The following is a 57671-nucleotide window of genomic DNA, read 5'->3' as shown; positions in this document are numbered from 1 at the left end:
ATAACCCGCGTGAAGAGGTCAGTTTTGTCTATGACAATAAGCTGCTGACCCTGAAGCAAGGAATCTCGGCCTCGGGCGCGCGTTATACCGACGGGATTTATGTTTTCTGGTCGCAAGGCGAGAGCGCCACGGTCTATAAACGAGACAGAATTGTGCTTAATAACTGTCAGTTACAAAATCCGAAGCGTTGAGATTTTCAGTATGGGGGCGCACAATAGCGCCACCCACTGATTATTTCTGATCAACGCCATGTCTGATAACGACCAATTGCAGCAGATCGCGCATCTGCGCCGTGAATACACGAAAGGCGGCTTGCGTCGCCGCGATTTACCCGCTGAACCGTTAACCTTATTTGAGCGCTGGCTTGGGCAAGCGTGCGACGCCAGACTGGCCGATCCGACGGCAATGGTCGTGGCGACCGTAGATGACAAGGGGCAACCGTACCAGCGTATTGTATTGCTCAAGCATTATGATGAAAAAGGCCTGGTCTTTTATACCAACCTGGGAAGCCGCAAGGCGCATCAGATTGAGCACAATCCGCGTATCAGCCTGTTATTTCCCTGGCATATGCTTGAACGCCAGGTGATGGTGACAGGCAAAGCCGAGCGTCTCTCCACACTTGAGGTGGTGAGGTATTTCCACAGTCGTCCGCGCGACAGCCAGATTGGCGCATGGGTCTCTAAACAATCCAGCCGCATTTCCGCGCGCGGTATCCTCGAAAGCAAATTCCTGGAGCTCAAGCAGAAATTTCAACAGGGCGAAGTGCCGTTACCCAGCTTCTGGGGCGGTTTTCGCGTGAGTATCGAACAGATGGAGTTCTGGCAGGGCGGCGAACATCGTCTGCACGATCGCTTTTTGTACCAACGCGACGACGGCGCATGGAAAATCGACCGTCTTGCGCCCTAAAGATGCAAAAATCTTGTTTTAAGCACTGGTGCGGATGAATCCGCCGTTTTATGCTATGTCTCTTTCGCGTCTGGCGAAAAGTCGTGTACCGGCAAAGGTGCAGTCGTTTTATACATGGAGATTTTGATGGCAAGCAGTAACTTGATTAAACAATTGCAAGAGCGGGGGCTGGTAGCCCAGGTGACGGACGAAGACGCGTTGGCAGAGCGACTGGCGCAAGGCCCGATCGCGCTCTATTGCGGCTTCGATCCTACCGCTGACAGCTTGCATTTGGGGCATCTGGTTCCATTGTTATGCCTGAAACGCTTCCAGCAGGCAGGGCACAAACCTGTTGCGCTGGTAGGCGGCGCGACCGGTCTGATTGGCGACCCGAGCTTCAAAGCCGCCGAGCGTAAACTGAACACTGAAGAGACCGTTCAGGAGTGGGTGGCGAAAATTCGTAAACAGGTTGCCCCATTCCTGGACTTTGATTGCGGCGAAAACTCCGCCATCGCGGCCAATAACTATGACTGGTTCGGCAGCATGAATGTGCTGACTTTCCTGCGCGATATCGGTAAACATTTTTCCGTTAATCAGATGATCAACAAAGAAGCGGTGAAGCAGCGTCTGAACCGTGACGATCAGGGTATCTCTTTCACGGAGTTCTCTTATAACCTGCTACAGGGGTACGACTTCGCTTGTCTGAATAAACTGCACGGTGTTGCCTTACAGATTGGCGGTTCTGACCAGTGGGGGAACATCACTTCCGGTATCGACCTGACCCGTCGCCTGCACCAGAATCAGGTATTTGGTTTGACCGTTCCACTGATCACCAAAGCTGACGGCACGAAATTCGGTAAAACCGAAGGCGGCGCTGTCTGGCTGGATCCGAAGAAAACCAGTCCGTACAAATTCTACCAGTTCTGGATTAACACCGCAGATGCCGATGTTTATCGCTTCCTGAAATTCTTCACTTTTATGGATATTGAAGAGATCAATGCCCTGGAAGAAGAAGATAAAAACAGCGGTAAAGCGCCGCGCGCGCAGTATGTGCTGGCCGAGCAGGTGACGCGCCTGGTTCATGGTGAAGAGGGGCTGGTTGCGGCGAAACGGATCACCGAATGCCTGTTCAGCGGTTCACTGAGCGCGCTGAGCGAAGCTGACTTTGAGCAGTTGGCGCAGGACGGCGTACCGATGGTTGAAATGGAAAAAGGCGCCGACCTGATGCAGGCGCTGGTAGACGCCGAACTCCAGCCGTCGCGTGGTCAGGCGCGTAAGACTATCGCCTCCAACGCTGTCACTATCAATGGTGAAAAACAATCCGATCCTGAATACATCTTTAACGATGAGGACCGTCTGTTTGGCCGCTATACCTTATTACGTCGCGGCAAAAAGAACTATTGTCTGATTTGCTGGAAATAAGGCATTAAGTAACAGGGAGTGAGAAATCACTCCCTTATTTTTGATGTTCAGGTAAAAAAATGAAGAATATCCTCGCTATCCAGTCCCATGTTGTTTTCGGACATGCGGGCAACAGCGCCGCCGAATTTCCCATGCGCCGTCTTGGCGCGAATGTTTGGCCGCTGAATACCGTTCAGTTTTCTAACCACACGCAATATGGTAAATGGACCGGCTGTGTTATGCCGCCCAGCCATCTGACTGAGATTGTCCAGGGGATTGCGGACATTGGCCAGTTAGCGCACTGCGACGCCGTACTTAGCGGTTACCTGGGATCTGCCGAGCAGGGAGAACACATTCTCGGTATTGTGCGCCAGGTTAAAGCAGCAAATCCGCAGGCAAAATATTTCTGTGATCCCGTAATGGGGCATCCAGAAAAGGGTTGTATCGTGGCGCCTGGCGTCGCAGAGTTCCATGTGCGTTATGCGCTACCCGCCAGCGATATTATCGCGCCTAACCTGATTGAACTGGAAATTCTCAGCAAACATAGCGTGAATAATGTGAATGACGCCGTGCAGGCGGCGCGAGAACTGATTGCTCAGGGGCCAGAAATTGTACTGGTAAAACATCTCGCCCGCGCCGGTTACAGTTCAGAACGCTTTGAAATGCTGCTGGTGACAGCGCAGGAAGCCTGGCATATTAGCCGTCCGCTGGTGGATTTCGGCTCACGTCAGCCGGTTGGCGTTGGCGATGTCACCAGTGGTTTATTGCTGGTCAAACTTTTGCAGGGCGCGACGTTGCAGCAGGCGCTGGAGCACGTTACGGCGGCAGTCTATGAGATTATGATCGCCACCAAAACGATGCAGGAGTACGAACTGCAGGTCGTGGCGGCCCAGGACAGGATCGCTAACCCTGAACATTACTTCAGCGCAACGCGGCTGTAATTATTGCTGCTAAAAAGAGGCCGGATGGCGCTACAGCGAGCTATCCGGCAACATGACATTAATTCAGTCCTTCCGCTTTAAGCGCTGCCGCAACGGTCGGTCTTTTTGCGACACGCTGCATATAACTTTCAATATGCGTCAACCCGTCCATATTCAGTTTTACGCCATAGGCCCAACGCAATACGGTAAACAGATAAGCGTCTGCGATGGTAAAACGCTGGCCGCAAATCCACTGGTCGTCTGAAAGCGACTCATCCACATACTGCAATTTCTTTTCCAGACCGGCGCGAACGGCGGGTTTGAGTGTTTCTGGCGTGTCAGGGCGGAACAGCGGGGTAAAGCCTTTATGCAGTTCCGTTGCAATATAGTTGAGCCATTCCAGCGTATGATAGCGAGCAAGACTACTTACTGGCGCCAGAAGCTGGCGGTCGGGAACGCTGTCGGCGAGGTACTGCATAATGGCGACGCCTTCAGTCAACAGTGTGCCGTCATCCAGCAGCAGAGCCGGAACCTGTCCTTTAGGGTTGACTGCCAGGTAATCATCACCGTTTTCCAGGCGTTTTTTTGCGAGATCGACGCCATCAAGCGTAAAGTCTTTGCCAATTTCGCGCAGGGTAATATGGGAAGCAAGAGAGCAGGCACCCGGTTTGTAGAACAGTTTCATCGGTAACTCCTTTTTGCTGAGGTTTAAAGTATGGTAGTGCGGGGACGAGCAAAAAAAAAGCCGCTAACGCACAGTTAGCGGCCTGAATGTTGTTTCCCGGAAAATTAAACTGTAGCGGCTTTAGAGCCTTTTTCAGCGGTATCATCGTCCTGGGTCATACGGTTCAGCTTAGGCGCTGTCAGCAGCATCAGGACGGCGATAACGGCGGTTGCTATGCCAATCTGCATAAATACGCGACCATAGACTTCCAGGGACATCAGTGGGTCAGTCACGTCGCTCGGCACAGCCATCAGGTTGGCGACATAACCGCCGATGATGTTAGCGCCTGCCGTTGTCAGGAACCAGCTACCCATGATGAAACCCATCAGACGCTGCGGAACCAACTGTGCGACCATTGCCAGTCCCAGACCGGAGATCATCAGCTCACCGATACTTTGCAGGCCGTAGCTTGCGATCAGCCAGTTTACGGATACGATGCCGGCATCGTTCGCAAATTTGGCGCCCAGCGGCAGAATCAGGAACGCGCCGGAACACAGCACCATACCAATGGCGAATTTCATCGGCATCGGCAGCGTATCGCCCATCCTGTTATAGATAGCGGCCAGAATCGGGCTGCCGATAATGATCCAGAATGGGTTCAGCGCCTGATACTGTTCCGGTTCGAACGCGATACCGAGAATAGAGTGCTCGACGTTACGAATGGCAAAGAAGTTCAGCGACGTCGGCATCTGGCTGTACAGTACGAAGAAGATAATCGCCTGCAGCATCAAAATAAAGGCGACGATCATTTTACGGCGAGCCGCGCCGTGCATGGAAAACGCTTCTTTACCGAAGATAATGACGATGCCAAGAGCGATTACGCCCAGCACCATACGCGCGATATCCTGGTTGTGCAGCAGCCAGGTGGCGACCGCAATCAGAACGACAATACCGACGATTGTCAGCAGCAGATTACGGAAGTTGATCGGTTCAAAGTCGGGTTTGGAACCGTAGCTTTTCACCCAGCGCTGGCAGAAAGCAAAGTTAACGACGGTTATCAGCATACCGACGACGCTAAGCGCAAACGCGGTGCTCCAGCCATAACGCGCCGCCAGCCACGGCGTCGCCAGCATAGAGAAGAAGGAGCCGATGTTGACGGACATATAATACATCGTAAATGCGCCGTCGAGACGCGGATCATCCTTCGCGTAGCAGGTAGACAGCAGGGAAGACGGGTTAGCTTTAAACAGACCGTTACCCACAGCGATAGCCGCCATGCCCATATAGACGATGCCAGCGTCATGACCAGACCATGCGACCAGCGCATAACCGATAGCCAGCACCACGGCACCCAGCATAATAACGCGTTTGGTGCCCAGAATTTTATCACCTAACCAACCGCCAATGGCGACCAGGCCGTACACCAGCGCACTGAAGGAAGAGAAAAGGGTGATGGAATCCGCTTCTGACATACCCAGTTGTTTTACCAGGTAGACGGCCATAATGCCTTGCAGGCCGTAATAACCAAAACGCTCCCATAACTCTATCGAGAAGATGAGATAGAACGCCTTCGGTTGTTTGAAAGCGTTCAAACTGACGCTTTCAGTTGGTTTTTTGTTTGCAGTAGACACTTTTACCTCTTTTTTACGCCCCGTATTAACAGGGATTGTCTGGCGCGTGATGAGTCAGACTCATCCGTCCGATTGTTATATTGGAGGGGAAACGGCAGGTAATGTTCACTATCTTTCCTCTCCAGACAAGAGCTTTGTAATAATCTGTTACATATAACTCTTCTGGTTGAATCGTCCGATGTCAGAAATGTTATCCAGCGTTAAATTTCTTCATTTGAAGAATGGCAGATTTTTACACTGCAAAAAGGCCATTAGTTTGGGTGAAAGGCGATATCTTCTGCTATTTAAGGTGAAAAGCAGTGATATAGGCCATTATCTGAAAAAATGGCAGAGTAATGTTTTGTAGTGAAAACGGGGCGTCAGTCTATCCGGTTGTAAATGTAACCTTAGGTGTCATTAAATTTTACATGAAGTTATCAAAGTGATCCTGATCACGGATAGATAGAATTTTTTGCGATTAAAAAAATGATTAACCTGACGTGGAGTGAAAACGAAAGCACATTACATCAGAAAAAGGACAGAGACTGGAATGATTGATGGCTAAAATAGATCCAGGCCGAAGGTGGGAGCGCGCTGGCGTGACGGACGCACTCCGACCATATCAAATATCGACTTTTTCTTTGTATTCGCAAAGATCTTCAATGAGGCAGGAGCCGCAGCGGGGTTTTCGGGCGATACAGGTATAGCGGCCATGCAAAATTAACCAGTGATGGCAGTCCACTTTGAACTCATTCGGCACCACTTTCAGCAACTTCTCTTCTACCTGCTCGACATTTTTACCCGGCGCGAACTGTGTTCGGTTGCATACACGAAATATATGCGTATCAACGGCGATGGTCGGCCAGCCGAAGGCGGTATTTAGTACTACGTTAGCGGTTTTACGCCCCACGCCGGGAAGCGCTTCCAGCGCCGCCCGATCCTCCGGCACTTCGCCATTATGCTTGTCCAGTAAAATACGGCAGGTCTTAATCACGTTTTCCGCTTTACTGTTAAATAAACCGATGGTTTTGATATAGGATTTCACGCCATCTACGCCCAGTTCCAGCATCGCGGCTGGCGTATTGGCGACCGGGTAAAGTTTGGCGGTAGCCTTGTTCACGCTGACGTCGGTTGCCTGCGCGGAAAGCAACACGGCAATCAGCAACTCAAACGGCGACGTGAAATTGAGTTCCGTTGTGGGGTGCGGATTGTTGTCGCGCAGGCGCGTCAGAATTTCCAGCCTTTTTGCTTTGTTCATCAGACTTTCCCTGTTTCACCTGCCGGAACAGCGGAAGGCACGGTTTCGGCGCGGCGTTTCTTCATTTTTTCATCAATAAGATATTTTACCGCCAGCATGAGCCCCAGGCCGATAAACGCGCCTGGCGGCAGCATCGCCAGCAGGAAAGGCGAGTCGGTGTGAAATATCTCGACTCGTAATACTTTTGCCCAGCCTCCCAGCAGGCTATCCGCGCCATCGAAAAGCGTACCATTCCCGAGGATCTCGCGCAGCGAACCCAGCACGAACATCGCACCTGTCGCGCCCATGCCGATGGAAAAACCGTCCAACGCGGAAAGCCACGGTCCTTTTTTCGCGGCAAACGCTTCGGCGCGACCAACAACAATGCAGTTCGTTACAATCAGAGGAATAAAAATCCCTAAAGACTGATACAAACCGAACGCATACGCATTGATCAGCATCTGTACTGCGCTTACCACCGAGGCAATGATCATAACGTAAATCGGGATACGGATTTCTGCCGGCGTCCAGCGACGTAGTGCGGATACCGTAAGGTTGGTCAGCGTTAATACCAGCGTTGTGGCCAGACCCAGCCCCAGAGCGTTGGTTGCCGTAGACGTCACCGCCAGTAAAGGGCACAGGCCAAGTAGCTGCACCAGAGCAGAGTTATTTTTCCATAACCCCTGAACAACAATGTCTTTTATTTCGCTCATGGCTATTCTCCACAGGCGGTTAAATGGGGGAGCTGAGCGGGCAGTGATTCGGCGTACAGCCCGGCGCGTTTAACCGCATTCACCACGGCGCGCGGCGTTATTGTCGCCCCGGTAAATTGATCAAAATCACCGCCATCTTTTTTCACCGCCCAGTGCGTATCATTTTCACCGCTGATGGTTTTACCGCTAAAGTGGGTAATCCAGTCAGACAAACGGCGCTCAATTTTATCACCTAACCCTGGCGTCTCATGATGTTCCGTCACGCGCGTCCCCAGGACGGTACCGTTGAAATCTGCACCAACAATAAGCTGGATAGCGCCGGAATAGCCATCTGGCGCGGTGGCCTCAATGATGGCCGCTACGGGTTTATCATCCTTGCGAGCGATAAAAACACGGTGTGTGCCTTTGCCGAGGGCGGGCGCATCGACCAGATAACAGCTCTCTTGCAGATTATTATTGTAACGATCTGGCGGCAATACCTGATCGAACAGGGCATGCTGTTGTTGCAGCGCTTGTTCGTGGATGGTTGATTTTGTCATCTGATTAATCACCGCGGTCAATCCCGTAGAGCCTGCGGCAAAAAGCGCCAGCGTAATACCGTGTTTACGAATCGTTTTCAGCATGGTTTATCCTTTGCGATGTCCATAGACGCGGGGGCGCGTGTAGTAGTCGATCAGAGGAACCGTGATATTCGCCAACAGGACAGCAAAAGCAACGCCGTCCGGATAGCCGCCGAAGCTACGAATCAGCCACACTAATACCCCAGCCAGCGCGCCGAAAATTAAACGTCCACGGTTGGTCGTGGAGGCGGTAACCGGATCCGTCAAGATAAAAAATGCGCCCAGCATGGTGGCGCCTGACAGCAGATGAAGCTGCGGCGAGGCCAGCGTAGCGGGCGAGAAAAGCCAACCTAACGCGGCGCATAGCGCCAGCGTCAGTAGAAAACTGACCGGGATATGCCAGCGGATGGCTTTTTGCCACAGCAGGAATACGCCGCCGACAAGCCAGGCGAGGTTAATCCACTGCCAGCCCACGCCAGCCAGCGCGCCGCTGTATATCGGGTACTGCATGATTTGCTCAACGGAGTGCCCGGCGCGCAAGGACGTTTTAAACGTATCCAGCGGCGTCGCCTGGCTGATACCGTCAATACCAATACGTAGCAGTGTCATATCGCCGCCGCTGGCGGTATGCCCGGTAAAAATCATCCGCAACGTGTCCAGCATATCGGGCGTTGTTGCGGCTATTTCATAAGGCGGCAACCAGCTTGTCATTTGCACCGGAAAGGAAATTAATAGCACCACGTAGCCGATCATGGCCGGATTAAAGGGGTTTTGTCCCAGCCCGCCATATAACTGTTTAGCGATAATAATGGCGAATCCGGTTCCCAGCACGACCATCCACCAGGGCGCAAGCGGAGGGATGCTGACCGCCAGCAAAAGCCCCGTCAATAACGCGGAATAATCCTGCAGGTGACTGGCGACCGATTGTTTGCGCAGTCTAAGGACAATGGCTTCTGCGACGAGCGCCGTGATGGCAGCCAGAACGATCTGGAAAAGCGTTCCCCAACCAAAAAACCACGTCTGCGCGGCAATCCCCGGCAGAGCGGCGATTAATACCAGCAACATGATTCGCGATGTCTGGCGCTGGTTATGGGTATAAGGCGAGCTTGCGATTCTGAATACCATTTAGTCCTCGTTAACAACCTGCTGCTGTGCTGCTTTTTTTGCCTGAACGCGGGCGATAGCCGCAGCAACCGCGGCTTTACGCGGGTCTACCGGTTCGGCAGGTTCGCTTCCGGTCTGCTGCTCCTGCTTGCGGGCTTTGGCGCGGGCGATGGCCGCTTCCACCGCAGCTTTACGCGGATCGACCGGTTCGGCAGGTTCGCTTCCGGCCTGCTGCTCCTGCTTACGGGCTTTGGCGCGGGCGATAGCCGCTTCCACCGCGGCTTTGCGCGGATCGACCGCTTCGGCAGGTTCGCCTCCGGCCTGCTGCTCCTGCTTGCGGGCTTTGGCGCGGGCGATAGCCGCTTCCACCGCGGCTTTGCGCGGGTCGACCGGTTCGGCAGGTTCGCTTCCGGCCTGCTGCTCCTGCTTACGGGCTTTGGCGCGGGCGATGGCTGCCTCCACTGCAGCTTTACGCGGGTCGTCGCCGGGTATCGCGCTGTCAGCCATCGGATGAGCGGCTTGTTTAGCGCGCGCTTGCGCTTTACGCGCTTCACGGGCCGCGATGACGGCGCTATTGTCTGGCAGACTACCCGCCTGAATAACCACCGGTTGCGTGGCCTGCGCCTGTTTCTCTTTTACCCGCGCCAGCGCAGCGGCAATGGCATCCTGATCTTTTGCCGCTGGTTGTACCGCTGCGCTCTTATGACGTGCAAGGCGGGCGGCTTTTTCGCGCTCCAGTCTTGCCTGACGAGCCTCAAAACGTGCTTTGGCTTCGGCGGCGCGTTTTTCTTCAAGCCTGATCGCATTAATCTCCGCTTTTTCCTGACGGAAATATTGGACGAGCGGAATATTACTGGGGCAGACCCAGGCGCAGGCGCCGCATTCTATACAATCAGCAATATGGTGAGCGGTAGCCTTGTCATGCTGCTGCCCTTTGCTGAACCAATAAAGCTGCTGCGGTAAAAGGTCGGCAGGGCAAGCGTCAGCGCAAGCGCTGCAACGAATACAGCTTTTCTCTTCCTGAGGCGCTCCCATTTCAGTCACGGATGGCGCCAGCAGGCAGTTGGTGATTTTTACGACCGGTACGTCAAGCCAGGGAAGGGTGAATCCCATCAACGGGCCGCCCATGATGACCATCTGGTCAGCAGAAGGGCAGAACCCGGCATCGTTAAGCAAATGACGAACGGGAGTGCCGAGCCGCGCCCAGACGTTACCCGGGCGGCTTACCGCTTCACCCGTTAAGGTAACGACGCGTTCTGTGATCGGTTCGCCGTCAATCACGGCGCGTTTAACGGCATAAGCCGTACCGACGTTTTGCATCAGCACGCCAATATCAGAGGAGCGCCCGCCGTGGGGAACCTGTTTTCCCGTCAGTATTTGGGTAAGCTGTTTTGCGCCGCCGGAAGGGTATTTGGTTGGGATCACACGTAACGAAATATCGTGGGCGTCAGCCAGTACGGCGCGCAGCATGGAAATAGCCTGCGGTTTGTTATCTTCAATGCCGATTAATACCTCACGCGGTTGCAGAATATGCGCCAGGATGCGAACACCTTCCACAATCTGCGCGGCGCAGTCCTGCATCAGACGATCGTCCGCCGTAATGTAAGGTTCGCACTCTGCGGCATTGATAATAAGCGTGGTGATTTTATCGCCGCCGCCCTGCAATTTAACGCCGGTGGGAAACCCTGCGCCGCCAAGCCCGGCAACGCCATACTGATGAATGCGTTCAATGAGCGCTTCACGGTTGTGGGCGCGGTAATCAGACCAGCCCTCGCGTTCAATCCAGCGGTCCTCGCCGTCGGCATCAATGATGACGCTTAACTCCGCCAGCGCCGAAGGATGTGCCGTCGAGTGGGGGGCAATAGCGATAACCGTCCCGGAGGTGGGCGCGTGTACCGGCAGCATTCTCCCACGTCCACGGGTAAGCGCCTGGCCGCGTAGCACGCGATCGCCGACGCTAACGCACAGCTCGCCCTCAGCGCCAATGTGCTGTTTTAAAGGGATAACAAAGCGCGGCGCTAAAGGCACCTGGCGCAGCGGCGTGCCGTTTGACTGGGACTTCATTTCGGGCGGATGAATACCACCGTCGAAATCCCAGATTTTATCTTTTCTGAAAGCGGAAAATAGTTTAAGCATGTTGTTCCACGGGAATGATGCGAACGGGAATGGTGTTCAAATCCCATTTCCAACTGTCGGGCGTCTCATTCACCGGACGTAATTCGATGCAGTGCGTCGGACACGGATCGACGCACAGATTACAGCCAGTACAGAGATCGCTCATGACCGTGTGCATGGCGCGCGTTGCGCCAACGATGGCGTCAACCGGGCAGGCCTGAATGCATTTTGTGCAGCCAATGCAGTTATTTTCATCAATAACTGCCAGCATACGTACTGGCGCGGCCTGCTGTTCTTCACCATCGCATGGTTGCGGCTCTACGTTTAGCAGCTCTGCCATTTTCAGCATGACGGCTTCGCCGCCGGGCGCGCAACGATTGATTTTCTCGCCCTGGAGGCCCACGGCTTCGGCGTAGGGGCGACAGCCGGGATAGCCGCACTGACCACACTGGCTCTGCGGCAAAATCGCATCGATTTTTTCAACAACCGGATCATCTTCAACCGCGAATCGGCGGGAGGCATAACCCAGAATGGCGCCGAACACCAGGCCCAGAAGGGTCAGGGCGCCAACGGCAATCCAGATAGTATTCATTACAACTTCACCAAACCACTAAAGCCCATAAAGGCCAAAGACATTAACCCTGCGGTAATCAATGCTATCGCGTTACCACGAAAAGGGGCGGGCACATCCGCCACGGCAAGGCGTTCGCGGATGGCGGCAAACAGAACCATCACTAATGAAAAACCGACGGCGGCGGAAAATCCGTACAGCGCCGACTGAAGAAAGTGATGACCGAGATTAATATTCAGTAACGCTACGCCCAGAACCGCACAGTTAGTGGTAATCAGTGGTAAGAAGATGCCTAACAAGCGGTATAACGCCGGGCTGGTTTTCCGTACAACCATTTCGGTAAATTGCACGACCACAGCAATGACGAGGATAAAGGCCAGCGTCCGCAGATAAATCAGATCCAGCGGAATAAGTATCCAGGTGTCGATAAGCCAGGCGCATATCGACGCCAGCGTCATGACAAAGGTCGTCGCGAGGCCCATCCCCATGGCGGTTTCCAGTTTTTTGGATACGCCCATAAAGGGACAAAGGCCCAGGAATTTGACCAGTACAAAGTTATTGACCAGTACAGTTCCGACAAAGAGCAGCAGGTAATCAGTCATGTTTCGGCCTGAAATAAAAAAGCCGCCTATTATCTGTCAAACTACCACAGGCGACAACAGGTTAACTGTAGGGTTATTACGGATTAACAAACGTTGTTTTAACGCGAGCTGAACGTTTGAGATAAGGCACAATGAGCGCCGTCGCCAACAGTGGGAAGAGTAACTGACGCACGGCAAAGGCATCTGAGACGGGCGAAAAGGCAAATGCTTTAACCGCCAGTAACACCGACACCAGCAGCCAGATAATGTAATGCTTCGGCACGCAGCGTCTGCGTTTGAAGAATGCGATTGTCAACCACAGGGTATAGTACCACATGGCGATAGCGGTAATAAATGAAATGCCCCATAGCAGTAAATTACCGGTTTCCTGTCCGCTAAGCGTCTTGAACGTTTGCGGTGTGGCAAGCGCCATAACGTAGAGTAATAACGCCAGCGAGGCGCTCAACAACGCGACTAACAGCCAGGCTAACGGGCCAAGAAGCCAGCCTCCAATTCGTTGTGGCGGTGTTGTAGTCATATCTTCTCCGGGGTTACGCGCATTAACGGTCATGCCGCTCATTTTGGGGCAAATATTATAAGGTTTTTGATGTTAAACGCTACTTTCTTTATTGCACATAGCGCCAGACGGATTGCGGGACCTGACCTACATCAAACAGACGTCCTCCGGAAACCAGTTCGGCACGGCGGTGATCTGCAGCGCGATACATATTAACAATGTCCATGTCATCAGTAAGGGTATAGTTAAGGTGGTCGAACAGTTTTTCCAGACTTTCGAGCGAACTAATTTTGCGGAATTTTAATAGATAATCCTGAACAGTCATATAAAGTTGATCCATATTAAATATAATGCCAACGGAGTAGTCACTGATAAAAAATAAACAAAACCGCACCAGTGAGAGGTCAGGGGTGCAGGTAAAAAGGGAATATTCTTACCGGTAAAGAGTCAGGCGCCACATGGCGCCTGGGGCGAAAGGTTAACGCGCTTTCCTACAACAGGCAATAAACGTCAGACCAGATAGGACATACTTTCGTTTTTTTTGCCGGTTTTTGACTTTTCTTTGCCCCCCCCGGGGCGCCGCTTACCGTGCCACGCGAAAATGCCTTTACATTATCTGACGCTTACTTCTTCTGAACGGAAGCCGTGGGCTCTGGTGGTTGGTAATTGTCAATATGGTTGGCAATACCTAAAAGAATGACTGAGATAACGAGAACTATCCACCCAGTTAATTCAATAAGACGATTCATTATTGACGACATTTGCTTTGATTTATCCATAAACACAGAGGGTAAATGTTACTTTCCTGGCGAACGGTCGGCAAGAGGGAGGGAAACGTTTTCAGCCTCTGTTCTGTAACAAGTTAATCATTTGATGCTACGTTGATGGTCAGGACGCTATTGCGGCTAATCGCACGATGGTGTGGAATAGCGATATCTAAAACCGGAGGCAGTGAGATGAATGACAAAATCCGCGTTGGGTTAATCGGTTATGGCTACGCCAGTAAAACCTTTCATGCGCCCTTAATTATGGGAACGCCAGGGCTAGAGCTTGCGGCGGTATCCAGCAGCGATGAAACAAAAGTGAAAGCAGACTGGCCGGCGGTTTCCGTGGTCTCTGAGCCCCGACATTTATTTAACGATCCGCATATCGACCTGATCGTGATCCCGACGCCCAACGATACCCATTTCCCGCTGGCGAAAGCTGCGCTGGAAGCCGGTAAGCATGTGGTGGTTGATAAACCCTTTACCGTGACACTGTCACAGGCGCGAGAATTGGATGCGCTTGCGCGGAGCACTGGTCGGGTACTTTCCGTCTTCCACAACCGACGCTGGGACAGCGATTTTTTGACGCTGAAGGCCTTGCTGGCGGATGGCGTGCTCGGCGAGGTGTCCTTGTTTGAATCCCACTTTGATCGTTTCCGTCCCCAGGTGCGCGACCGCTGGCGCGAGCAAGGCGGGCCAGGAAGTGGTATCTGGTACGATCTGGCGCCGCACTTGTTGGATCAGGCCATTCAACTTTTTGGCCTGCCGGTCAGCATGACAGTGGATTTAGCGCAACTGCGTCCGGGCGCGCAATCTACAGATTATTTCCACGCGATTTTATCCTACCCCCAGCGCCGCGTGATTTTGCACGGTACGATGCTGGCCGCGGCGGAATCCGCGCGATACATCGTTCATGGTTCGCGCGGTAGCTATGTAAAATATGGCCTCGATCCCCAGGAAGAACGGTTAAAAAACGGCGAGCGTTTACCGCAGGAAGACTGGGGATACGACATGCGTGACGGTGTATTGACCCTGGTTGAGGGAGAGACGCGCAAAGAAGAAAACTGGCTTACGTTGCCGGGTAACTATCCGGCATATTATGCCGCCATCCGCGATGCGTTAAACGGTAACGGTGAAAATCCCGTGCCGGCAAGTCAGGCGATTCAAATTATGGAGTTGATTGAACTGGGCATGGAATCGGCAAAACATCGCGCGACGCTGTGTCTTGCCTGAGATGTCGCATTTCTCCGCCTGGGATAGCATTAAACCGCAGGCGGAGAGAGGGCGTTAGCATCAATAAAGCAATTTTACGCCGCGGCCACTTTTTCGCGCAGCGCACGTTTTTCGCCATCGCTCAGAAAGGCGATTTCCAGACCGTTAATCTGCGCCTGGCGAATCTGTTCGCGGCTCAATCCTGCTGCTGGCGCGGCGACGTGATATTCATGGATAATATCTACGCCCTGAACAGCCGGATCGTCCGTATTAAGACTGGCGAGAACGCCATGCTCAAGGAAGGTTTTGAGCGGATGATCTGCCAGCGATGCGACGGTACTGGTCTGAATATTCGAGGTCAGACAGGATTCAATACCGATACGCTGCTGTGCAAGAAAATCCATTAACGCGCGATCTTCGACAGCTTTTACGCCATGTCCGATACGTTCGGCCCCCAGTTCGCGAATCGCCTGCCAGATACTTTCCGGCCCTGCGGCTTCGCCAGCGTGAACGGTAATATGCCAGCCCGCATCGCGCGCCCGATTAAAGTGCGACAAAAACAGACTGCCGGGAAAGCCCAGCTCATCACCGGCTAAATCCAGCGCGGTGATTTTCTCTCTGTGCGCCAGCAGCGCATCAAGCTCCTGTAAACATGCCGCCTCGCCGAAGGTACGGCTCATAATGCCAATGAGTCGCGCCTCGACGCCAAACGTGTTACAGCCGTCGCGTACGCCGTCGATAACGGCTTCAACCACGCCTGCGATCGGTAACTGATGCGCCATCGCCATATAGCCGGGCGAAAAGCGAAGTTCGACGTAATGCAGGCCGTTACGTGCGGCATCTTCAATATTTTCAAAGGCCACACGGCGGCAGGCGTCAAGCGATGCCAGGACTTTTACCCCCCAATCGAGCTTCGTGAGAAAGCTTACTAAATCGGGTTCGGTTGAGGTGACCTGGACATGCGGAATCAGCGTTTCCAGCGTTTGGGCGGGAAGGGCGATGTTGAACTGCCGACCAAGATCCAGAATTGTTTGGGCGCGAATGTTGCCATCAAGGTGGCGGTGGATGTCAGTCAAAGGAAGCGTAATATCAATCATGGGCGCACTCAATTTTTAATAAAAGTGCGCACCATTATACTACAGATTGATAATGCTCTGGAAATTTTGCAAAAACGGAGTCATTACGTTGCAACTTCGCGAGAGCGCGGGAGAAATTTTGTATCATTCTCTTTAACGCGCCCCCGGTCAGCTCACCGGTGGCGTCTCTGTTATCGCATCTTAGGATAAAGGGTCAACCCCCCGCTTGTAGACGGTATCAGCGAACGGTGCGGATAGCGTTAATCAATCCGTTGACGCCTTTTTCAAGTTTCAGACGAGGGCATCCGGCATTCAGACGTACAAATCCCCGGCCTTCTGCGCCATAGGTATCGCCGGGCATAATGGCGACTTTCTCCTGATGAATGAGCGTGTGCTGTAATTTTTGATCGTCAATGCCGAGTGGACGGAGATCAATCCAGGCCAGATAGGTCGATGGCGGCGCTTGCCAGTTCAACGTCGGAAAGACGCCATTCAGCGCCTGCTCAATATAGCGCATATTAGCCGCCAGCGAGGCGCGTAACGCATCCAGCCACGGCGCGCCGTGCTGATACGCGGCAATATGCGCCGTGAGCGAGAGCACCGCTGGCGAAGAAGAGCGCAGGCCGACGCACAAGGAATTCCGGTCGTGTTTGCGTCACGTGCCAGCTATCTTGATGATGCGGATACCGTTCGGCCTGACAACATGCAGGCGGCGCAGCTCCTGACGGAGTACCTTATTCGTCAGGGCCATCAGCGCATCGCCTGGCTGGGTGGACAAAGCGCATCTTTAACCCGCGCGGAGCGCGTGGGCGGCTATTGCGCGACGTTGTTAAAATACGGTCTACCGTTTCACAGCGAGTGGGTCGTGGAATGCGCTTCCAGTCAGAAGCAGGCAGCAGAAAGCATTACCGCGCTGTTGCGATACAATCCGACCATTAGCGCTGTCGTTTGTTACAACGAAACCATTGCGATGGGGGCGTGGTTTGGCCTGCTGAGAGCCGGACGACAGAGTGGCGAGAGCGGTGTCGATCGTTATTTCGAGCAGCAGGTGTCGCTGGCGGCGTTTGCTGATGTGGCGGAGAACGCCCTCGACGACCTGCCGATTATCTGGGCCAGTACGCCGGCGCGAGAAATAGGCTATACCCTGGCCGAACGAATATTGCAGCGTATTGCTCACGACGAGCACCATGTGCGGAGTCAAACGATAGCCGCTCGCCTGGTAACGCAAAAGTAGAGGCTGCGCGTCGTTCGGCGCAGACCGGGTGCAGCGTCGCGACACCCGGCAAGGCGATTATTGTTGAGGCAGCGCCGGAACGTCCGGAACGGAAAGCGCCGGCATCCCAAACAGGCCGACAAAGTCTTCCAACGGCATTTTTTGTCCGTTGAGCGTGATCTGGCCATTGGCGTACTGCAAACTGGAGGCGATAGTATTATCCTTCAGCGTTGTCAGTCGGAACATCTGACCCATTGCGGACAGCCCCTGCACCTGCTGTTTTGCCAGTTTTTCCGCATCATCCTGCTGATAGCCTTCCAGTTTTGCTATCTGCGTCATAAACTCGACCGCCATGTCCATTGGAATTGCCAGTTTCGCATCCAGCGATTTCACGGAGCGGTCGACTTCCTGCGCCAGCGTTTGCGGTTGTGCCGTTGTGGTTGCCGGATCTTTGAGGAACAGCGACAGATTCAGCGTGGTTTCCCCTTTGGCGTTTTTCCAGCTAAGCGGCGCCAGGGTCAGTACCGGATCGCCTTTTAACAGCACGGGGAGAGCGCTAAAGAACGCTTCAGTGACTTTTTGCTGATAAAGCTCAGGATTCTGCGCCACGTCCGGCTGATTCAACAGCGCCTGCGTTTGCGCATGATATTGCTGACTAAACTGGTGCCAGGCTTCGCCGTCGATTTGACCGACTTTCAGCGTTAATTTACCGCTGCCCAAATCCTGATTCTGCACTTTCAGGCTGTTAAGCGAGTAATCCAACTGGCTGTTAATGGTTTTTCCGTCGTTGACGAGATCGGACTTGCCGGCAATTTCCATCCCTTCCAGCACCGCCATCTCTTTACCCTCAATGGCGATGGACAGTTTATCCAGCGTTAACTTTTGGTCGCCCACACGTTCGCCAAAGCTTGCCAGTTTACTGGTACCGTCGGTTTTCAAATTATTAAAGGTGAGTTGGACCTTCTGATTATATTCGTTAACGGCATCGACCAGGCCGCTCTGCGCTTCGCCTGACAGCGAAACCACATTACCGTCTTTATCGGCGTTAAGCTGGAACTCGCCGCCGCTAAAGGCGACCTTTTCACCGGCATTCTCGTAGTTTAACGGCTTGAGAGAGATATCGGAGCGGGTATCGCCGCCATAACCAATGCGGGTATTGATAACAAAGGGCGTGTCGCCTTTCGCGATATCAAAGAGGGGTTTTGCCGCATCGTTATTCACCAGGGTGGTTTTTACCGACGCCATAGAAGGGATCAGATTGAGCGTTTTGAGCTGGGCGAGCGGGAAGGGACCATGTGAAACGGACTCGTCCAGCACAATGCTTTGCCCGGGTTTCAACCAGGTAGTGTCTGCGCCGGCAACCGGTTTGACAACCAGTTGCAGATGGCTACTGAACACGCCACGCTGGTAGTTTTGATAACTTAATTCGACACCGGCCTCCGGCGCAGTACGCTTGAGCTGTTCATTGGCCTGAGTCACCATTTCTGAAAGATGGTTCTCCAGCTTTTTCCCCGTATACCAGGCGCCGCCTGTCCAGACGATGCCAAGTGCAATTACTACACCTGCAGCTACCAGTGTTTTTTTCATATCAATTGTCCATAAAAATGAAACCAGGCGGATTAAACCGCCTGGAGGAGTTTTACGTCTGTTATAAGCTTAGCAAGAGTTGTTAAAAAATTCAGTACGTTGCTACAGCTTGTTATAAACACGCGCTAAACGGCCCGTGCCGCTGGCGTTAACCGGAGACTCATCCGCGCCGATAAAGGCCGATTCACCCGGCTTCAGTACCAGACGCTGTTCATCTTTACGTAACACCGCCTCACCCTCAACGCAGAACAGAATCGCGGCGCTGTGTTGGCCGATGCTCGTCTCCTGAAGCGCCAGGTCGTGCAGTGAAAAAGCAAAATCGTCAACCGGAATTGGGAAGTCCAGCTCCGCGCCGCTTTTCACCGGGGCAGTCAGCAACTCGCTGGCAGGTTTAGGTTCGAACTTCACGTTCGCGACCAGTTCAGGGATGTCGATATATTTTGGCGTAAGGCCAGCGCGCAGAACATTATCGGAGTTCGCCATGACTTCCAGCGCAACGCCCTGCAGATAAGCATGAGGCGTTTCGGCAAACAGGAACATCGCCTCGCCGGGATTCAGTTTGACCACATTCAGCAACAAAGGAGAGAAAAGCCCGCTGTCGTCAGGATAACACTCTGAAATCACGCGGATCGTTTGCCACGGTTCGCCTTGCTGGCTGTTAAGCGCCGCTTTGAGTACGGCTAACGCGCGGGATTTTTCTTCGCCTTGCATATTCAACAGGCTGGCGAAAAGCTGGCTCAGACGTTCAGCATTCGGCGCCTGCAAAAAGTGGGCGATAGCGGAATGCGCGCCAGCGACAGGTTGCAGTAAAGAGACAATGTCAGAAAATTCGCGGAACGCGTTCATCGCCAGGAAAGGCGTCAGGGCAAAAACCAGCTCTGGTTTATGATTAGGATCTTTATAGTTCCGCTCTGCGGCATCCATGGGGATACCCGCCGCATTTTCTTTCGCGAAACCGATTTCGGAATTGCGCTTATTCGGGTGCACCTGAATAGAGAGCGGCTGCGCGGCGCACAGTACTTTAAACAGAAACGGCAGTTCGCCGAAACGGTTGGCTACCGCTTCGCCCAGCATGGCGGTTTTATTCTTTTCGATGGCGTCACGCAGGGAGACGGTTTCGCCGTTGGCGGTGGTGATTCGCGAGCTGCTTTTGGGATGCGCGCCCATCCAGAGTTCAGCCATTGGCTGCTGCTGCGGATTGGCGATGCCATAAAGTTCCGTTAACGCAGTTTTACTTCCCCAGGCATAGTTTTGCACTGAGTTAATGAGTTTTTGCATTATCAAGCCCTGTTTCAATGTGGAGATCAATGGGAGGTATTAAACCAAGAAACCCGCATGAAGTAACCTCCGCGCGTAAAAAGTCGTACTTGTCTCAGTTTTTGTTAAAAAATTGTGTAGGATAGTGTTACTCGCTTTGAGTCGGGCAATGGAACACCTGCCCATAGAATAACCATACCGAGCGGTAAGTGAGAGCACAATGTCAAACAAACCCTTCTTTTATCAAGACCCTTTTCCCCTCAAAAAGGACGATACCGAGTACTACTTGTTGACCAGCGAACATGTTTCCGTCGCCGAATTCGAAGGACAAGAGATCCTGAAAGTCGCGCCGGAAGCGCTAACGTTGTTGGCGCGTCAGGCCTTCCACGATGCGTCTTTTATGCTACGTCCCGCGCATCAGCAGCAGGTGGCGGATATTCTGCGCGATCCGCAGGCCAGTGAAAACGACAAATATGTCGCGCTGCAATTCCTGCGAAACTCCGATATCGCGGCCAAGGGCGTGTTGCCCACCTGCCAGGATACCGGTACGGCCATTATTGTCGGCAAAAAAGGCCAACGCGTCTGGACTGGTGGAGGTGATGAAGCGGCGCTGGCTCGCGGCGTATATAACACCTATATCGAAGATAACCTGCGCTATTCACAGAACGCGGCGCTGGATATGTACAAAGAGGTCAATACCGGTACTAACCTGCCGGCGCAGATCGATCTCTACAGCGTCGATGGCGATGAATATAAATTCCTCTGTATCGCTAAAGGCGGCGGATCGGCGAATAAAACCTACCTCTATCAGGAGACAAAAGCGCTTCTGACGCCGGGTAAGCTCAAAAATTATCTCGTTGATAAAATGCGTACGCTGGGTACCGCCGCCTGTCCGCCGTATCACATTGCGTTTGTCATTGGCGGCACCTCGGCGGAAGCGAACCTGAAGACCGTTAAGCTGGCCTCGGCAAAATACTATGATGCGCTACCGACCGAAGGCAATGAACACGGGCAGGCCTTCCGCGATATTGAGCTGGAAAAAGAATTGTTGCTTGAGGCGCAAAATCTTGGCTTAGGCGCGCAGTTCGGCGGCAAATATTTCGCTCACGATATTCGTGTCATCCGATTGCCGCGCCACGGGGCATCGTGTCCGGTAGGTATGGGCGTGTCCTGCTCCGCGGATCGAAACATTAAAGCGAAGATCAACCGGGAAGGGATCTGGATCGAGAAGCTGGAGCGCAATCCCGGTAAATATATTCCTGAGGCGCTGCGCCAGGCGGGAGAGGGCGAGGCGGTGCGCGTTGATCTTAACCGTCCCATGAGCGAGATACTGCAACAACTGTCGCAGTATCCGGTATCAACGCGCCTGTCGCTGAACGGCACGATTATTGTGGGCCGCGACATCGCGCACGCTAAACTGAAAGAACGGATGGACAGAGGCGAAGGTTTGCCGCAGTACATCAAAGAGCATCCTATCTATTATGCGGGGCCGGCAAAAACGCCGGAAGGGTACGCCTCCGGGTCGCTTGGGCCGACTACCGCAGGACGGATGGACTCTTATGTTGATCAGCTCCAGTCGCAGGGCGGCAGTATGATCATGCTGGCGAAAGGCAACCGCAGCCAGCAGGTGACCGATGCCTGTAAGAAACATGGCGGCTTCTACCTGGGCAGTATCGGCGGCCCGGCAGCCGTTCTGGCGCAGGGCAGTATCAAGCGCCTGGAGTGCGTGGAATATCCTGAACTGGGTATGGAGGCTATCTGGAAAATTGAAGTGGAGGATTTTCCGGCCTTTATTCTGGTGGATGATAAAGGTAACGATTTCTTCCAGCAGATTCAGTCATCGCAGTGCGCGCGCTGCGTTAAGTAATGTCGCCGCCCTGCGGGGCGGTAACATGATTCGCTATTTTGCCGGAGAACGGCGCAAGCGCCTTATCCGGTCTACACCGTTGTGTTGTTATCGTTAATACTCATAAGACCGCAAACATGTGAGCAATGTCGACACATGATCTCATCAACTTGAGTAAGGAGCAGGTAATGGTAACGGTACGCCGCGAGAAAGATTCAATGGGCGCGATTGAAGTCCCGGCAGATAAACTGTGGGGGGCGCAGACTCAACGTTCGCTGGAGCATTTTCGGATTTCCACGGAGAAAATGCCCGTCTCGCTCATTCACGCTCTGGCGTTGACCAAGCGCGCCGCTGCGAAGGTCAACCAGGACTTAGGGTTGTTGGCGGCGGAAAAAGCCAGCGCGATTATCCAGGCGGCTGATGAAGTGCTGGCGGGAAAACATGCTGATGAGTTTCCGCTGGCGATTTGGCAGACCGGGTCCGGTACGCAAAGCAACATGAATATGAATGAGGTGTTAGCGAACCGCGCCAGTGAAATTTTGGGCGGCGTTCGCGGTATGGAGCGCAAGGTGCATCCCAATGATGACGTCAATAAGAGTCAAAGCTCAAACGATGTGTTCCCAACCGCCATGCACGTGGCGGCGTTACTGGCGTTACGCGAACACCTCATCCCGCAATTATCCGCATTAACGGATACGCTTCGCGATAAATCCCACGCTTTCGCCGATATTGTCAAAATTGGCCGTACTCACCTGCAGGACGCGACGCCGCTCACCTTAGGCCAGGAGATTTCCGGTTGGGTAGCCATGCTGGAACATAACCTCAGACACATTGAGCACAGTTTACCGCACGTCGCGGAACTGGCGCTCGGCGGAACCGCAGTAGGGACAGGGCTTAATACCCACCCGGAATATGCCCGGCGCGTGGCCGAGGAACTGGCGACGATTACCGCGGCGCCGTTTGTTACCGCCCCGAATAAATTCGAAGCGCTGGCGACCTGTGACGCGTTGGTACAGGCGCATGGCGCATTAAAAGGGCTGGCGGCCTCGCTGATGAAAATCGCCAACGATGTTCGCTGGCTGGCGTCCGGCCCGCGCTGCGGCATTGGCGAGATTGCTATCCCGGAGAATGAGCCAGGCAGTTCCATTATGCCTGGTAAAGTGAACCCGACCCAGTGTGAAGCGGTAACGATGCTATGTTGCCAGGTAATGGGTAACGATGTGGCCATCAATATGGGGGGCGCATCGGGCAACTTTGAGCTCAACGTCTATCGTCCGATGGTTATTCATAATTTTCTGCAAACGGTGCGCCTGTTGGCCGATGGCATGGCGAGTTTCAATCAACACTGTGCATCAGGAATCGAGCCAAACCGCGAGCGTATTACGCAGTTGCTGAATGAGTCGCTGATGCTGGTCACAGCGCTCAATACGCACATCGGTTACGATAAAGCGGCGGAGATTGCGAAGAAGGCGCATAAAGAAGGGCTGACGCTCAAAGCCTCAGCCGTGGCATTAGGATACCTTAGCGACGAGGAGTTCGACGCCTGGGTACGTCCGGAGTTAATGGTTGGCAGTATGACGCCGGGACGTTAATCCGCCACATACAGGTGCAGTCGCGGAATAATCAGTCGCAGCGGTTGCGCCTGTGGTTTAAAACGGTGCTGAATATTATCGGCGTCATAGTTTTCCAGCCCGCCAATATCCGGCACGCCAGCGCCGTTGTCCGTGTTGATTAATGCGATAATCGGCGTGGGGCAGGCGTGTTGCACCTGTTTCTGCTGGCCTTTATACCAGATGCGGGCGATCGGCTGTACTTTAACCGGACGCTTAATCTTGAGTCGGGCCTGCTGCGGTAAGGCAGCGATATCCTGATATTCCCGTTCCAGCTTGAATTGCCATTGTTCGCGCGTCCACGGCGGGACGCTGCGCGGCGACGCGAGGCTTTTTTTCAACTGGCTCAGAACCTCATCCCGGCTTAAATTTTTAATAATATGTTTATTTGCCCAGCCGAAACGTATGGTGGCGGGGTTATTGATAAGCGTCAGCGTGCGGTAAGCGTTCAGCGTAATTAAGCCGGGTAGATGCCGATGCACCCACTCAAAACGCGCCGCTGAGGGAAGACCGGACTCTACCGTAACCATCTGCTCGAAGGTGGTTTTCAACTGGTTAATGCGCTGTATCTGATTTTCCAGATCTAACTGTGTCGCATTATCCACTTGATAGCATAAGACGCCAGGCAGGCGGACGGCGGCTTTACTGCTGCGGTTTTCGGACTGCTGTTGAATAAACAAATGGCGATAGTGATGTAGCGCCAGCGTTTCGGCCTCTTTCCCCAGATGTTGCGTTACCTCGATAGTATCCAGCGGCGCATGTTCCGCCTCTTTGGTCACCTGCGGCAGTGAAAAGACACGGGCGATAAGTAGCGAATGCTGCTGTAGATTATCCGTCAGCGTCGCCAGGTGTTGTTCTATCTGGCGAAAAGTGCCATTCAGGCGTTCAACGAGATCGTAGCGGGACATGGTATCACTCACTTTAGTTACAACATACTATCTGTATAGCACAGTTCCCGCCGCTCAACCAGCGTGCAAAATGCGTCAGGCAGCGGTCATGTCGGGCATCGCGTGCCAGACCGGCCAGCGAAAGCTAAATTTTGCGCCGCCCAGTTCGCTCTCGTCACAGACGACGCTACCGCCCATCGCCAGGGCGATAGAGTGTACGATGGCGAGTCCAAGCCCGCAGCCGCCTGTCGCCCGGTCTCTACTGGGGTCGAGTCTGACAAAAGGTTCAAATACGCGCTCACGCGCATCCGCTTCAATGCCGGGGCCGTCATCTTCAACTATCAGCGTTGCCTGACTGCCGTCGAGTAACAGACTGACCTGAACGGTGGTATGACTGTAGCGCAAGGCATTATTCAGCAGGTTATCCAGCACTCGCGACATTAACCGCATATCAAGCGCGCCATAATCGCCGATTACACATGTGACAAGGTTTACGGCACGTTCCGGGGTCACGCTCTGCACATCCTGCAAATGCGCGAGCAACCAGGCGGGGAGGTCGGGTTCGGTCAACATCAGTTCATTTTGTGGTCGGTCAAGGCGCGCATAGGTGAGCAGTTCTTCAATCAGCGCTTCCAGTTGACCAATATCGCGATTGAGCGCCTGTGATTCCGGCGGTGTCAGATTTTCACTCATTTCAAGCCGATAGCGTAAACGTACCAGCGGCGTGCGAAGCTCATGGGCGATACCGTCAATCAGCTGTTTTTTACTGGCGATCAGGGCATTAATGTTATCCGCCATCTGGTTGAACGCGACACCCAGACGTTCGAAACTGGAGCCATTATCGAAGTGCAGGCGTTCAGTCAAGTGACCCTCGCCAAAGCGCTGCGCGGCGGATTCGAGCCTGAGCATTTCTTGCCAGTGCGGGCGCATCCAGATAAACACAGGAAAGGCGAGAGAAAAGGCAATGAGCGCCATTAAGGCGATATCCAGCAGTCGCATTTGATGCAGGAAATAGAGATAGGGAACCGGGCCAACCGCCAGGACGTAATGGCTGCGCGGGATACGTTGAATAAAGGTGTATTGATCGTCAAGCGCGACAATATCGCCTTCACGCAGTCGCTGCGTGGTGGCGGCATCAAGCTTATAGTGATTTAACGGTTCAACGCGTAAATCGAAAGAGAGGTTCAGGTCCATCTCTTTTAACGTTTTCCCCCATTCACGCGGCGGGATTTCCCGCAGTTCGCTGCGCATCAGATAGAGCGAACTTTTCATCAGATCGTCGAGCGATTGCCTGCCCGCGCGTTCGGCGGTGAATTTGTACACCAGTCCGACCAATAAGGTCATGACCAGAAAACAGACGAACAGCAAAAGGTAAAACTGCACAAACAGCTTTTTCATCAACGCCCACCGGATCTTAATACATTAGCTCTATCGCACGCTGACGGAAAAGATTTCCCGTCAGCGCCGCTGGTGGGTTATAAAAGCAGGCTTTGCGTCAACTGACAACCTCATTGTCCGGCGTTAAGGTCCGGACTTTCGTGAACAATGCGTCCATCGACAAGCGTCAAAACAGCGCGAATGGTATCAATTCTGTCTTCCGGCATCGTCATAAATGGCTGATTGAGTACCGCCAGATCGGCCTGTTTTCCGACGCTAAGCTGGCCCCGGTGTTGTTCGGCAAAGGCGAGCCAGGCGGCATGACGTGTATATAACGCTAGCGCTTCCAGACGCGTGAGCCGCTCGCTGGCGGGTTTACGTACGGAACCGCCTGACGCTATACCGGTGATATGATATTCGATAGCGTGCCAGACACCGGCAATGCCAATACGCGTCGAATCGGTGCCGCCAGCTACGACAAGCCCTTTATCCAGCGCCAGTCGAACCGGTGGCGAATTGTCCGTCGCGCCGGGTGGATTGGCGTCACGGATGGCAAGCCCCTCAAAGTAAGGCCCCATTTGCACAGTGTATGCCAGACCCAGCTTACGCATTCGCTCAAGCGTCTGTGGCGAACCGGTATTCAGGTGCGCAATAGACCAGCGGAGAGGGCGCAGATCGTACTGCTGCGCTACCTGCTCAAAAATCGTCAATATCGCGTCGGCGCTGTCATCGGTATATGCATGGATCTCAAGCGGTATTCCCCGTTTTGCCGCAAATGTCGCGACCTGGCGAAGCGCGGTTTTGTCCTGCTCTGAGGAAGAAAACCCTGGGGCCATCCGCACGCCGTCATTCATTCCGGCCACCAGGCTTTCCCCCAGGCCAAGAAAAGCCAGTTGCCCGTCATCGGCACGCGCCGGGCGAAAGGCCATCAGGTTGCTGAACCACTGCGCTTCATGACCTTTCGCTTCTGGCTGTACCGGAATGCGATACCCCACGCGCAGCGGTAAATCCCCCTGGTTTCGCATTGCAAATAAAGGCTCATAAGCGGCGGCAGGCCCGGCAGAGGGGTCAATGATGCCGGTCACGCCGCGAGCGTTCATATCAGCGAAAAATTGCCGCAGACCGCCCTCGCGATCGGCGTTACTACTTATGCTGGCAAAAAGCTGATTGAACGCGGCGATGTCACCAAATAATTTCCCCGTGGCGCTACCTTTTGCGTCGCGCTCTACGCGGATTCCCGCTAAATCAGGAGGAGGGGTGTTGTTAAGGCCAAGTACGTCTATACCGCGCTGATTCACTAACGCATAGTCGTAAAGATACTGAATATAAGCCGGATGATCGGGAAGGGCGTGGCTCAGTTCGGCTACCGTCGGCGCCCGGTTTTCTGCAAATTGTGCCGGTATCCACGATCCCACTACGGCTACCCATTGAGCGTGGGGACGACGGTTAGCGTCGGCGCGTAATTTATCCAGCGCGTCTTTAAGCGAAGGGCTGTCGTACCAGTAGGTTTCGAATGTCCAGGTTTGTCCGCCGCGAATGGCGTGGATATGGGTATCGGTCAGACCGGGTATCACGGTTTTACCCTGTAAATCGATGGTACGGGTATGGTCGCCGCGCCATTCATTTGTCGCCGTATCATCGCCAATCGCCACAATGCGCGAGCCGGAAATCGCCAGCGCGCTGGCCTGCGGTTGGGCATCATTCAGAGTGATGATATTACCGTTATGCAAAATAATATCCGCTGCCGGGCGGGCGGCGGTGGCTGCGCCTGTGGCCGTGAGCAGAAAGAGAAGCGCGGTTCTGGAAAGCAGAGGCGGGACGAGACTGATCATTAGCATGTTCCTTTTGTCGGGCGATAAGCAAACCATAGAGAGCGAACAAGAATTGTTCAATCTGTGCCCAGGGAACAGTGCGTTCTGTTTTTAGAACGGTGGTGATGAAAAAAGAAAAGCCCGCCGAAACGGCGGGCTTGAGAAGAATTAATGAATAATTAGAACTGGTAAACCATACCCAGCGCGACAACGTCATCGGTATTAATGCCGTTATCTGCATAGAAGTTATCGTCGTCATCCAGCAGGTTGATTTTATAATCAACATAGGTGGAGAAGTTTTTGTTGAAATAGTAGGTGGCGCCGACATCAGCATATTTGACCAAATCTTTGTCTTCATTTACGCCTTTATTGACAAGGTCTTTACCTTTAGACATCAGGAAGGAAACTGCCGGACGTAAACCGAAATCAAATTGGTACTGCGCAGTAACTTCAAAGTTTTGTGTTTTATTAGCCACACCACCCTGAGCATCAGAATCCAAAGAGCCATATGGCGTCATATTCCGGGTTTCAGAATACATAGTGGCTAAATAGATGTTGTTGGCATCATATTTCAAGCCAGCAGTCCATGCATCTGCTTTATCGCCTTTTGCATACTGTTCGCCATGCGAAACCTGATCGTTTGTACGGTCAGATGTTGTGTAGGCAGCACCTGCGCTAAAGCCCATACCAAAATCGTAAGTGGTAGAAATACCAAAACCATCTCCGTTTTCTCTACGGAAATCGTCATCATCAGTACGGTTATTTGTACCTTCATTACCGTTACCGCTATTTTCATTATTGCCCTGGTATTGTAGAGCAAAACTCAGACCGTCTACCAGACCGAAGAAATCAGTGTTACGGTAGGTGGCCACGCCGTTAGCACGACCGGTCATGTAGTTGTCAGCGTAAGTATAGGAGTCGCCGCCGAACTCAGGCAGCATATCGGTCCAGCCTTCCACGTCGTACAGGACGCCGTAGTTACGACCATAGTCGAATGAGCCGTAGTCGCCGAATTTCAGGCCGGCGAATGCCAGACGAGTCCAGGAATTAGCGCCCTCGCCTTCGGTAGTGTTAGCCTGAACGTTATATTCCCACTGGCCGTAACCAGTCAGTTGGTCGTTAATCTGCGTTTCGCCTTTAAAACCGAAACGAACATAGGTTTGGTCGCCGTCAGAGCCACTATTGTCAGAGAAATAGTGCAGGCCGTCTACTTTCCCGTAAAGGTCCAGCTTATTGCCGTCTTTGTTATAAACTTCAGCGGCGTGTGCCGCGCCAGCAGCCAGCAGAGCCGGGATGACAAGTGCCAATACTTTTCTTTTCATTTTTTTATCCTTAAAAACTTAACTTATTTGCAAAAGATTGAACTTCTACAGATTCGTTGAATCAAAGGCATCCTAATCTGAATAATATTATTTCAGCAAATGCTAACTTTTCTTATATGTTATTAATTAATACAAAAGTTACTATCGGAAACGCATATATTTATGGTGAATATATTTGTTATTATATATTCATAGTTGTGATTTGTTTGATTTCACAATTTGCGAAAAAAGATGGCAATATAGCGGCGGGCAGACATTCTGTTATCAATTTTGTGAACTGGCTTCGAGTTTTTTTAATTTAATTTTTTTGGCGAAAAAGACGTAATGAAGAACCGCAACGCAGAGAAAACGGTAATAAAGGGGCTGTTCCGACTAATAAAAATAGCATCCATGTATGCAATGCCTGTTTTTTGAACAGTGGCGGTGATGAGCATCGCCACTATGACTTGATAAAGGCAGGTAAAATCTGTCGGCTAACTTATCCCGTCGTTTCGTCCCAGGCATGAGGGGCAAAAAGATAGCCTTTATTGCGAATGGTCTTTATACGATAGGGCTCAGCAGCGCTATCCAGCAGTTTCTTACGCAGGCGGGAAATCGCCACATCCACGCTGCGATCCAGACCATCATAATTGACGCCGCGCAGCGTTTTTAGCAACGCGTCGCGATCCATAATTTGTCCGGCGTGTGTCGCCAGTTCCCAGAGCAATTCAAAATCGGCGGTGGAGAGCGATATGAAATCGCCATTGAGCTGGACCGCCCGGTTAAGGGGATCGATGGTTAACGCGCCAAAACGCAGCGCTTTATGCGGCGTAAGCGCGCTCTCCTGAAGACTTTTTGCCTGTTGCGTTTGTTCGCTTTGCCGCAGGTGTAAGCGCAGACGCGCCAGCAAAACGGCCGGAGGCGTGGTTTTGAGGATGTAGTCGCAAGCGCCCATCTCCAGCGCCAGAATATGATTCATATCACTGTCCAGCGAGGTGAGCAGGACAATCGGGCCTTGCCAGCGGTGGCGCAGATCGCGGCATATCGTCATGCCATCTTTACCTGGAAGCATAATATCCAGTAAAACCAGATCGGGCTGAGTGGTGAGGATAAGATCCTCCGCCCGGTCACCACGCGGCTCAACAATGACATCAATATCATGTTTCGCCAGATAAGCGGCAATGAGAGAACCCACTTCAGCGTCGTCTTCAACAAATACAATGCGGTTCATATTATAAATGGAGAATAGAAAACGCCAACATACACCGCCTCTGTTTTCCCTTCCATAAATCTTTTCTAAACGAGAGCGGTTCCGTTATGCTACACGCTGTTGTTATTAGCATGTTAAGGCAAGGTAATGGGACTCGTGATTAAAGCTGCCCTGGGGGCGCTGGTCGTCGTATTGATTGGTCTGCTGTCAAAAACGAAAAATTATTATATCGCCGGATTAATTCCTCTGTTTCCAACGTTTGCGCTTATCGCGCACTATATCGTGGCCAGCGAGCGGGGCATCGACGCGATGCGTACCACCATCGTCTTTAGCATGTGGTCGATCATTCCTTATTTCATTTATCTTGCAACGCTATGGTATTTCAGCGGCGTGATGCGCCTGCCCGTCGCGCTTGGCGGTGCGGTGGTCTGCTGGGGGCTAAGCGCGTGGCTGCTGATTTTTTGCTGGATTAAATGGCATTAATATTGGCAAAGACCGTGGTTTCCCCATCGTAATACAGACGGATATTACGATGGGGAGGTTGTTAACCCACCAGCATCCACGTAGCCGGAACCGCCGCGACCAGCAATAAACCAATCAGCACGACTTCCTGACGATTTAATACGTTGTCATGCTTGTGCGTCCGACGCGCATACAGGAAAACCAGTAATCCAGGCGCGTACAGCACGACGGACAGCAGCAGGTGCATGGGACCCGACGCGTATAACAACCATAAGCCATAAATACAGGCTCCGATACCGACCGCCCGATGGAGGGGACGCGTTGCAATCTTCAGCAGAAATGCGCCGACCAGAAAGTAGGGCACCAGAATCATTTCTGACGCAATCGTCAATAGCGTGTTGTAGTCTGAACCGGTAAGCCAGATCAGCACCAGACAGATTTGCACACAGATATTGGTGAGCCATAACGACGCAGAAGGCGCGCCTTGCGCATTTTGTCGCGCGAAGATGCCCGGGAAGGATTTATAGGCTGCCGCCAGAAATGGCACCTCCGCCGCCATAATAGTCCAGCTTAGATAAGCCCCGCAGACAGACACAATCAGTCCCGCTGCAATAATAATTTCTCCCCACGGCCCCATCATTTTCACCATCAGACCGGCCATCGACGGGTTGCGCATCTCCGCCAGTTCCGGACGCGCAAGAACGCCAAGAGAAAGCAGCGTGACCAGGAGATATATTCCCAGCGCTGCGAGTACTGCCAGTAGCGTGGCGCGGCCTACATCGCGTTTATTTTTCGCTCGGGCCGAGACGACGACGGCGCCTTCAACGCCAATAAACACCCACAGCGTAATAAGCATGGTGTTCTTGACCTGTTCCCATACGGGAATACCGAGTTCAACACCGGTGAAGTCCAGTGTGAAGGTATCCAGTTTGAACATCATGATAGCCAGCACAATAAACGCGCCGAGCGGCAACAGTTTCGCCAGAGTCGCGACCAGATTGATGCTGGCTGCCGTTTGTACGCCGCGCAGGATGAGGAAATGGACAATCCAGAGCAGGACTGAAGCGCCGACAATAGCCTGCCAGGTATTACCGTCGCCAAACAGACGCAGGGCAGGCGTATCGGTAAAGAAACTCAGCGCTGAAAAAACGATAACCAAATAGGATACGTTGGCGATGACCGCGCACAGCCAATAGCCCCAGGCAGAACAAAAGCCAATCAGTTCGCCGAAGCCTTCGCGGGCGTAAGTAAAGATACCGCCGTCAAGCTCGGAGCGAATGCGTGTAAGGATTAACATGGCGAATGCCAGTAAGAGTATCCCCACGCCGGTAATGGCCCAGCCAATTAACAACGCAGCCGGACTGGCAACGGCGGCCATATTCTGGGGCAGACTGAAAACACCTGCGCCAAGCATTGAGCTTAAAACCAGCGCGGTCAGCGCGCTCAGTCCCAGTTTTTTTTCCATTGGTATCCAGCTATAAAAATGAAATTGGAAGAATAATTATTATGGCAAAACGCATAAAAATGGTGAAAGCCACTAAGGCGCGGGATTTTACGGAGAGAAGGGACCGCATGCAACGGCCTGGATAAGATTTATCGCCAAAAAAGCGAAAAGTGAGATTCATCGCGATATTTGACGGAACTGGCATCCCGCGAGAAAGTGCCGGATGGCGGCTTATCAGGCCTGCCGTTGAACGATTGTGTAGGCCTGATAAGGCAGTTATGCCGCCATCCGGCGAGAAAGCCTGATGGCGACGCGCGCCTTATTTATAGAGGTCGGCGCTGATGGTGATGTTATTGCCGCGCTCCTGCCACTGACGCGTAATATGATAATACTTAGCGCCTTTCTTCGCCGCGCGTTTGGCGACCTGATAGGAGATTTCTGTCATATTGCCGTAGTTGCCGGTGAACTTAACGCTGTCGAAAGGCACCATCATCGCAGCCGTCGCTTTATTCAGCTCCTCAACTTTTGTGCCATCCGGAAGTGTGACAGTGTAACGTCCGCCTTTGGAGGATTGCGTTTCGAAGAAACGGCCTACTTCGGCGCTCGGCGAGGCTGACGTGGCGACGCCTGGAATTTCGACTTTCTTCGCAGCTTCGCCGCCCTGAGCCAGCGCGGCGCGGCCAGCTTCAGAGTCTGCCGGAATAGCGTCCGGGCTCTGGACGATGCGTTTTTTCGCATCTTGTTTATAGATAAATGCAGTGATGCGCTGGTTTCCGCCCTGATTCGCATCTATCTGACGAACAATATAGAAAGCGTATGCGCCTTTTTGTTTCGCCGCTTTCGTAATGGCATCGTTAACTTCCGGCTGGCTACGGTAGAAGCCCTGAACGGTGACGGTGTCATACGGTTCTAATTGTACGGCCTGGTCTTTCGGTAATTCCACGATGCCATTAATGACACGATTTTTGGGCGCGTCGGCTTTCGGCGCGTCGGCTTTATACACGTCCGCCACAACACGCCAGTTACCACTATTGCCGAACTCCGAGGTGTCGACAACATAGAAGGAGGCTGCGCCTTCTTTATCTGCGCGGCGGGACACGGCGGAGACCGCATCGCCAATAGCATTAAAACGACCGGTAATAACGATGCGGTCATAAGGTTTTAGTGCAGCCGCTTGCTCCGGCGTCAGTTCTGTTGCTGCATGGACAGAAAAAGCAGCCGCAGAAAGCAGAGCCGACGCCAGGAGAGTGTTCTTAAGCTTCATAAAAATAATCCTTCGCCTTGCGCAAACCAGGTACTGGTATTGTTATTGACTAGAAACGTGGCTGATTATTGCATTTAAACCATATGGATGTCTGCGGGATTTTTCACGCATCGTGTCATGTATCCTATCTTTGATGATAACATTTACCGATATGTCGAAAAAAACGGCGTCCGGGCGGCTAAGCTAATGAAGCGCATAAATTTAATAAGTTAATTTAATGTTAATTTCTTGATCCCGGCAGGGGTTTAATGATGTTTTGCTGTCAAATTTGAGCGAATTATCAGCCCTCGCAGGCCATTTTCAAGGCATTATGGCTGCTTAGTGGCTGAATCGTTCATGTTTTGCAAATTTGATAAAAAATTCTGTTTTTTGGCGCTAGATCACAGGCGTTATTTTCAGTAGGTTATAGAGAGTTTGTAACGGTTTTATTCTGCTGGGGTAACATTTACCTCAAACGCGGGCAGGCGTACGCTTCTCGCGCTTACTGACAAACCATCATCAAAAATACCGATGGAAGGGAACATTTATGCGAATTGGCATACCAAAAGAGCGGTTACCCAATGAAACCCGTGTCGCTGCGACGCCGAAAACGGTAGAGCAGCTACTGAAGCTGGGGTTTAGCGTCGCTATCGAAAGCGGGGCGGGTCAACTGGCAAGTTTTGACGACAAAGCGTTTGCGCAGGCTGGCGCGGATATTGTAGACGGCAATGCTATCTGGCAGTCGGAAATTATTCTCAAGGTTAATGCGCCTGAAGAAGATGAAATCGCTTTACTGAACCCCGGAACTACGCTGGTCAGTTTTATCTGGCCTGCGCAAAATCCTGGGTTAATGGAGAAACTTGCCGAACGTAAGGTTACGGTGATGGCGATGGACTCCGTGCCGCGTATTTCCCGCGCGCAGTCGCTCGACGCGTTAAGCTCAATGGCGAATATCGCGGGTTATCGCGCCATTGTAGAGGCCGCGCATGAATTTGGGCGCTTCTTTACCGGCCAAATCACCGCCGCCGGGAAAGTGCCGCCGGCGAAGGTGATGGTGATTGGCGCGGGCGTTGCCGGTCTTGCGGCTATCGGCGCGGCAAACAGCCTGGGGGCGATTGTCCGCGCGTTTGACACTCGTCCTGAAGTCAAAGAGCAGGTCCAGAGTATGGGGGCTGAGTTCCTCGAACTGGATTTTAAAGAGGAAGCCGGTAGCGGCGATGGTTACGCCAAAGTGATGTCCGAGGCGTTTATCAAAGCGGAAATGGCGCTCTTTGCCGCCCAAGCCAAAGAAGTCGATATCATTGTTACCACCGCGTTGATTCCGGGCAAACCTGCGCCGAAGCTGATTACCCGCGATATGGTCGATTCTATGAAGGCTGGCAGCGTGATTGTCGACCTGGCCGCGCAGAATGGCGGTAACTGTGAATATACCGTCGCCAATCAGGTTGTGACGACGGACAATGGCGTAAAAGTGATTGGCTACACCGATCTACCGGGGCGTTTGCCGACGCAGTCATCCCAGCTTTATGGCACCAACCTGGTTAACCTGCTGAAGCTGCTGTGCAAAGAGAAAGACGGCAATATTGACGTGGATTTTGACGATGTCGTGATCCGTGGCGTGACGGTGATTCGCGACGGCGACATTACCTGGCCTGCGCCGCCAATCCAGGTTTCCGCGCAGCCACAGGCCGCGCCTAAAGCAGCACCTGCGCCAAAAGAGCCGGAAAAGCCCACTTCACCCTGGCGGAAGTATGCGTTAATGGCGCTGGCGATCATTCTTTTTGGCTGGCTGGCCGATGTCGCGCCAAAAGAGTTCCTCGGCCATTTTACCGTGTTTGCGCTCGCCTGCGTGGTTGGTTATTACGTGGTGTGGAACGTGTCTCATGCGCTTCATACGCCATTAATGTCGGTGACCAACGCAATTTCAGGGATTATTGTTGTCGGGGCATTATTGCAAATTGGTCAGGGCGGCTGGGTCAGCTTCCTGAGCTTTATCGCGGTGCTTATCGCCAGCATTAATATTTTCGGTGGCTTCACCGTGACTCAGCGTATGCTGAAAATGTTCCGGAAAAACTAAGGGGTAACACATGTCTGGAGGATTAGTTACAGCTGCATACATTGTTGCCGCGATCCTGTTTATTTTCAGTCTTGCCGGGCTTTCAAAGCATGAAACGTCCCGCCAGGGGAATAACTTCGGTATTGCCGGGATGGCGATCGCGTTGCTGGCGACCATTTTCGGGCCGGATACCGGCAATGTGGCATGGATTCTGGTCGCCATGATTATTGGCGGCGCGATTGGCATCCGCATGGCGAAAAAAGTTGAGATGACCGAGATGCCGGAGCTGGTCGCGATTCTGCACAGTTTCGTGGGCCTGGCAGCGGTACTGGTTGGTTTTAACAGCTATCTGTACCATGACGCCAGTCTGGCGCCGGTGCTGGTGAATATCCATCTGACCGAAGTCTTCCTCGGTATCTTTATTGGCGCAGTCACTTTCACTGGATCGATCGTAGCGTTTGGTAAACTGCGCGGCAAAATCTCTTCTAAGCCGTTGATGTTGCCTAACCGTCACAAAATGAACCTGGCGGCGCTGGTTGTTTCTTTCCTGTTGCTGCTGGTTTTTGTTCGTACCGAAAGCGTGGGTCTACAGGTACTGGCGCTACTGCTGATGACCATTATCGCGCTGGCGTTTGGTTGGCATCTGGTCGCTTCTATCGGCGGGGCGGACATGCCGGTGGTTGTTTCAATGCTGAACTCCTATTCCGGTTGGGCTGCCGCGGCGGCTGGCTTCATGTTGAGCAACGATTTGCTGATTGTGACCGGCGCGCTGGTCGGTTCGTCAGGCGCGATCCTGTCTTACATTATGTGTAAAGCGATGAACCGCTCTTTCATCAGCGTTATTGCCGGTGGGTTCGGTACTGACGGCTCCTCAACAGGCGACGATCAGGAAGCTGGCGAACATCGCGAAATCACAGCGGAAGAGACCGCTGAGATGCTGAAAAACTCCCACTCCGTCATTATTACGCCGGGGTACGGGATGGCGGTGGCGCAGGCGCAGTATCCGGTGGCGGAAATCACCGAAAAACTGCGTGCGCGCGGTATCAACGTGCGTTTCGGCATTCATCCGGTGGCAGGGCGTTTGCCCGGTCATATGAACGTGCTGTTGGCGGAGGCGAAAGTGCCTTATGACATCGTGCTGGAGATGGACGAGATCAATGATGATTTCGCCGATACCGATACCGTGCTGGTGATTGGCGCGAACGATACGGTGAACCCGGCGGCGCAAGACGATCCCCGCAGCCCGATCGCCGGTATGCCGGTTCTCGAAGTGTGGAAAGCACAGAATGTCGTGGTCTTTAAGCGTTCAATGAATACCGGTTATGCTGGTGTGCAGAACCCGCTGTTCTTTAAAGAGAATACGCAAATGCTGTTTGGCGATGCAAAAGCCAGCGTGGATGCAATTCTGAAAGCGCTTTAATCTTTTAAACGTGCGGCGGCCTCTTCGGAGGCCGTTTTTATACACTTCATCCTTTAAGCTGCCTCTTTGTTGGCTGCGCTCAGAACCCCCGGTCACATAGTTATCTATGCTCCCGGGGATTTCTTCCCTTGCCGCCGCGATGCACCTTGAATGATTTTGTGTATGTATTGCATTTTATCTTTTGTTTAAATCGCTAAGCAGAACGGCGATACTCTGCCCGCCGGTGGTCTGTTCGAGGGCGATTTTGACAATGATGGTTAACGGAACGGAGAGCAACATGCCCACCGGACCTAATAGCCAGCCCCAGAAAATTAACGACAAAAATACCACTAAGGTTGAAAGGCCTAAACCACGTCCCATGATTCGTGGCTCAAGGATATTGCCGAAGACCAGATTAATCAGCAGATAGCCTGCCAGCACCAGCAGCGCATCATAAAACCCGTTAAATACCAGCACCTGAATAATGGGCGGCAGGGCAGCGAGCACCGATCCAATATTAGGAATATAGTTCAGCGCGAAGGCCAGTAGTCCCCAGACAAAGGCGAAGCGGACATCCAGCGCGGCCAGCATTCCCCATGCGACCAGTCCCGTCACGATACTGATCGCTGTTTTTAACACCAGATAATGGGAAACGCTATCAAGCGCGCGTTGAATTGCCGCCATGCCTTCCACCGGACGGCTCATCATCTGCTGCAGTTTTTCAGGCAATTGTGGAACCTCCAGCAGCATAAATACCACGGTCAATAACAATAAAAAGATGGACGACATGGCATTGGACAGCTGGGTGAGCAGGTTCGTTACCAGAGTCATGGCGGCGTTTGGATCGATATATTTCGCCAGCTCATCAACCGACACGCCAATGCCAGCTCGCTGCAACCACGGTTCGATACGTTGCAACGGTATCACCAATGAGGAGCGATATTGTGGTAGGGTACGAGCCAGTTCATTTAATGATGTTCCCAAATAGGCCAGTAGCAGTACCATTAACATAACAATAATCACAATGAGCAATGATACGGCGATAACGCGCGGAATTCGGCATCGGGTCATCCGTTGCACAACGGGATTGAGAACGACTGCAATAAATAACGCCAAAATAAAGGGAACAATGATATCTGCGGCGAAGCGGATACCGCTCAGAATAACTACCAGCATTCCCAGCATAATGACGATTTTTAGACCATTGAGCGTGATGATCGGTTTTGCCATATCAGTCCCTGTTTTCTGATGCCGACTCGAATAATAATGTGATGTCGGTCGACCTGTTCTGGTTAAAATCAAACACTTCAGGTAAAGAAGTGAAAATATTTTGAGTTAATTCCTGGCTTATGATACAAATCAGGCGTGTTCAACTACCGAGGACAATTATCATCCGCGATGACGAGAAGCAACACTGCGGATAATTGTAATATTATGGACAATATGTTCAGCGCTTTTTTCTCCACGCAAACGCATCTTCACTCTACCTCCTTTTTCCTGCTTATCGGCGAGCAGCACTGGCGTAACGCGCTTTAGTCTCTCACTTCTGCCTGAGCTGGCGCAACGCGCTGTGCTAACTGATTTTATTTTTTAGTTTGCTGCGTGCAGCAGACTCGAAAGAGTATATTCTCATGCAGGAGAAGTGTCATGTTTTACTGGATTTTATTAGCTCTGGCTATCGCGACTGAAATTACCGGCACGCTCTCAATGAAATGGGCTAGCGTGGGTAATGGCAATGCGGGTTTTATTTTAATGCTGGTGATGATCACGCTGTCATATATATTTCTTTCTTTTGCGGTAAAAAAGATTGCCCTGGGTGTAGCGTATGCCTTATGGGAAGGGATCGGCATTTTATTTATTACCATTTTTAGCGTGCTGCTATTTGATGAAGCATTATCAACCATGAAGATTGCCGGCTTGCTGACGTTGGTCGCCGGCATCGTATTGATCAAATCAGGGACGCGTAAACCCGGCAAACCAGTAAAGGAGGCGGCTCGTGCAACAATTTGAATGGATACACGGCGCCTGGCTTGGGCTGGCAATAATGCTGGAAATCGCGGCTAACGTACTGTTGAAATTTTCGGACGGCTTTCGCCGTAAATGCTATGGCATCTTATCGCTTGCCGCTGTTCTGGCCGCCTTCAGCGCGCTTTCCCAGGCGGTTAAAGGGATAGACCTGTCGGTGGCGTATGCGCTATGGGGCGGTTTTGGTATTGCCGCCACGCTGGCGGCGGGCTGGGTGCTCTTCGGCCAGCGCTTAAACCCCAAAGGCTGGGTTGGCGTGATATTGCTGCTCGCCGGAATGGTCATGATCAAATTTGCCTGAGACGATCGCTGCCTGTCGGTTCAGGCAGCGATTCCCGCATTAATCCTGCGCCAGAGCTTTCAGCTTATCGCGAAAGCCGGTGACGGATATAGCGCGGTTATCGGCGCGCCAGCGATCTTTAGCCGCAGGGGCGGAGCTTTGTACGCCAATGAGCTGCCATCCGCTATCCGTGTGCAATAATAACGGCGAGCCGCTGTCGCCAGGTAACGTGTCGCACTGGTGTGAGAGTACGGCATTCTGCGCCCAGCCGGTCACGACGCAATCCTGATGGGAATAGAGCGCATTCAGATGATCTTCCGGATAACCGGACTGCGTGACTTTTCGGTCTGCGGCTTTCAACGCCGCAGTGAGCGCCGCTTTATCGCCGGTAAATAAAGGCACTGGCGTGATACCGGAAGGTGGGTAGCGCAATATTACCAGACCAAAATCCCAGCTTGCCGCGGCAGGCGGCACAATCCAGCCATCGCCATCCGCTTTCAGACGTCGGCCCAGCGACGGTTCAACGCGGCCTTCAATGCCGTGGATTTCATAGCGCCATACTCCTTTTCGCGCCACAAAACGCAGCGCAACCGCCTTGTCTGGTTTTCCTTTCGGTGGCGTTAGCAGGCAGTGACCTGCTGTCAGGGCGATATGCGGGGAGATAAGCGTTGCCGTACACAAATTACCGCTGGCGGTCTCTAGTTGACCGATGGCATCCCACGGCGATTGGGTAGGATCGGCGACGGGCACCCGATCGTCATGGTTAAAAAAAAGCGTTTTGACGTCGCTGGCATCCGTGGCGTCTGTTTCAGCCCCCCTGGCTTTCGCCATAACCGGTAAAAAACACACTATGCCCAGTAATACAGCAATGGTTTTATGCATATCACACTCTGGTGGGTAATTATGATTATTAACAACAAACCCTCAGTACTACTATAGACGTGACGGTAAGAAAGTGGGAGTAAAATCAGATAACTACACTCAGGAAAGATAGAAATGCGTGGCAATAACGGCGCATAAAATAAGCACGATAAGAATGAGCTCAAAGCGGTAGCGAGACACTTTTTTGCCCTCCCGGAAGGCGGCGCTAAACCAGAACAATTTAGCGCCGTAAAAACGGGCGCGGGGGCGCGCCGCAGCATGTTACGACTTACGCAGCCGGCTGCGAAGTTGTTTTTGACACAGATTTGGCTGGGGCTTTTTTGCCATCTTTTTTCTGGTGTTTTTTAGCCGCCTGCGCTTTTTGCTCAACGGTTTTTTTATGCTGTTTTTTGTGGTGCTGGGTGTTCTGGGTTGTTTTGGCAGGCGTTGCGGTTTTCGCAGGCGTTGCAGTCTCAGCCGCGAATGCTGCGGAAGAGAGACCCATTGCAGCGGCAACAACCAGAGCTAATACTTTTTTCATTTTGATACCCTCGATTTGGTTTTCATTCAACCCCACTGCGGGGCCGGTGAAATGACTATATCGCTGTTATCAAAAGGCTTCCGTGAGTGATTGGTTTCGGCATGTAACGCTATGTACAATCCCCCGGTAACGCGATGTCAGCCCCCACCATAATAGGTAGCTTTACGTTACCGGCCGTTATTTTTGGCCGCAGAGTCGGTAATATCCGCCCTCCAGAATAACAGGCACACCGTATATGAATCCGATAATCTGGGTGGTATTTACGCTTCTGGCGCTGGATGCAATCAGAGAAGTTATGGGCGTATCAAGCCTGACAGGTCTGTGGTGAACAGTGAGTCGTGGCGTGAAACCAGCCCGGCGATAGCGCACGTTGCTATCGCCGGATTATTTCTTTTCAGGCGTGAAGACGGTGATGTAACCGCGTCCCGACCAGGATGGCCAGCACCAGCATTAGCGCGATAAAACCGCCTACGCCGTTCCAGCCGTAACTATGCCAGAATACGCCGCCTAGCGTCCCGGCGATACTGGACCCCAGATAGTAGCTGAAAAGATAAAGTGACGAGGCCTGTCCCTTCGCCCGGCGCGCACGCGGGCCAATCCAACTACTGGCCACGGAGTGCGCGGCGAAAAAGCCGGCGGAAAAAAGCAGCATCCCGGCAAAAATCAGCCAAAGCGAGGTAAAAAGCGTCAGTAAAAGCCCGCCCAGCATTACTGCGGTAGAGAACAGCATCACCGGCCCCCGGCCATAGCGTGAGGTCATTGCGCCAGCTTTCGGCGAGCTCCATGTGCCGGTGAGATAGGCTACGGATAACAGTCCGACCACGGCCTGGCTTAATTCCCAGGGGGAGAGCATCAGGCGATAGCCAATGTAGTTAAACAGGGTGACGAACGCGCCCATCAGTAAAAAACCTTCCGCAAACAGCAGAGGTAGCCCCCGATCGCGCCAGTGGAGACGGAAATTAATAAATAGCGTTTTAGGCCGTAGCGACGTGGGACGGAAATGTTGCGAGGCGGGTAAAATCTTCCAGAACATCAGCGCGGACGCCAGCGCAAAGCATCCGATGGCCGCCAGCGCGATGCGCCAGTTAAAAAAGTCGGTCATGACGCCGCTTAATAAACGCCCGCTCATCCCGCCGATGGAATTACCGCTAATATAGAGTCCCATAGAGAAAGCGACAAAGCTGGGATGGATTTCTTCACTCAGGTAGGTCATTCCCACCGCGGCGACGCCGCTTAACGACAGACCGATCAGCGCACGCATAATCAGAATACCATGCCAGCTGGTCATCATGGTTGATAACAATGTGCAGCAGGAGGCTAATAACAAGGCGGTGACCATCACCGGTTTACGGCCTATCGCATCAGAAAGCGGGCCGGTAAAAAGTAAGCCGATAGCCAGCATGGCGGTAGAAATAGAAAGTGAAACGCTGCTGCTGGCGGGGGAGACGCCAAACTCCTGGGAAAGTACCGGTAGTATAGGCTGGACGCAATAAAGGAGCGCGAAAGTCGCCAGGCCCGCGGAAAAAAGAGCCAGCGTGACGCGCATGAAAGGCGCTGTACCGCGTTTAATAAATTGAACCGGCTGAGAATGGCGTTGTTCATCGATATCGCTCGCCGTGGCGTCATCGAGAATAGTTGTACGACTCACGTTAAATCCTTGCTTTACATCTCCGTCAACAGGAGACGGGTATAACCGACATGTAAAGCATAGAAAAAGCAAAATATTCTGTCTAATATATTAATTGTCTCAAATAAGACGTTAAAAATATGAATATCGAATTACGTCATTTACGTTACTTTGTGGCGGTAGCAGAAGAGCTGCATTTTGGTCGCGCCGCCGCGCGCCTCAATATCTCGCAGCCGCCGTTGAGTCAGCAGATACAAATTCTGGAGCAGCAGGTCGGCGCGCGATTACTGGCGCGGACCAACCGCAGCGTAGCGTTAACCGCCGCCGGGCGACAGTTTCTGGTGGATAGCCGACACATCCTGAGTCTGGTAAACGACGCCGCCGCTCGCGCCGAGCGGTTGCATCAGGGCGAAGCGGGTGAAATCCGTATTGGCTTTACGTCTTCAGCGCCTTTTATTCGGGCGGTATCGCATACCTTTTCGCTGTTCCGCCAGTCCTATCCGGGAGTGCATATGCAAACGCGTGAAATGAATACGCGTGAGCAAATCGCGCCGCTCAACGAAGGCGTACTGGATATTGGCTTACTGCGGAATACGCCGCTGCCCGACACACTTAATCGTGAGGTAATTTTGCATGAGCCGCTTATGGCCATGATCCCGCGCGAACATCGGCTGGCGCAAAAGCCGGTCGTCAGTCTGACAGAACTGGCGGAAGAACCTTTCGTCTTTTTCGATCCACATGTCGGGACGGGCCTCTACGACGATATTCTCGGCCTGATGCGGCGCTATAACCTGTCGCCGACCATCACGCAGGAGGTTGGCGAGGCAATGACCATTATCGGTCTGGTGGCGGCGGGGCTGGGTGTCTCGATTCTGCCGGCATCCTTTAAGCGTGTACAGATGAGCGAGATGCGCTGGGTTCCCCTGGCGGAAGAGGACGCCGTATCTGAAATGTGGCTGGTATGGCCAAAGCATCATGAACAGAGTCATGCCGTACAGCGGTTTTGCCAACTGCTATTACTGGCTGCCCGACGGGATTAATTACGCTTAAAAAGGGTGAAAATGTGCAGTTAATCACACGGCTAAGCAAAAAGTTGACGGCGAGTATTGAAGTGTTTCACCATAGCACACAGATTATTTCGGAGCGCGAAAATAAAGGGAGTGAGCGGTGGTTGCTGATAGTCAGCCTGGGCATATCGATCAAATTAAGCAGACCAATGCTGGCGCAGTGTATCGCCTGATTGATCAGCTCGGACCGGTATCGCGAATTGACCTGTCTCGTCTGGCGCAGTTGGCGCCTGCCAGTATTACGAAAATTGTTCGCGAAATGCTGGAAGCGCATTTGGTTCAGGAACTTGAAATTAAAGAGGCGGGCAGTCGCGGACGTCCCGCCGTCGGGCTGATGGTGGAAACGGAAGCCTGGCACTATTTATCTATTCGTATTAGCCGTGGCGAAATTTTCCTTGCGCTGCGCGATCTTAGCAGCAAACTGGTGGTAGAAGAGTGTCTGCCGCTGCCGTTAACCGAAGCCACGCCGTTGCTTGAGCGAATTATTACGCACGTTGATCGGTTTTTTACCCGCCATCAGCAGAAACTGGAGCGTCTGACCTCCATTGCCATTACGTTACCGGGCATTATCGATACCGAAAACGGCGTTGTGCACCGGATGCCGTATTATGAAGATGTCAAAGAGATGCCTTTGGGAGATGCGCTGGAGCGGCACACCGGCGTACCGGTTTACATTCAGCATGATATTAGTGCCTGGACGATGGCAGAGGCGCTTTTTGGCGCCTCACGCGGCGCGCGCGACGTTATCCAGGTGGTGATTGATCATAATGTGGGGGCGGGCGTTATCACCGACGGTCATTTGCTTCATGCGGGCAGTAGCAGTCTGGTAGAGATTGGGCATACCCAGGTCGATCCTTATGGTAAGCGCTGTTATTGCGGTAATCATGGCTGTCTGGAGACCATCGCCAGCGTCGATAGCGTGCTGGAACTTACGCAGCTTCGGCTTAATCAGTCGATGAGTTCAATGTTGCACGGCCAGCCGTTAACGGTAGATTCACTGTGTCAGGCGGCGATGCAGGGAGATCTATTAGCAAAAGATATTATTAGCGGCGTTGGCGCGCATGTCGGACGCATTCTGGCTATCATGGTGAATTTATTTAATCCGCAAAAAATTCTTATTGGTTCGCCGCTAAGTAAAGCGGCTGATATCCTTTTTCCGGCCATTGCTGACAGTATCCGTCAGCAGGCGCTGCCCGCCTACAGTAGGAATACGGTAGTGGAAAGCACGCAGTTTACCAACCAGGGCACGATGGCCGGGGCGGCGTTGGTAAAAGACGCGATGTATAACGGCTCTTTGTTGATTCGTCTATTACAGGGTTAACATTTTTTAACTGTTGTACAAAAATTTGCGCTAACTCAAGCTGATTGCCCTTGCCATATCTTAGACTTTCTCCACTGTATTATTTTCCTGGCTTATATTTTCGAAGCATAACGGTGGAGTTAGTGATGCTGAAGCGTTTCTTTATTACAGGTACAGACACTTCTGTTGGGAAGACGGTGGTTTCCCGCGCATTACTACAAGCGTTAGCGTCGGGTGGTAAGAGCGTTGCAGGGTATAAACCTGTCGCTAAAGGGAGCAAAGAGACTGCAGAAGGGATGCGCAACAAAGATGCGCTGGTATTGCAAAGCGTCTCTTCGCTGGAGTTGCCGTATGAGGCGATTAATCCAATCGCGTTAAGCGAAGAAGAAAGCAGCGTCGCGCATAGCTGTCCTATAAATTACACCTTGCTGTCCAACGGTCTGGCGAACCTGAGCGATAAAGTGGACCACGTGGTTGTGGAGGGCACTGGCGGCTGGCGTAGTTTGATGAATGATTTACGTCCATTGTCCGAATGGGTGGTACAGGAACAGTTACCGGTATTGATGGTGGTAGGGATTCAGGAGGGGTGCATTAATCATGCGCTACTGACTGCGCAAGCTGTCGCTAACGATGGACTGCCATTAATTGGCTGGGTGGCGAATCGTATCAATCCTGGCCTGGCGCATTATGCTGAAATTATTGATGTGCTTGGGAAAAAACTGCCAGCGCCGCTGATTGGCGAGTTACCGTACCTGCCGCGCGCCGAGCAGCGTGAGCTGGGGCAGTATATTCGTTTGTCAATGCTCGGCAGCGTGCTGGCGGTAGATAGAATCATGGCGTAACGTTCGCGAGAGCACTGACGCGACTACACAGGCAATCAGCAGACCGGGGAGTAACTGATACTCGCCGGTCATTTCACAAATCATCAGGGTGGACATTATCGGCGCATGGGTTGTCGCCGCCAGTAGCGTCGCCATACCCGCCAGCCCCAATAAAATTGCTATTTCATCCGAGCCTGGCAGCCAGAATCCCCATATCCGACCCAGAAACATTCCAATTGATAATCCGACAAATAATGTTGGCGTAAAGACGCCGCCCGGCGCGCCAGACCCGCTGCTGGCGAGCACCGCCAGGATTTTGCACACAAAAATTCCGCCAATCAGCGAGAATAGCGGCGGAGAGAGCAAAAATGATTGTACGACGCTATAGCCGTTTCCCCATACCGTGGGCGTGAGTAACGACAGTAATCCGACAATAAGCCCGCCCAGCGCCAGTTGCCAGGGCGGGGACAATTTTAAGCGTAAGAAACTATTATGGCTGGCCGTCATCAGCCACATCAGCAACGGACCGCACAGACCGGCGACCAGGCCGGTACTGACTATCATGACGTACTCCCGCGCGTGGAGATCAACGGTCAGATGTACGGTATAGAGTAGTGAATCGCTACCGTTTAATACATGGGTGGTTAGCAGGGCGACGACGGCGGAAACGACAACCGGGCCGAGGGAAGCCAGCATTAAGGTACCGAACAGGATCTCCGCGATAAACAGGCTGCCCGCCAGCGGCGCATGGTAAGCGCCCGCCATGCCCGCAGCGGCGCCGCTGGCGATCCATAATTTCCATTCCTCACGCGGCGTGAAGCGTCGGGCAAAGCTGGATGCCGCCAGCGCGGCGAGGAGGATCATTGCGCCTTCGCGACCAATTGCGCTGCCGCTGACCACGACCAGCAGCGAGGCCAGCGATTTCACCAGACTGGCGCCAACGTCAAATTGCCCGTCGGTTTGCAATGCTTCCATATAGTCAGTGGGCGCATGGGGGCGCTGTTGGTTCATTTTTTGCCACCCCCACAGCAACAGACCAGCGGCCAGGCCGCCAAGCGCTGGCGTAATCAGCCGTCGCCAGGGCGAAAGCCCCTCAGCCGCATTCACCAGACTGCCGGTGTCATTACTCAGGAAAATCCACTCCAGCAATTGCATCGCATGACGGAAGGCGGCGACAGCCAGCGCCGCGAGAATACCGATGAGCGTAGCGATCAGCAGGCGACGAAACATCGCGCGCAGATCCGGGTAAGCGTGTAAACGATGCATGAGCGGGTAAACAGGGAGTTTCAGGATAGCCTATTCTGCGGGGAAATGGCGTCAGACGCAAAAGCACTATGTGCGATATAATATTGCGTACAATAATGATATTGCCGGATAGCGAGAGGCCATCCGGCGGCAACGTTAGCTGCTTTCGTGAATATTTAGCGCCCGACGCGTGCGGCCTGAGCTGAGATAGTCGGCGATGTAATCCTGAGAGATTTCACCGTTATAGCGTCCGTCTTCATCAACGATCGGCATCCAGCTGGTATTACTTTCGTACAATCTGGACAGCACAATACGCAGATTATCTTCCGCTTTGCCCGTAATACGGAAAGGATGGGTGATATCGGCGCAGATTCCGCTGGCGTTCCGCGCCTCCCGGCGCTTCACAAATCCCAGTGGCTTACCGTCGTTGTCAATGACGGTAATGGCGCGAATATCGTGATCATCCATAATGCCGAACGCCTCGCTTAACGGCGTGGAAGGCCGCGCGGTAATGGTTGGCTGTTGGTCGGTAACATCGCCTGCGGAGACCAGTAGCAAACGCTTTAACGTTCTGTCCTGACCGACAAACGATCCGACAAACTCGTTAGCCGGTTTGGCCAGCAGTTCATCAGGACTGGCGCACTGTACAATTCGCCCCTGACGGAACACGGCGATACGGTCGCCGAGTTTTAGCGCTTCGTCGATATCATGGCTGACCAGCATCACGGTCTTTTTTAGCTTACGCTGCATATCCAGAAACTGGTTCTGGATCACTTCGCGGTTAATGGGGTCCACCGCGCCGAAGGGCTCATCCATCAGCAGTACCGGCGGATCGGCGGCCAGAGCGCGGATCACGCCAATACGCTGTTGCTGTCCCCCGGACATCTCCTTTGGATAGCGATGCAGAAATTTTCTGGCATCCAGCGCCACCATGTCCATCAACTCTTCGGCGCGTTGCTTGCAGCGTGCTTTGTCCCAACCCAACATGCGCGGCACAACGGTAATATTTTCTTCAATCGTCATATTAGGAAACAGGCCGATCTGCTGGATAACATACCCAATATTGCGGCGTAGCGTTACCGTATCCATATCGTTGGTATTCTCGCCGTTGATAAGAATATTACCGCTGCTGGGCGCGATCAGCCGGTTGATCATCTTTAACGTGGTGGTTTTGCCGCAGCCGGAGGGACCGAGCAAGACGCACATTTCGCCTTCCGGCACGTTCAGGTTGACGTTGTCGACGGCTTTTAGCGGCTGACCCTTCTTCTGTACAAATTGTTTGGTGAGATTTTCCAGTTTTATCATTATCGTATCCCCTTAGGTGTCAGTACGACCTGCAGACGATGCAACAGCCAGTCAAGTACAATTGCCAGTAGACAGATCATCAGTGCGCCGGCAATTAACATGCGAATATCACTGCCGCTAATGCCGTTTAACAGTAGCAGCCCCAGACCGCCGGCGCCGATCACCGCGGCAATCGCCATCACGCCGATATTCATCACTACCGCGGTGCGGATACCCCCGAAAATAACCGGTAGGGCCATTGGGATTTCGACCCAGCGCAGCCGTTGCCAGAAAGTCATACCGATGCCGCGTCCCGCTTCACGCAGACCGGGCGGCAAACTATCAAGCGCAGTATGGGTATTACGGACAATCGGCAGTAAAGAGTAGAGAAAAACGGCCGTCACGGCGGGCAGAACGCCAATACCATGCCCGATCAGCGAAAAGAGCGGGATCATTAATCCAAACAGCGCGATAGACGGAATGGTAAGAAGTAGCGTGGCGGCGCCCAATACCGGCGTTGCCAGCCATTTGTGGCGTACAATCAAAACGCCTAACGGTACGCCGATGATAATCGCCAGACCGACGGCCAGCGCGACCAGCCAGAGATGCTGAAAGGTAAGGCTGGCGAGATAGCCTGCGTTATCCAGCATATAATGTATCGTATCCATAGGCGCTCCTTACAGCAGACCTTTGTCCTGCAAAAATTGATGGGCTACCTGTTGCGGCGTGCGATGCTCGATATCGACCTGGGCGTTTAGGGTCGATATCACATCGTTATTGAGCAGGCCGGAAAGGGTGTTTAAGGCGTCATCAAGGCCAGGATTGGCTTCCAGCACCTCTTTACGCACCACGGGCGTGACAGCGTAACTTGGGAAGAAGCCTTTATCATCTTCCAGCACTTTCAGATCAAACCCTTTCACCCGTCCGTCGGTGGTATAGACCAGCCCGGCGTCAACCAGCCCATCCCGAACGGCGTTATAGACCAGCCCTGGGTCCATTTGTCGTATTTGCGGGCGATCGAGCTGCATCTGGTAGGCTTGCTGAAGGGGCTTCATCCCGTCGCTGCGCCCGGCAAATTCCAGATCGAGGCCGAGCATCCAGTTGTGGTCAGGATCGTTCTGCCGGACCTGTTCGATTTTTGCCACCATTTGCGAGATGGTGGTGATATTTTCCGACTCGGCGCGTTTGCGCTGCATCGCGAACGCGTAAGTATTGTTCATGTCAGCCGGTTTGAGCCATACCAGGCCCAGCTTCGCATCCAGGCGTTTTACCGTGTCGTAGGTTTCCTGTGGACTCATGCGCTTATCGATACGGTTGAAAATAATCAGCGATGTACCGGTGTATTCCCAGGTAATATCAATTTGTTTATTCACCATCGCATTACGTGAAATCACCGCGGCGATATTGGTTTGCGGCTGAACCTGAAAGCCTTTCTTCTGCAAATACTGAACGGTCATAGCGGAAAGAATATGCTGCTCGGTAAAGCTTTTGGTGGCGAGAACCAGCGGCGCGGCCTGCGTCTGGTTACTGAACAACAGCGTTGCGGCAAGCCATCCTAACAGGTGTTTTTTGAATCTCATTTAACGCTCCTTATTGTTATTTATGCGTTCAGACGGTATGAGGGCTAAGGCGTCGCCCAAACCAGGCAAGCAGAGTGTCAAGAATCAGCGCGAATAACGCCGTGGCCGTTGCGCCGAGGATCAACGTCGGAAAATCGTTGAGATAAATTCCCGGGAAAATCAGCTCGCCGTAGCTGCTGGCGCCAATCAGAAAGGCCAGCGGCGCGGTGCCGACATTGATGGCGGTCGCGATGCGAATACCGGACAGCATCACTGGCCACGCATTAGGTAGCTCTACCTGACGAAGCCGCTGCCATTTTGTCATCCCAATCCCGTTCGCCGCTTCAATCAGTGAGGCGGGAACGGAACAGAGGCCCGCATAGGTGTTGCGGACGATAGGCAGAAGGGAGGCCAGAAATAGCGCGACAATGGCGGGCGTATCGCCGATCCCGATAATCACCATCGCTAAGGCCAGAACGGCCAGCGGCGGCAAGGTATTACCAACATTAAAGATTTGCATGACATATTCAGCAAATCCTTTTGCCGCAGGTCGGCTGAGTAAAATCCCGCTCGGGATACCGACCAGTAAAGCAAAAAACATGGACGTAAAGACCAGCATCAAATGCCGTTGTCCGAGATACAGCAGATCGACCTGACGCGCTTTCAGCGTCTCCAGACCGATTCCCCAGATAAACAGCGCCAGTAACAGCAAAATGACGATAGTGAACCCAAGTACGCGTTTTAGGGTGAGGGTGTGCATTGCGGTGTGTCTCCCTGTTTGCATGTGTTATGGCGACGTTAAGAGTCGCGTGTTGTTATGCCATGTTCCGGCAGGGTACTTTGAGCTATAGCAACAGGTTGGGAAGGACTCCAGCGGAGCGTGATGTTTAACACTGTTAAACATCTATTAACAATTATGTTTTGCCCTTATGCGGCTTAGCGTGAACATTCACGATAAAGAATTATCTTAAAAATAGAAGCGTAGTGTGACGTTGTCACTTTTTGTAGATAAAAATAGGCCGCAATGGGAGAAAAGGCAGGTAAAATCCTGCCTTTTGTGGGGGTTAACGGAATAACGGTTTTACAGCGACGGGAATAATAAGTTGAGCTTGCCATTGCGCCAGCGTCAGACGCGCCAGTTGCCCCAACGCCTGATAAAACGGATGCCTGGCATGATCGATAAATACGTCCAGAAAGCGGGACGACCACGGAAACAGATGCCAGGCCAGGAGTTGTTCGCATTCATGATGACGATCATTCTCGGCAAGCCAGGCCGCCAGCAGCAACAGCGACCCAAAATGATCTTCTGGCTCGTTTTGTTGCATTTCAAACTGAATCCCGTTTTCGCGCATCCACTGACGTAGCGCCAATGTAGAATCGCCAAATAATACGCTCTCACGATCCAGCCAGACGGAACCCCACGGCGGAGACGGCAGAGCGTAAGGGCCGATAAACAGACGCTGCCAGGCCTGTGGCAACGACTCTTCGCTGTGGGTCTTAAACATAGCCGCCACAGGCGCAAGCGCCTCGGCATCAAGCGGCCACTGCGCCTGCCAGTCGTCGGTTAATAGCGCCTGAACCAGAGGAGCGGTTTCGTGGCTTTCCGGCGAATAATAAAACAACGCGCCAAGAACACGCGCCGTTACTGCAAAATCATCACGTTGTAAAAAAGTGGTCATTCAAACAATCCCGAAAGGTGCGGGTCGCCCCGCACGCATAAATTAACCTGCGACGGCCATACCTACGGTCATATGCAGGCCATAAAAAAGTCCGCGGCCAATAATTTCGCCTGCCAGCACCAGCACGACTCCGAGCAGCAAACCAACGGTATGCGGTTCGCGGCGACGGATTAGCGGACATAGCCAGCAGCCTAATCCGGCAGCAAGCAAGACAATGCGCCAGACCTGTAGCATACCGTAATCCGGTGCGAGATGGCTGGCCTGTTGCACGGAACTGTGAATGGTTGAGAGAGACAGTCCTTGTAGTACGATGACCGCCACGCACACCACCAACGCCAGGCCGCTAATACTGGCAAACGTCACGCTGCAAAATGGGACGCGCGCGATGCGTAGCAGTAGCGCCGCAAACACCGGGCCGCACAGGAATGCCGTGAGGAAAAAGGCCAGCGTGGTGTAGCCATTATACCAGGTTGGCACGGTATCTATCTGATAAACGAGCGTCATTGCCCAGATGAATGCAACGCCGAGCGCCATACTGATCAGCAGCCACACTTTACCCAGCACCGGGGGCATTTTACCGAGTACCGCCACCAGCCACCAGATGCCGCCTACGGCAAAGAACACCGATCCTGCGGCGATTTCATTGCTCAGTGCGGAAGCGCCTACGCGGTTAAGCGAGTTAAACGCGCGCATCGGCGAGCCGAGATGCATAATCGACGCGAGGAATCCCAGTCCCATCACCAGCCACAGAAAAAACATGCTACGCACGATGCGCTGACGGGCGATGGTATCGTCTTTTGCCGTCAGCCAGCCCAGTCCGCTAACGATTAACGCGCCGACCACGCACTGACCAAAGACCGTGAAGATCATCAACGGCCATTCATGCCATCCACTTCCCATCTTATACCTCCTTCGGATTGGCCAGATAACCGGTAGTGTCCCCGGTCGGGCGGCTGTTGGCGTTGGGTTTAATCACAATATTCGGCTTCGTGAAATGCGCGCGCGGCAACGGCGCGACGGCAGCCAGCTCTCCGTGTTTTTTACGCAGTTCGTCTATCGGGCCAAAATCCAGCGCCCGCAGCGGGCAGGACTCCACGCAAATCGGTTTCTTGCCTTCCGCCACCCGGTCATAACAGCCATCGCACTTGGTCATATGACCTTTGGCCGCGTTGTACTGCGGCGCGCCGTACGGGCAGGCCATATGGCAATAGCGGCAGCCGATACAGACCTCTTCATTCACCACCACAAAACCGTCATCGCGCTTGTGCATCGCGCCGCTCGGGCAGACTTTGGTACAGGCCGGGTCTTCGCAGTGGTTGCACGAAATGGAGAGATAGTAGGCAAAGACGTTCTGGTGCCAGACGCCGTTATCTTCCTGCCAGTCGCCGCCTGCGTATTCATATATCCGCCGGAAACTGACGTCGGGAGTGAGATCTTTGTAGTCCTTGCAGGCCAGTTCGCAGGTTTTGCAACCGGTGCAACGACTGGAATCAATAAAAAATCCATACTGGGTTGTCATCGGTTACTCCTTACGCCTTTTCAACCTGAACAAGATTACTGTGTGACGGATTACCTTTCGCCAGTGGGGAAGGCCGGTGCGACGTCAGAATGTTAATGGAGCCGCCGCGATCGACTTTGTCGCCAAACATGTCGGCATTTAACCAGGCGCCCTGGCCGATAGCGGTGACGCCAGGCAATATGCGCGGCGTGACTTTTGCCGGAATGAGCATCTCTCCGTTCTGGTTAAAGACCCGCACGGTGTCGCCGTGCTGAATGCCGCGTGCTTGCGCATCAATCGGGTTGATCCAGATCTCCTGCGGACATGCCTGTTGCAGGACGTCGATATTGCCGTAGCTGGAGTGGGTACGCGCTTTATAGTGGAAGCCGGTTAGCTGTAGCGGGTAGCGCTGACGAAGCGGATCGTCCCAACCGTCAAAGCCTGGCGTATAGGCGGGTAAAGGATGGATAATCTCATCTTTCTTCAGCTCCCATGTGTCGGCGAGGGTTGCCAGACGCTCGGAATAGATTTCGATTTTACCGGACGGCGTTTTCAGTGGGTTGGCGGCAGGGTCTTCGCGGAAGGCGCGGAAAGCGACGTAGTGCTCCTCCGGGCATTTTTTCTTGAAAATCCCTGTCTGTTTCATCTCTTCGTAATCCGGCATTTCCGGGTTACGCGCTTTGGTTTTTGCGTGCAGGTATTTGACCCACTCATGCTGCGTGCGGCCTTCTGTGAAGGTCTGGTATACGTCCGGACCAAGCCGTTTAGCCACTTCACTGAGCGTCCAGTAAATGGGCTTTCTTTCAAATTTCGGCGAGGTGGCGGGCTGACCAAGAATGACATAGCCCATATTGCCTGCGGATTCGTGGGAAATCAGATCTTCCTGCTCGGTCGGCATTAAATCAGGCAGCAGAATGTCGCAATATTTTGCCGACGCGGTCATAAAGTGCTCGATGCCGACGATCATTTCACATTTACTGTCGTCCTGAAGCACCTCGTGGGTGTGGGCGATGTCGCCATGCTGATTGATCAGCGTATTACTGGCGTAGCACCACAAAAATTTGATCGGCACGTCGAGCTTGTCTTTTCCCCGCACGCCGTCGCGTGTGGCGGTCATTTCCGCGCCATGATCGATAGCGTCGGTCCAGGTAAAGACCGAAATCTGGGTTTTTACCGGGTTCTCCAGCATAGAAAACCATTCGACGCCCAGATCCCAGGTGCCTTCGCGCACGCCGGAATTACCGCCATTTATGCCGACGTTACCGGTGAGTACAGACAGCATGGCGATTGCGCGTGCGGTCTGCTCCCCGTTAGAGTGGCGTTGCGGTCCCCAGCCCTGGCAAATGTAAGCCGGTTTCGCCGAGCCGATTTCCCGCGCCAGTTGAATGATTTTTTCCGCCGGAATACTGGTAATCTGCGCGGCCCATTGCGGCGTTTTAGCAATACCGTCTTCGCCCTGACCCAAAATATAGGCTTTATAGTGCGCGTTACGCGGGGCCGAGGCGGGCAGAGTGGTTTCGTCGTAGCCGATGCAGTATTTATCCAGAAACGGTTTATCAATAAGATCTTCGGTAATCAGCACCCAGCCGATTGCCGCCGCCAGCGCGCCATCGGTACCTGGGCGAATCGGCAGCCACTCGTCTTCGCGGCCGGCGGCAGTGTCGTTATAACGCGGGTCAATGACGATCATCCGGGCGTTGGAGCGCTCGCGCGCCTGTTCGACATAGTATGTCACGCCGCCGCCGCTCATACGTGTTTCCGCGGGGTTATTGCCAAACATCACCACCAGTTTTGTATTGGCGATATCATCCGGACTGTTGCCGTCGTTGCCGCCGAACATATAGCTCATGGCCGCGCTGATTTGGGCGGTGCTGTAGCTACCGTAACGGCTGAGATAGCCGCCGCAGGCATTCATCAGGCGATACGGTACGTTAGAATTGGTAATATTGCCGCCGTCCACGCCGGTACCGTAAAGCACATGTACCGCTTCGTTGCCGTAGTCCTTGAGGATACGTTTCAGGTTATCGCCGATGGTATCCAACGCTTCATCCCAACTGATACGTTCGAATTTGCCTTCTCCTCGTTTACCAACGCGTTTCATCGGATATTTCAGGCGATCGGGATGATTCATCCGGCGACGAATAGAACGACCGCGCAGGCAGGCGCGTACCTGATGGTTGCCATATTCATCGTTGCCCGTGGTATCTGATTCAACCCAATATACGGTGTCATCTTTTACGTGCAGGCGCAGCAGGCAGCGGCTGCCGCAGTTAACGGTACATGAACTCCAGACCGCTTTTTCTGCCACATTGCCAGATGCGAGGTCTGCTGCGGCGTGGGCGATGCGGGAGAACGGAAGGGTGAAAGCGCTACTGGCAAGCGCAAGGCTACCGATAGCGGAGGTTTTCACCAGGCTTCGTCGGCTGATACTGGCCGCCATTAATGCCTCAGGGTTGGTGATTTTCATAACAGCTCACTATGCTCATCCAAAAAAGAGTTTTAAATGTCGTTGTGTTCGCAAAACGGGGAGCTCCGGGCGCGTAAAAACGTCCCGGAGCAGGCGGCTTAGATTTTTTCGATTTCCACCAGATTTGTATGTTGAGGATTCCCTTTTGCCAGGGGGGAAGGACGCAGCGTCGTGAGCGTATTGATGCAGGCGCCGTGGTCAATTTTATCGCCAGCCATATCCGCATTATGCCATGCGCCCTGACCCATCGCGCTGACGCCCGGCAGAATACGCGGCGTGACTTTGGCGGGTAGACGCACCTCTCCACGATCGTTAAAGACGCGAACCTTATCGCCATTCGCGATACCGCGTTTTTGCGCATCGAGCGGATTTATCCACACCTCCTGGCGACAGGCGGCCTGCAGAACATCAATATTGCCGTAGCTTGAATGGGTACGGGATTTATAGTGAAAGCCAAACAGCTGTAGCGGGAAGGTGCTCCGTTTCGGATCGTCCCATCCTTCAAAAGTAGGGGTATAAATCGGCAGTGGGCTTATCACGTCGCCTTCCGCCAGCTCCCAGGTACTGGCGATGTGAGCGAGTTGGCTCGAGTAGATTTCGATTTTACCGGACGGCGTTTTTAACGGATTGGCCTGCGGATCTTCACGAAATTTTTTATAGGCGACAAAATGGCCGTTGGGATCTTTGCGTTTATAGATGCCCATTTTTTTCAGCTCGTCATACGCGGGCAATGCCGGATCTCTTGCCTGCATTTTGGCGTACAGATATTGCAGCCATTGCGCCTGTGTACGGCCTTCGGTAAACCGCTGATACACATCGTCGCCGAGGCGTCTGGCGATTTCGCTGAGTACCCAGTAGATGGGCTTGCGTTCAAACTTAGGCGTCGTCGCCGGTTGAATAAAAATCAGATATCCCATATTGCCGGCGTAATCATTGGGGATGATATCTTCCTGTTCGACGGTCATGAGATCCGGCAGTAAAATATCGGCGTACTTCGCGGAAGAGGTCATAAAATTGTCGATGACCACAATCATTTCGCATTTCGCTTCATCCTGAAGAATTTCATGGGTTTTATTAATATCCGAATGCTGATTAATCAGGGTGTTGCCAGCGTAGTTCCATAGAAATTTGATCGGAACATCCAGCTTATCTTTGCCGCGTACGCCGTCGCGCAGGGCGGTCATTTCCGGGCCGCGCGCAATGGCGTCCGTCCAGCTAAAGCAGGAGATGGCGGTTTTAACGGGATTCTCCAGGACCGGCAGACGTTCAATGGTAATGGTGTAAGTGGATTCGCGTGCGCCGCTATTACCGCCATGAATGCCGACGTTGCCGGTCAGAATCGGTAACATGGCGATGGCGCGAGCGGTTTGTTCGCCGTTCGCCTGACGCTGCGGTCCCCAACCCTGACAGATGTAGGCCGGCTTGACGCTACCTATCTCGCGCGCCAGTTTGATAATCCGATCGGCGGGGATGCCGGTAATGTGTGACGCCCACTGCGGCGTTTTGGCGATACCGTCCTCGCCCTGGCCCAAAATATAAGCCTTATAATGGCCATTGGGGGGCGCGTCAGCCGGAAGGGTCTTTTCATCGTAGCCGATGCAATAGTTGTCGAGAAAAGGCTGGTCAACGAGATTTTCGTTAATCAATACCCAGGCAATTCCCGCCACCAGCGCGGCGTCGGTGCCGGGGCGAATCGGTATCCACTCGTCTTCACGTCCGGCAGCGGTATCGGTATAGCGCGGATCTATCACGATCAAGCGCGCATTTGAGCGTTCACGCGCTTGCTCCAGAAACCAGGTAATGCCGCCGCCGCTCATGCGTGTTTCAGCCGGATTATTGCCGAACATGACCACCAGTTTACTGTTTTCGATATCAGACGTGCTGTTGCCGTCGTTGGAGCCATAGGTGTAGGGCATGGCGCAAGAAATTTGCGCGGTACTGTATGAGCCGTATTGATTCAACGAACCGCCGTAGCAGTTCATCAAACGCTTCACCGGCGAGGCGGCAGGCGACGAGCGGGTTATGTTGCCGCCTACGATGCCGGATGAATAGTGGATATAAACGGCTTCATTGCCGTAGGTCTCTACGGTCTTTTTCAGGCTGGCGCTAATGGTGTCCAGAGCTTCCTGCCAGCTAATGCGTTCAAATTTGCCTTCGCCGCGGCGGCCAACGCGTTTCATGGGATAGTTAAGGCGATCCGGATGGTTAATGCGCCGACGGATTGAACGGCCCCGCAGACAGGCGCGAACCTGATGATTGCCGTAGACATCGTCGCCAGTATTATCAGTTTCAACCCACCAGACTTCATTATCTTTTACATGCAGACGCAGGGCGCAGCGACTGCCGCAGTTGACCGAACAGGCGCCCCAGACGATTTTATCTTCTTCGTTGCGCATGGCCTGCTGCACCGCCGCGGCCGCGGTACGCATCCCAAACGGTAAAGATACGCCTCCGGCAGCCAGCGCCAGTGAGCCAAGCGCCGCTGATTTCACTAACGTCCTGCGGCTAACGCCTGTTTGTTGCTTTTCTCCGGGCATCACTCACTCCATTGTCGTTATTATTTCGCTATATATTGATAACTATAACGAAATTATTAACATGCTAATGATGTAATGAGTTTACCCCTTTGGGAGTAAGGATTATTAATCCATGTCAAAGAGCGTTACCCTCCGGACCCGGAGGGCAGGAGGAGATTATTGCGGTTCGGCGGATGAACCGTCCTGAGCGGGAGAGGTATTGGCTGGCGCATTGCCGCTGCTGGTGCGGGTATAAAGAATTTTATGC

Annotated in this window: 53 protein-coding genes and 2 pseudogenes (2 of these 55 only partly in view); 17 read left to right on the top strand and 38 right to left on the bottom strand. The window is 53.1% G+C overall.

Annotated elements, in window-relative coordinates; all coding sequences use genetic code 11:
- From mliC to pdxY, 4 genes are all read left to right on the top strand, one after another.
- On the top strand, positions 1-191 hold the 3' portion of the coding sequence (mliC, locus tag ABVM99_RS01640; RefSeq protein ID WP_001132086.1) for a C-type lysozyme inhibitor. It extends 139 nt beyond the left edge of the window; 191 of the gene's 330 nt are visible here — the last part of the coding sequence; its start codon lies off the left edge, out of view; it ends in the stop codon at positions 189-191.
- A 58-nt stretch (positions 192-249) separates the two neighbouring features.
- Entirely contained in the window at positions 250-906 is a 657-nt protein-coding gene (gene pdxH / locus ABVM99_RS01635) for a pyridoxamine 5'-phosphate oxidase (RefSeq protein ID WP_001282334.1), read from the top strand.
- Between the two features lie 126 nt (positions 907-1032).
- Entirely contained in the window at positions 1033-2307 is a 1275-nt protein-coding gene (gene tyrS, locus ABVM99_RS01630; protein ID WP_000168626.1) for a tyrosine--tRNA ligase, read from the top strand.
- Between the two features lie 59 nt (positions 2308-2366).
- A complete protein-coding gene (gene pdxY, locus ABVM99_RS01625) occupies positions 2367-3227 on the top strand; it encodes a pyridoxal kinase PdxY (protein ID WP_000789736.1) in 861 nt (286 codons plus the stop codon).
- 58 nt (positions 3228-3285) lie between these two features.
- On the opposite strand, the gene gstA is transcribed toward pdxY, so the two are convergent.
- The 12 genes from gstA to blr form a co-directional block, all read right to left on the bottom strand.
- Positions 3286-3891, bottom strand: a complete 606-nt coding sequence (gstA, locus tag ABVM99_RS01620) for a glutathione transferase GstA (protein ID WP_000765727.1) — start codon at positions 3889-3891, stop codon at positions 3286-3288.
- Between the two features lie 104 nt (positions 3892-3995).
- Positions 3996-5501 (bottom strand): dipeptide/tripeptide permease DtpA, encoded by a 1506-nt coding sequence (dtpA, locus tag ABVM99_RS01615; protein WP_000100911.1) that lies wholly within the window; start codon positions 5499-5501, stop codon positions 3996-3998.
- A 601-nt stretch (positions 5502-6102) separates the two neighbouring features.
- Positions 6103-6738 (bottom strand): endonuclease III, encoded by a 636-nt coding sequence (gene nth / locus ABVM99_RS01610; protein ID WP_023195534.1) that lies wholly within the window; start codon positions 6736-6738, stop codon positions 6103-6105.
- A complete protein-coding gene (locus ABVM99_RS01605) occupies positions 6738-7430 on the bottom strand; it encodes an electron transport complex subunit E (protein ID WP_023195533.1) in 693 nt (230 codons plus the stop codon). The genes nth and ABVM99_RS01605 overlap by 1 nt, the downstream gene beginning before the upstream one ends.
- 2 nt (positions 7431-7432) lie before the next feature.
- Positions 7433-8053 (bottom strand): electron transport complex subunit RsxG, encoded by a 621-nt coding sequence (gene rsxG / locus ABVM99_RS01600; RefSeq protein WP_000920822.1) that lies wholly within the window; start codon positions 8051-8053, stop codon positions 7433-7435.
- 3 nt (positions 8054-8056) lie between these two features.
- Entirely contained in the window at positions 8057-9115 is a 1059-nt protein-coding gene (rsxD, locus tag ABVM99_RS01595; protein WP_000231889.1) for an electron transport complex subunit RsxD, read from the bottom strand.
- Positions 9116-11230 carry an electron transport complex subunit RsxC gene (gene rsxC / locus ABVM99_RS01590; RefSeq protein WP_052938194.1) on the bottom strand — a complete coding sequence of 705 codons (2115 nt, stop codon included), beginning with the start codon at positions 11228-11230 and terminating at the stop codon, positions 9116-9118. It lies immediately after the preceding gene.
- On the bottom strand, positions 11223-11801 hold the full coding sequence (rsxB, locus tag ABVM99_RS01585; RefSeq protein WP_001092600.1) for an electron transport complex subunit RsxB: 579 nt from the start codon (positions 11799-11801) through the stop codon (positions 11223-11225). Before rsxB ends, rsxC begins: the two co-directional genes overlap by 8 nt.
- Positions 11801-12382: an electron transport complex subunit RsxA gene (gene rsxA / locus ABVM99_RS01580; RefSeq protein ID WP_000133179.1), complete on the bottom strand. Its 582-nt coding sequence runs from the start codon at positions 12380-12382 to the stop codon at positions 11801-11803. The genes rsxB and rsxA overlap by 1 nt, the downstream gene beginning before the upstream one ends.
- A 76-nt stretch (positions 12383-12458) precedes the next feature.
- Entirely contained in the window at positions 12459-12899 is a 441-nt protein-coding gene (locus ABVM99_RS01575; RefSeq protein ID WP_000214061.1) for a DUF2569 domain-containing protein, read from the bottom strand.
- A gap of 88 nt (positions 12900-12987) precedes the next feature.
- Positions 12988-13203, bottom strand: a complete 216-nt coding sequence (ydgT, locus tag ABVM99_RS01570; protein ID WP_000217946.1) for a transcription modulator YdgT — start codon at positions 13201-13203, stop codon at positions 12988-12990.
- Positions 13204-13501: 298 nt separating this feature from the next.
- Positions 13502-13627 carry a division septum protein Blr gene (gene blr, locus ABVM99_RS01565; RefSeq protein ID WP_001708800.1) on the bottom strand — a complete coding sequence of 42 codons (126 nt, stop codon included), beginning with the start codon at positions 13625-13627 and terminating at the stop codon, positions 13502-13504.
- A gap of 207 nt (positions 13628-13834) precedes the next feature.
- Here blr and ABVM99_RS01560 point away from each other — a divergent pair, with 207 nt between their 5' ends.
- On the top strand, positions 13835-14875 hold the full coding sequence (locus ABVM99_RS01560) for an oxidoreductase (protein WP_000998242.1): 1041 nt from the start codon (positions 13835-13837) through the stop codon (positions 14873-14875).
- Positions 14876-14949: 74 nt separating this feature from the next.
- Here ABVM99_RS01560 and add read toward each other — a convergent pair whose 3' ends face one another.
- Both add and ABVM99_RS01550 read right to left on the bottom strand, forming a co-directional pair.
- Complete coding sequence (add, locus tag ABVM99_RS01555; RefSeq protein WP_000565565.1) at positions 14950-15951, bottom strand: adenosine deaminase; 1002 nt, start codon at positions 15949-15951, stop codon at positions 14950-14952.
- Between the two features lie 217 nt (positions 15952-16168).
- Positions 16169-16543 (bottom strand): annotated as a pseudogene (locus tag ABVM99_RS01550) (aminotransferase class I/II-fold pyridoxal phosphate-dependent enzyme); the annotation flags it as partial.
- Positions 16544-16561: 18 nt separating this feature from the next.
- Here ABVM99_RS01550 and malI point away from each other — a divergent pair.
- Positions 16562-17164 (top strand): annotated as a pseudogene (gene malI, locus ABVM99_RS01545) (Mal regulon transcriptional regulator MalI); the annotation flags it as partial.
- A 57-nt stretch (positions 17165-17221) separates the two neighbouring features.
- On the opposite strand, the gene ABVM99_RS01540 reads toward malI, so the two are convergent.
- The gene (locus ABVM99_RS01540; protein ID WP_000753341.1) at positions 17222-18730 is read right to left on the bottom strand and encodes a YdgA family protein; all 1509 of its coding nucleotides are present in this window, start codon (positions 18728-18730) and stop codon (positions 17222-17224) included.
- A gap of 102 nt (positions 18731-18832) precedes the next feature.
- Positions 18833-20008 (bottom strand): mannose-6-phosphate isomerase, encoded by a 1176-nt coding sequence (gene manA, locus ABVM99_RS01535; RefSeq protein ID WP_023195798.1) that lies wholly within the window; start codon positions 20006-20008, stop codon positions 18833-18835.
- A 199-nt stretch (positions 20009-20207) separates the two neighbouring features.
- Here manA and fumB point away from each other — a divergent pair, with 199 nt between their 5' ends.
- Both fumB and fumC read left to right on the top strand, forming a co-directional pair.
- Entirely contained in the window at positions 20208-21854 is a 1647-nt protein-coding gene (gene fumB / locus ABVM99_RS01530) for a class I fumarate hydratase (RefSeq protein WP_023195799.1), read from the top strand.
- A 167-nt stretch (positions 21855-22021) separates the two neighbouring features.
- The gene (gene fumC / locus ABVM99_RS01525) at positions 22022-23425 is read left to right on the top strand and encodes a class II fumarate hydratase (protein WP_000259117.1); all 1404 of its coding nucleotides are present in this window, start codon (positions 22022-22024) and stop codon (positions 23423-23425) included.
- On the opposite strand, the gene tus is transcribed toward fumC, so the two are convergent.
- From tus to rstA, 5 genes are all read right to left on the bottom strand, one after another.
- On the bottom strand, positions 23422-24351 hold the full coding sequence (tus, locus tag ABVM99_RS01520; RefSeq protein ID WP_023195801.1) for a DNA replication terminus site-binding protein: 930 nt from the start codon (positions 24349-24351) through the stop codon (positions 23422-23424). The genes fumC and tus overlap by 4 nt on opposite strands.
- A 75-nt stretch (positions 24352-24426) precedes the next feature.
- Entirely contained in the window at positions 24427-25728 is a 1302-nt protein-coding gene (gene rstB, locus ABVM99_RS01515; RefSeq protein WP_000732951.1) for a two-component system sensor histidine kinase RstB, read from the bottom strand.
- A gap of 110 nt (positions 25729-25838) precedes the next feature.
- On the bottom strand, positions 25839-27545 hold the full coding sequence (locus ABVM99_RS01510; RefSeq protein WP_072101838.1) for an amidohydrolase: 1707 nt from the start codon (positions 27543-27545) through the stop codon (positions 25839-25841).
- A 152-nt stretch (positions 27546-27697) separates the two neighbouring features.
- A complete protein-coding gene (ompC, locus tag ABVM99_RS01505; RefSeq protein ID WP_000824335.1) occupies positions 27698-28840 on the bottom strand; it encodes a porin OmpC in 1143 nt (380 codons plus the stop codon).
- A 478-nt stretch (positions 28841-29318) separates the two neighbouring features.
- The gene (gene rstA, locus ABVM99_RS01500) at positions 29319-30050 is read right to left on the bottom strand and encodes a two-component system response regulator RstA (RefSeq protein ID WP_001080048.1); all 732 of its coding nucleotides are present in this window, start codon (positions 30048-30050) and stop codon (positions 29319-29321) included.
- 126 nt (positions 30051-30176) lie between these two features.
- Between rstA and ABVM99_RS01495 the strand changes: the two genes are divergently transcribed.
- On the top strand, positions 30177-30512 hold the full coding sequence (locus tag ABVM99_RS01495; RefSeq protein WP_000524877.1) for a GlpM family protein: 336 nt from the start codon (positions 30177-30179) through the stop codon (positions 30510-30512).
- Between the two features lie 61 nt (positions 30513-30573).
- Here ABVM99_RS01495 and ABVM99_RS01490 read toward each other — a convergent pair whose 3' ends face one another.
- Together ABVM99_RS01490 and ydgH are read right to left on the bottom strand one after the other, a co-directional pair.
- Positions 30574-31956, bottom strand: a complete 1383-nt coding sequence (locus ABVM99_RS01490; RefSeq protein WP_000412353.1) for an amino acid permease — start codon at positions 31954-31956, stop codon at positions 30574-30576.
- A gap of 298 nt (positions 31957-32254) precedes the next feature.
- Positions 32255-33199, bottom strand: coding sequence for a DUF1471 family protein YdgH (ydgH, locus tag ABVM99_RS01485; protein WP_000769294.1), 945 nt, complete (start codon positions 33197-33199; stop codon positions 32255-32257).
- 526 nt (positions 33200-33725) lie between these two features.
- On the opposite strand from ydgH, the gene pntA reads away from it, so the two are divergent.
- Positions 33726-35255: a Re/Si-specific NAD(P)(+) transhydrogenase subunit alpha gene (pntA, locus tag ABVM99_RS01480; protein WP_001219355.1), complete on the top strand. Its 1530-nt coding sequence runs from the start codon at positions 33726-33728 to the stop codon at positions 35253-35255.
- Between the two features lie 10 nt (positions 35256-35265).
- The gene (gene pntB, locus ABVM99_RS01475) at positions 35266-36654 is read left to right on the top strand and encodes a Re/Si-specific NAD(P)(+) transhydrogenase subunit beta (RefSeq protein WP_000014056.1); all 1389 of its coding nucleotides are present in this window, start codon (positions 35266-35268) and stop codon (positions 36652-36654) included.
- 174 nt (positions 36655-36828) lie between these two features.
- Here the strand turns inward: pntB and ABVM99_RS01470 are convergent, their stop codons facing one another.
- A complete protein-coding gene (locus ABVM99_RS01470) occupies positions 36829-37863 on the bottom strand; it encodes an AI-2E family transporter (RefSeq protein WP_001118268.1) in 1035 nt (344 codons plus the stop codon).
- A 417-nt stretch (positions 37864-38280) separates the two neighbouring features.
- Here ABVM99_RS01470 and mdtJ point away from each other — a divergent pair, with 417 nt between their 5' ends.
- On the top strand, positions 38281-38643 hold the full coding sequence (mdtJ, locus tag ABVM99_RS01465) for a multidrug/spermidine efflux SMR transporter subunit MdtJ (RefSeq protein ID WP_000500277.1): 363 nt from the start codon (positions 38281-38283) through the stop codon (positions 38641-38643).
- Complete coding sequence (gene mdtI / locus ABVM99_RS01460) at positions 38630-38959, top strand: multidrug/spermidine efflux SMR transporter subunit MdtI (protein WP_001183821.1); 330 nt, start codon at positions 38630-38632, stop codon at positions 38957-38959. The genes mdtJ and mdtI overlap by 14 nt, the downstream gene beginning before the upstream one ends.
- A 39-nt stretch (positions 38960-38998) precedes the next feature.
- On the opposite strand, the gene ABVM99_RS01455 is transcribed toward mdtI, so the two are convergent.
- Together ABVM99_RS01455 and asr are read right to left on the bottom strand one after the other, a co-directional pair.
- Positions 38999-39820: a serine protease gene (locus ABVM99_RS01455; protein WP_000549649.1), complete on the bottom strand. Its 822-nt coding sequence runs from the start codon at positions 39818-39820 to the stop codon at positions 38999-39001.
- A 268-nt stretch (positions 39821-40088) separates the two neighbouring features.
- Complete coding sequence (gene asr, locus ABVM99_RS01450) at positions 40089-40340, bottom strand: acid resistance repetitive basic protein Asr (RefSeq protein WP_023193189.1); 252 nt, start codon at positions 40338-40340, stop codon at positions 40089-40091.
- A gap of 235 nt (positions 40341-40575) precedes the next feature.
- On the opposite strand from asr, the gene ABVM99_RS01445 reads away from it, so the two are divergent.
- Complete coding sequence (locus ABVM99_RS01445) at positions 40576-40668, top strand: KPN_01571 family protein (protein WP_001068154.1); 93 nt, start codon at positions 40576-40578, stop codon at positions 40666-40668.
- A gap of 66 nt (positions 40669-40734) precedes the next feature.
- On the opposite strand, the gene ABVM99_RS01440 is transcribed toward ABVM99_RS01445, so the two are convergent.
- On the bottom strand, positions 40735-41988 hold the full coding sequence (locus ABVM99_RS01440) for an MFS transporter (protein WP_000091796.1): 1254 nt from the start codon (positions 41986-41988) through the stop codon (positions 40735-40737).
- A gap of 119 nt (positions 41989-42107) precedes the next feature.
- Between ABVM99_RS01440 and ABVM99_RS01435 the strand changes: the two genes are divergently transcribed.
- The 3 genes from ABVM99_RS01435 (at position 42108) to bioD (ending at position 45176) form a co-directional block, all read left to right on the top strand.
- Positions 42108-43007 carry a LysR family transcriptional regulator gene (locus ABVM99_RS01435; RefSeq protein ID WP_001019577.1) on the top strand — a complete coding sequence of 300 codons (900 nt, stop codon included), beginning with the start codon at positions 42108-42110 and terminating at the stop codon, positions 43005-43007.
- 127 nt (positions 43008-43134) lie between these two features.
- Positions 43135-44355, top strand: coding sequence for a sugar metabolism global transcriptional regulator Mlc (gene mlc, locus ABVM99_RS01430; protein ID WP_000225094.1), 1221 nt, complete (start codon positions 43135-43137; stop codon positions 44353-44355).
- 125 nt (positions 44356-44480) lie between these two features.
- Positions 44481-45176 carry a dethiobiotin synthase gene (gene bioD, locus ABVM99_RS01425; protein WP_023195782.1) on the top strand — a complete coding sequence of 232 codons (696 nt, stop codon included), beginning with the start codon at positions 44481-44483 and terminating at the stop codon, positions 45174-45176.
- Here bioD and clcB read toward each other — a convergent pair.
- The 11 genes from clcB to ABVM99_RS01370 all read right to left on the bottom strand — a co-directional run.
- The gene (clcB, locus tag ABVM99_RS01420) at positions 45132-46421 is read right to left on the bottom strand and encodes a voltage-gated ClC-type chloride channel ClcB (protein WP_000554911.1); all 1290 of its coding nucleotides are present in this window, start codon (positions 46419-46421) and stop codon (positions 45132-45134) included. The genes bioD and clcB overlap by 45 nt on opposite strands.
- A 135-nt stretch (positions 46422-46556) precedes the next feature.
- A complete protein-coding gene (gene osmV / locus ABVM99_RS01415) occupies positions 46557-47705 on the bottom strand; it encodes an osmoprotectant ABC transporter ATP-binding protein OsmV (RefSeq protein WP_000593093.1) in 1149 nt (382 codons plus the stop codon).
- On the bottom strand, positions 47705-48352 hold the full coding sequence (gene osmW / locus ABVM99_RS01410; RefSeq protein ID WP_000379677.1) for an osmoprotectant ABC transporter permease OsmW: 648 nt from the start codon (positions 48350-48352) through the stop codon (positions 47705-47707). The genes osmV and osmW overlap by 1 nt, the downstream gene beginning before the upstream one ends.
- Positions 48353-48361: 9 nt before the next feature.
- A complete protein-coding gene (gene osmX, locus ABVM99_RS01405) occupies positions 48362-49264 on the bottom strand; it encodes an osmoprotectant ABC transporter substrate-binding protein OsmX (protein ID WP_001211186.1) in 903 nt (300 codons plus the stop codon).
- A 28-nt stretch (positions 49265-49292) separates the two neighbouring features.
- Positions 49293-50003 (bottom strand): osmoprotectant ABC transporter permease OsmY, encoded by a 711-nt coding sequence (gene osmY, locus ABVM99_RS01400; RefSeq protein ID WP_000557304.1) that lies wholly within the window; start codon positions 50001-50003, stop codon positions 49293-49295.
- 304 nt (positions 50004-50307) lie between these two features.
- The gene (dmsD, locus tag ABVM99_RS01395; protein WP_023195965.1) at positions 50308-50922 is read right to left on the bottom strand and encodes a Tat proofreading chaperone DmsD; all 615 of its coding nucleotides are present in this window, start codon (positions 50920-50922) and stop codon (positions 50308-50310) included.
- A 42-nt stretch (positions 50923-50964) separates the two neighbouring features.
- Positions 50965-51822, bottom strand: a complete 858-nt coding sequence (locus tag ABVM99_RS01390; protein ID WP_023138132.1) for a dimethyl sulfoxide reductase anchor subunit family protein — start codon at positions 51820-51822, stop codon at positions 50965-50967.
- A 1-nt stretch (position 51823) separates the two neighbouring features.
- Complete coding sequence (dmsB, locus tag ABVM99_RS01385; protein WP_000213069.1) at positions 51824-52441, bottom strand: dimethylsulfoxide reductase iron-sulfur subunit DmsB; 618 nt, start codon at positions 52439-52441, stop codon at positions 51824-51826.
- A 10-nt stretch (positions 52442-52451) separates the two neighbouring features.
- Positions 52452-54887, bottom strand: coding sequence for a selenate/tellurate reductase subunit YnfF (gene ynfF / locus ABVM99_RS01380; protein WP_023206418.1), 2436 nt, complete (start codon positions 54885-54887; stop codon positions 52452-52454).
- Positions 54888-54985: 98 nt separating this feature from the next.
- On the bottom strand, positions 54986-57424 hold the full coding sequence (gene ynfE / locus ABVM99_RS01375; RefSeq protein WP_023195138.1) for a selenate/tellurate reductase subunit YnfE: 2439 nt from the start codon (positions 57422-57424) through the stop codon (positions 54986-54988).
- A gap of 156 nt (positions 57425-57580) precedes the next feature.
- Positions 57581-57671 carry the final stretch of a DUF1161 domain-containing protein gene (locus ABVM99_RS01370; RefSeq protein WP_000975516.1) on the bottom strand. The gene runs 218 nt beyond the window's last position, so the window shows 91 of its 309 coding nt (coding positions 219-309); its start codon lies off the right edge, out of view; its stop codon occupies positions 57581-57583.

The sequence above is a fragment of the Salmonella sp. SJTUF15591 genome (genome assembly GCF_043356435.1).
Classification (GTDB): Bacteria; Pseudomonadota; Gammaproteobacteria; order Enterobacterales; family Enterobacteriaceae; genus Salmonella; species Salmonella enterica.
The sequence above is the reverse complement of the archived record's forward strand: the minus strand, read 5'-3'. Positions and strand labels throughout refer to the sequence as shown.

Bases quoted from the DNA above. Each gene is read 5' to 3' on its own strand.
- pntB (WP_000014056.1), top strand. From the start codon at position 35,266: ATGTCTGGAGGATTAGTTACAGCTGCATACATTGTTGCCGCGATCCTG.
- ynfE (WP_023195138.1), bottom strand. From the start codon at position 57,424: ATGCCCGGAGAAAAGCAACAAACAGGCGTTAGCCGCAGGACGTTAGTG.
- ydgT (WP_000217946.1), bottom strand. From the start codon at position 13,203: ATGACTGTTCAGGATTATCTATTAAAATTCCGCAAAATTAGTTCGCTC.
- manA (WP_023195798.1), bottom strand. From the start codon at position 20,008: ATGCAAAAACTCATTAACTCAGTGCAAAACTATGCCTGGGGAAGTAAA.
- ABVM99_RS01560 (WP_000998242.1), top strand. From the start codon at position 13,835: ATGAATGACAAAATCCGCGTTGGGTTAATCGGTTATGGCTACGCCAGT.
- ABVM99_RS01495 (WP_000524877.1), top strand. From the start codon at position 30,177: ATGGGACTCGTGATTAAAGCTGCCCTGGGGGCGCTGGTCGTCGTATTG.
- rstB (WP_000732951.1), bottom strand. From the start codon at position 25,728: ATGAAAAAGCTGTTTGTGCAGTTTTACCTTTTGCTGTTCGTCTGTTTT.
- ABVM99_RS01390 (WP_023138132.1), bottom strand. From the start codon at position 51,822: ATGGGAAGTGGATGGCATGAATGGCCGTTGATGATCTTCACGGTCTTT.
- fumC (WP_000259117.1), top strand. From the start codon at position 22,022: ATGGTAACGGTACGCCGCGAGAAAGATTCAATGGGCGCGATTGAAGTC.
- nth (WP_023195534.1), bottom strand. From the start codon at position 6,738: ATGAACAAAGCAAAAAGGCTGGAAATTCTGACGCGCCTGCGCGACAAC.
- tus (WP_023195801.1), bottom strand. From the start codon at position 24,351: ATGTCCCGCTACGATCTCGTTGAACGCCTGAATGGCACTTTTCGCCAG.
- osmY (WP_000557304.1), bottom strand. From the start codon at position 50,003: ATGCACACCCTCACCCTAAAACGCGTACTTGGGTTCACTATCGTCATT.
- ABVM99_RS01490 (WP_000412353.1), bottom strand. From the start codon at position 31,956: ATGGAAAAAAAACTGGGACTGAGCGCGCTGACCGCGCTGGTTTTAAGC.
- pdxY (WP_000789736.1), top strand. From the start codon at position 2,367: ATGAAGAATATCCTCGCTATCCAGTCCCATGTTGTTTTCGGACATGCG.
- ABVM99_RS01540 (WP_000753341.1), bottom strand. From the start codon at position 18,730: ATGAAAAAAACACTGGTAGCTGCAGGTGTAGTAATTGCACTTGGCATC.
- tyrS (WP_000168626.1), top strand. From the start codon at position 1,033: ATGGCAAGCAGTAACTTGATTAAACAATTGCAAGAGCGGGGGCTGGTA.
- rsxC (WP_052938194.1), bottom strand. From the start codon at position 11,230: ATGCTTAAACTATTTTCCGCTTTCAGAAAAGATAAAATCTGGGATTTC.
- rsxD (WP_000231889.1), bottom strand. From the start codon at position 9,115: ATGGTATTCAGAATCGCAAGCTCGCCTTATACCCATAACCAGCGCCAG.
- dmsB (WP_000213069.1), bottom strand. From the start codon at position 52,441: ATGACAACCCAGTATGGATTTTTTATTGATTCCAGTCGTTGCACCGGT.
- clcB (WP_000554911.1), bottom strand. From the start codon at position 46,421: ATGCATCGTTTACACGCTTACCCGGATCTGCGCGCGATGTTTCGTCGC.
- ABVM99_RS01575 (WP_000214061.1), bottom strand. From the start codon at position 12,899: ATGACTACAACACCGCCACAACGAATTGGAGGCTGGCTTCTTGGCCCG.
- add (WP_000565565.1), bottom strand. From the start codon at position 15,951: ATGATTGATATTACGCTTCCTTTGACTGACATCCACCGCCACCTTGAT.
- rsxB (WP_001092600.1), bottom strand. From the start codon at position 11,801: ATGAATACTATCTGGATTGCCGTTGGCGCCCTGACCCTTCTGGGCCTG.
- osmV (WP_000593093.1), bottom strand. From the start codon at position 47,705: ATGATAAAACTGGAAAATCTCACCAAACAATTTGTACAGAAGAAGGGT.
- osmX (WP_001211186.1), bottom strand. From the start codon at position 49,264: ATGAGATTCAAAAAACACCTGTTAGGATGGCTTGCCGCAACGCTGTTG.
- ompC (WP_000824335.1), bottom strand. From the start codon at position 28,840: ATGAAAAGAAAAGTATTGGCACTTGTCATCCCGGCTCTGCTGGCTGCT.
- ydgH (WP_000769294.1), bottom strand. From the start codon at position 33,199: ATGAAGCTTAAGAACACTCTCCTGGCGTCGGCTCTGCTTTCTGCGGCT.
- mdtJ (WP_000500277.1), top strand. From the start codon at position 38,281: ATGTTTTACTGGATTTTATTAGCTCTGGCTATCGCGACTGAAATTACC.
- gstA (WP_000765727.1), bottom strand. From the start codon at position 3,891: ATGAAACTGTTCTACAAACCGGGTGCCTGCTCTCTTGCTTCCCATATT.
- rsxG (WP_000920822.1), bottom strand. From the start codon at position 8,053: ATGCTGAAAACGATTCGTAAACACGGTATTACGCTGGCGCTTTTTGCC.
- ABVM99_RS01445 (WP_001068154.1), top strand. From the start codon at position 40,576: ATGAATCCGATAATCTGGGTGGTATTTACGCTTCTGGCGCTGGATGCA.
- rstA (WP_001080048.1), bottom strand. From the start codon at position 30,050: ATGAACCGCATTGTATTTGTTGAAGACGACGCTGAAGTGGGTTCTCTC.
- ABVM99_RS01455 (WP_000549649.1), bottom strand. From the start codon at position 39,820: ATGCATAAAACCATTGCTGTATTACTGGGCATAGTGTGTTTTTTACCG.
- ABVM99_RS01605 (WP_023195533.1), bottom strand. From the start codon at position 7,430: ATGAGCGAAATAAAAGACATTGTTGTTCAGGGGTTATGGAAAAATAAC.
- dmsD (WP_023195965.1), bottom strand. From the start codon at position 50,922: ATGACCACTTTTTTACAACGTGATGATTTTGCAGTAACGGCGCGTGTT.
- pdxH (WP_001282334.1), top strand. From the start codon at position 250: ATGTCTGATAACGACCAATTGCAGCAGATCGCGCATCTGCGCCGTGAA.
- asr (WP_023193189.1), bottom strand. From the start codon at position 40,340: ATGAAAAAAGTATTAGCTCTGGTTGTTGCCGCTGCAATGGGTCTCTCT.
- ABVM99_RS01470 (WP_001118268.1), bottom strand. From the start codon at position 37,863: ATGGCAAAACCGATCATCACGCTCAATGGTCTAAAAATCGTCATTATG.
- blr (WP_001708800.1), bottom strand. From the start codon at position 13,627: ATGAATCGTCTTATTGAATTAACTGGGTGGATAGTTCTCGTTATCTCA.
- pntA (WP_001219355.1), top strand. From the start codon at position 33,726: ATGCGAATTGGCATACCAAAAGAGCGGTTACCCAATGAAACCCGTGTC.
- fumB (WP_023195799.1), top strand. From the start codon at position 20,208: ATGTCAAACAAACCCTTCTTTTATCAAGACCCTTTTCCCCTCAAAAAG.
- ynfF (WP_023206418.1), bottom strand. From the start codon at position 54,887: ATGAAAATCACCAACCCTGAGGCATTAATGGCGGCCAGTATCAGCCGA.
- osmW (WP_000379677.1), bottom strand. From the start codon at position 48,352: ATGGATACGATACATTATATGCTGGATAACGCAGGCTATCTCGCCAGC.
- rsxA (WP_000133179.1), bottom strand. From the start codon at position 12,382: ATGACTGATTACCTGCTGCTCTTTGTCGGAACTGTACTGGTCAATAAC.
- bioD (WP_023195782.1), top strand. From the start codon at position 44,481: ATGCTGAAGCGTTTCTTTATTACAGGTACAGACACTTCTGTTGGGAAG.
- ABVM99_RS01435 (WP_001019577.1), top strand. From the start codon at position 42,108: ATGAATATCGAATTACGTCATTTACGTTACTTTGTGGCGGTAGCAGAA.
- ABVM99_RS01510 (WP_072101838.1), bottom strand. From the start codon at position 27,545: ATGCTAATGATCAGTCTCGTCCCGCCTCTGCTTTCCAGAACCGCGCTT.